The organism is Nonomuraea sp. SBT364 (genome assembly GCF_001083785.1).
GTDB lineage: Bacteria > Actinomycetota > Actinomycetes > Streptosporangiales > Streptosporangiaceae > Nonomuraea.
Genome location: NZ_LAVL01000056.1, coordinates 1 through 49,371 on the forward strand (window position 1 = coordinate 1; position 49,371 = coordinate 49,371).

Here is a 49,371-nt window from a genome sequence, read left to right on the forward strand (position 1 = left end):
GGACGGGGAGGAACTGGCCGGGGCGGCGGCCGACCCCGACGGGGCCGCGGTAGGCCTGGGCGATGTCGAGCCACCGGTCGGCCTCGGGCCCGACGGCGCTGACGGCGACGTCGTCGCGGTGCCGGCGCCGGGTGACGAGCAGGCAGAAGTCCGTCGCCGGACCGGCGATGCGGTTCTCGGCGTCCTCGGGCCCGTAGGCCCACACCTCGCCGGACGGGCCGGTGATCTCGAAGCGGAACTGGACGCCCGGCGGCGTCAGGCCGCGCGAGAGGTAGCCGAAGTCCTGGGTGAGGACGGCGAACACCACCAGGTGCCGGAGCCGGTCGGTCCGTTCGAGCTCGACGCCGAGGGCGTCGGCGATGTCCTGCCCGTGCGCGAACTGCTCCATGATGCCGGCGCAGGCCAGCACGATCGGCGGCAGCGGGTTGACCAGCCAGGGAACGGTGTTGCCGGGCGGGACGGCGGCCAGGCCCCGGACGACGGCGGCGCGCTCGGCCCGCCACCGGCCGAGGAGGGTGCCGGGGGTGTCGCCGTCGTAGTCCTTGAGTGCCGCGTTGACGGCGCCGTCGAAGTTCTTTTCCGCCCCGGCGGTCATGGCCTGGAACCGTTCGGCGTCGGTGGCGGCGGCGGTGGCCAGGCGGAAGATGAAGGTGAGGTGGGCGATCTGGTCGTGGATCGTCCAGCCGGGGGCGGGTGTGGGCAGGGTCCACTGGTCCGGGTCGAGGCCGGACACCAGGCGGTCGAGTTGTTCGCCGTCGGCGGTCAGGTCGTCGAGCACGACCTCGAGCTCGGTCATGGGACTGTCCTCTCGTTGGGAGCTGTGTTGATCGGGTCTCGTCGGAGGGGCTGCCAGGCGGCGACGCGGCGGGCGGCGGCCAGGGCGGCCCAGGCGGTCACCTCGATCAGCGCCTCCGGGTCGGGGTCGCCGCGCCGGAAGCCGGCGACCACGCCGGCGTCCACCTGGTAGGAGGCCAGCGCGGTGAGCAGGGCCAGGCGGGCGGCGGGCCGCTGCGCCTCCGGCAGGCCGGTGACCGCCTCGTCGGCCCAGCCCCGGCCGAGGCCGGGCGGGTGGCCTTCCCAGGCGGCGACGCGGGTGGTGATCAGGTCGCGGACGGGTTCGGGGAGCCGGCGCGCGCCGCCGGCCTCGACGGCGGCGACGGCTCTGGCGAAGGCCCCTTCGACGTGCCGGGCGCCCCGGGTCCAGGCCAGGTCGGCGGGCACCGGCGCGGCGGGCAGCAGGGTGAGCGAGTCCCCCTTGCGGCGGGAGCGCCGCGCGGCGGGCCGCATGACGAGCCCGAACAGGCGAAGCGCCGCCCCTCGCGCGCCGCGGGGCAGTTCGGGCGGCAGCGGCGAGTCGCCGAGGAACACGTTGACCATGCGGTTGAGGTAGTGGAACGTCACCGCGACGGCGAGGAGCTCCTGGCTGTGGCCGACGAGCAGCGGCGGTTCGTGCCGTTCGGCCGTCTGCCTGAGCGCGCTGGCACGCGCCCAGGAGGCCACCCGCCGGATGCCGGGGTCCTCGCGCCGGGAGATGCCGCGCAGCGTCGCCCGGTGCACGTCCACGCAGTACGGGCAGGTGTTGGCCGCCGACACCTCGGTGGCCACCACCTCTTTGAGCACCCGGCTGACCGTGCCGGAGGCGAGCAGCGACTCCCGCAGGAGCAGCCAGCAGGCCGCCATCGTCTCCGGCGCGGGCGAATGCATGATCACGGGCGGGGCGAGCATGCCGAAGTCCCGCTCCACCTGGGCGTAGACGCCGGCGACCAGTCCGCGTGCCGCGCCGGGCCGTACCGGGGTGACGTGGCGGACCTGGGCCAGGGTGCCGGGTGCGGTGACCCTGCTGAGGAGGGCGCCCATCGCTATTTCCGCATCAGGGCCGGCACCAGGTGCGCGGCGCCGCGCCGCCCGCTGGTGGAGCCGTCGGGGGCGGGAGCCCCGTACGTGACCTCGACGCCGCGCTCGCGGGCGGCGGCGACGATGCCGGGGATGGCCCGCTCGGCCAGCGCGGAGATGGTCATGGCGGGGTTGACGGTGAGCGCGCCGGGCACGGCGGAGCCGTCGGTGACGAAGATGCCCGGGTGGCCGCGTACCTCGTGGCGGTCGTCGAGGGCGGAGGTGTGCGGGTCGTCGCCGATGCGGCAGGAGGCCAGCGGGTGCACGGTGTAGGCGCCGACCAGGTCGTTGGTCCACGGCGTCACGGTGGCCAGGCCGTCGCGTTCGAGGATGTCCTTGCACTCGGCGTCGGCCATCGCCCAGGCGCCCAGCGTGTTGGCGGTCGGCTTGTAGGTGAGGCGGCCGACGCCGAGCATCTGCTGGGAGAGCCGGTCGGCGTTGCCGCGCGCGGGCGGCGGCCCGAAGACGCCCTCGTTGTCGTCCTCGATCATCTGGAAGATGATCAGCCAGGACTGCCAGCGTTCGAGCATCTCCTTCTTGCGCGGGCCGAACCAGGAGCCGTCCTCGGCCAGCGCCAGGATGGTGCCGAGGCCGGGCGGGAAGTAGAGCTGCTCCAGCGAGTAGCGGCTGTATTCGGGCAGCGACCCGTCGAGCCGGTCCCAGTTGGCGACCGTGGGTCCCTTGCCGATCTGGTTGGCGGCGTAGCCGAGGCCGTCGCCGCGGTCCAGGCCGAGCACCTCGCGCACCCGGTCCTCGTTGAGCACGGCGGTGTTCAGCCGCTCGCCGTTGCCGGAGAAGTAGCGGCCGACGCCGTGCGGCATCGGGCCGAGCGCGGGCTCGCTGCGCTGCAGGATGACGGGCGTGGCGGCGGCCCCGGCGGCGAGCACGATCACCTTGGCGTCGATCGTGCCGGTGCCCTCGGTCTGCCGGTAGTCCTCGTCGTGGACACGCGTGTAGTGGACGCGGTAGTCGCCGTCGGCGTTCCTGGAGATGCTCTGCACCTCGTGCAGCGGCCGGATCTCGGCGCCGTGCGCGAGCGCGGCGGGCAGGTAGTTGAGCAGGAGCGACTGCTTGGCGTCGAAGCGGCAGCCGGCCATCATCCAGTTGCAGTTGACGCAGGTGGAGGTGTCGACGGCGGCGGGGACCGGGTTGGCGGTGCGGCCGGCGTGGCGGCAGGCGGCGGCCCACAGGCCGCCCGCGTACGAGACGTCGTCCCAGCCCTGCTTGGTGATCGGGATGGACTCCTCGACCCGGTCGTACCAGGGTTCGAGCGTGTCGCGGTCGATGGCGGCCGGCCACATGCGCCGGTGGATGCTGCCGCGGCGTTCGAAGACGAAGCGGGGCGCGCGGGGCATCGCGGCGAAGTAGACGACGCTGCCGCCGCCCACGCAGTTGCCGCCGAGCACGCTCATCCCGTCGCCGACGACGAAGTCGAAGATCCGGGTGTAGGACGAGCCGAGCTTGTAGTCGTGCTCGAACTCGCCGCTGGACAGCCACGGGCCGCGTTCGAGCATGACGACCTTCGCGCCGCCCGCCGCGAGGTGGTAGGCGGCGATCGCGCCGCCGAACCCGGTTCCGACCACGAGCACATCAGTACGTTCGACGCTGTTCATGCGGGACTCCCCGATTCCGTGGTGGCGGGGTGGACGTCGGCCAGCGGCCTGCCGTAGGACCAGGCCCTGAACCTCCACAGGCCGTCGGCGTCCGGCGGCGCGATGCCCATGGAGGTGAGCCCGGGATGACCGGCCGCGAGTGCGTCCACCGTGCTCATGTGCGCGGCCGAGTCGTAGGCCATGTTGCAGAAGAGGGCGAGGCTGACCCACAGCGCCTTCTCCGGGTGGCCGGGCGCGGTCAGCCAGCGGACCATGGCGGCGCGGTCCTCGTACGGGAGTGACACGAACGGCGGCACGCCGTCGCCGGTGGGGATGCCGTGCTCGGCGGCGTAGGCGGCGGCGTGGCGGTTGAGCGCGGCCGCGAAGTCGTCGAGCCCGCCGGTGATGCCGGTGGCGTCCCATTCCAGCAGTTCGATGGCGCCGGCCTGGACGGCGCCGCCTCCCCGGCTGACGCCCGCGACGGCCCGGTCCCCGGCGGACCGCTTCTCCCCGGGAATGATCGTGTCGGCGAACGCCTCCAGCGTCGTGGTCCTGTGCTCGTGGTCGTCCGGTGTCTGTGGGGCCATGGGCGTTCCCTGTCTAGAGGCGGTTCGGGTCTTGATCAGAGGTGCCGTCGAGCGCCACTCGCAGGGCGTTCAGCGCGCGGGTGGTCTGGCTGCGCACGGTGGATGACTCGTTGCCCAGGACGCGGGCGGTGTCCTCGACGCTGCGGTCCTCCCAGAAGCGCAGCAGGAGGGTGGCCCGCTGGCGCGGGCCGAGCCCGGCGAGCGCGTCCATCAGCGCCAGGCGCTCGCTCACCAGGAAGTACGGGTCGGACATGGCGGGGGTGTCGGGCACCGCCCCGATGAGGACCTCGCGCGTCCAGCGCATGCTCCTGCGGTCGCTGATGAACAGCCGCCGCATGATCCGCCGCGCGTAGGCGCCGATCCTGTCGTGCCCGTCGAGCGTGTCCCAGTGCTTGTGCAGCGCGATCAAGGTGCGCTGGACCAGGTCGTCGGCCTCGTACCAGTCCTTGGACAGCTGGTAGGCGGTGCGCCGGAGAGCCGGTCGGCTCCGCCGGACGAAACGCGCGAAATCCCCGTCCTCTCGCGCTGCGGCCATTGTTCACACTCATCCCACATCGGCGTTGTCGCATTCGAACTCTTTGCCCCGAATTTGGCCCGCCCATAGGCACGTCACAACCCCTACCGGCCGCCGCCGTGCCCTTATCCGCCGCCCATCCCTATTTGCCGCACGACAACCCCTCATTTAGATTTGACGCACGCCGGCGATCACATAAAGGCGGCAATTAAGCGGAGGTACCCCTATTCGCGGCGGCGGTACCCCTATTTCCCCTGCGCACGACCCGTACAGCGGCCGGCCCGAACGTATGCTCGCGCAATGAGCAGACCGCTGACCACCGCCCCGTCGCCCTCGCCACCCAGCGCGACCACCCGGTCACCCAAAATTTCTTTCGAATGAATCGCCGTCCGATGCAGCTTTCCCAGCGCGTCGCCGCGTGTAGCAGTAGGCAGCCGAAATCCATTCGGAATCTAATGCCGAGAATGCGCACCGACCAGGGTGATCGAGGAATCGCCGCAATCCGGGAGAAGAATTCGGCCGCCATTCGGGGGCGATTTCATCCGGGATTGCCCGACCCCCTCCTCAACCCGGGAGGACAAATGGACGACGTGATCGAGCGAGCGGTCATGCGGGTGATCGAGAGCATGCAGGAGAACCTCGGGGAGCAGCTCACGATCGACGACATGGCACGCACGGCGATGTTCAGCAAGTTCCACTTCTCCCGCGTCTTCCAGCGGGTCACGGGGCTCTCGCCCGGCAGGTTCCTGTCGGCGGTGCGGTTACGCGAGGCCAAACGGCTCCTCGCCACGACCTCGCTGAGCATCACCAACATCAGCCACCAGGTGGGCTATTCGAGCGTGGGCACGTTCAGCTCGCGCTTCACGCACAGCGTGGGCCTGCCGCCCAGCAAGTACCGCCAGCACATGGGCATCTCCGCGCAGACGCTGGTGGCCGGGCGCGATGCCCCGCCGGCCGGCGCGACGACGACCGTGAGCGGCACCGTCACCTCACCCCTGGCCGAGCAGCCGGTCTTCACCGGTCTGTTCCCCGACCAGATCCTCGAAGGCCGGCCGGCCAGCTTCACCGTGATCGACCGCCCCGGCCCCTACGTGCTGGAGAACGTGCCCGAGGGCCGCTGGCACCTGATCGCCCAGTCCGTGGCCGCGGGCCGCGACGACGCCATCCACCTGCCGCCCGCCGGGGACGACACGCTGTGCATCGCGCGGTCCGGGCCGATCATGGTCGCCGCCGGCGGCGGGCCCAGGCGCGCCGACGTCCGGCTCCAGCCGATGAGCTCCCTCGACCCGCCGGTCCTGCTCGCCCTGCGCGACCTGCTGGCCTCGGCCACCGGCACCCCCAACGGCACCCCCAACGGGTCGGCGAGCTGACCCCGTACACAACGACGATCCGCGAGCGGTGAGGAGTTCACCGGCCCGCGGATCGTTCTCGTCGTTCAGGCGAGGCTCACCGTCATCGGCAGCCCGCCGCGCACCCGCAGCGACAGCATCGCCTCCGGCACCGCGCGGAACCCCGGCACCCCGGTCAGCCTGAGCTCGCGGGCCACCATGGCCAGCACGAACGTGGCCTCCATCATGCCCAGATGATTGCCGACGCAGAACCTCGGCCCCGCGCCGAACGGGATGTAGGCATACCTGGGCCGCGTGGACGGCAGCGCCGGATCGAACCGTTCGGGCGAGAACCGGCCGGGCTCGTCCCAGTAGGCCGGATGCCGGTGCAGCGTGTACGGGCTGATCAGCACGTCGGCCCCGGCGGGCACCCGGTAGCCGCCCACCTCGTCGTCCTGCTGCGCGACCCGGGTCAGCGCCCACACCGGCGGGTACAGGCGCATGACCTCCTCCAGGACCATCGCGGTGTAGCGGAGCCGGTGCAGGTCCTCGTACGCGGGAGGCCGGTCGCCGAGCACGGAGACCGCCTCCTCGTGCAGCCGCTCGCGCACGTCGGGGTGCCGGTCCATCAGGTGGAAGGCCCACGACAGCGTGCTCGCGGTGGTCTCGTGCCCGGCGAGCAGCACGGTGACGATCTCCTCGCGCAGCCGCCGGCGGGCGGCGCGCGGATCGGCCTCCTCCCGGGCGCCCGCGATCAGCCGGGACAGCAGGTCGTCGCCGTCGGTCGGGCGGTTGATCCGCTCGGCCACCAGCAGGTCGACCGCCCGGTAGAGGTCGCGGCGGGACCGCCGGAAGCGCAGGTGCAGCGGCAGCGGCAGCCACAGCGGCACCATCGACAGCGTCACCATCTCGAACATGGCCTGATCCTGCACGCCCTCGAAGGAGTGCCCGATCGAGGCGTGCGCGCCGAGGTCGGCGTCGAGCAGGGTTCGGCCGAGTACGCCGAGCGCGAGCCCGGTCATCTCCCTGGCCACGTCGACCGGCCCGGCGCCCACCCGCGACCGCAGCCGCTCGACCAGCCGCCCGGCCTCCTCACCGATGACCGTGTCCTGCTGGGCGATGCGCTTGTTCTGGAACATCGGCTGGATGGCGCGGCGCTGCCGCTTCCACCGCTCGCCCTCGCCGGTCAGCAGCCCGTCGCCGATGACGCGGCGGGCCTCCGACAGGCCGATGCCCTTGTGGTAGTTGCCGCTGTTGTCCGCCAGCACGTGCTTGGCGTGGTCGGGGTGGTTGAACAGGTAGATGGACTTGGGCCCGATGGTCATCCGGACGGCGTCGCCGTACCGGCCGGCGGCCGTGGACAGCAGCCCGAGCCGGTCGGTGACCAACTGCTTGAACAGCGAGGGCGCGGCCAGCCGGGACGGCCCCGGCGGCACCGCCGGGGCCGTCCGCGCGGCGGCGCGGGTGCGTACCGCGGTCACGCCGTCACCTCGCGCAGCTCCGAGGTGATCTCCCTGAACTGGCCTCGGTAGACCAGCAGGCCCTCGCTGTCGGCGTCCTGGCACAGGGCCAGGACCTTGCCGATGAAGATGGTGTGGTCGCCGGCGTCGTGACGGCTCCAGAGCTCGCACTCGAAGCGGGCGATGGCGCCCTCGACGAGCGGCACCCCGGTGAACATGCCCTGGACGACCTCGACCTCCTCGAACTGGGCGGCGCCGAGCGAGCGGTAGCGGTTGGAGAAGTGCCGTGCCGCGTCCTCCTGGTGCGCGGCCAGCACCGACACGCCGAACGTCCCGGTCATGGTGAGGCACTGGTGCATCACCGCGCCCTTGTCGATGCAGACCAGGACGAGCGGCGGATCGAGCGAAACCGAGGTGAAGGAGTTGGCCGTCATGGCGTGCGGCACGTCTCCCCCGGTCGTCACCACGGTGACGCCTGTGGCGAAGGTGCCGAACGCGCGTCGCAGCGCCTTGGTGTCCGTCAGCGGTGTGGTTGATGGGTGGAGTTGCACGCCAGACCTCCTGGATCCGTCCTAGGACGCGTACGGTTCGAGCGCCCTGACCAGTGCCTCGGGGACCCTGGCGGGTGCCGTCCTGGTGTTGGGCCCGCGCATGCAGGCCACCCGCTGCCTGCCGCGGGCGATGAGCGTCTCGCTCCCGTCCTGGTTGAGCCGCATGTAGTCGAAGCCGAACTCGACCTGTGTCTGGGTGAGCTCGGTGAGCCGCATGCGGATGGACAGCTCGTCGAAGGCGGTGATCTCCGCGAAGAACTCGCAGTCGACCTTGAGCGTGAAGAGCTTGAGATCGTCCTGCAGGTCGGCGAGCACGTCGGGCGCCCGCTCCTTCAGGAACATCTCCCTGCACCGGCCCTGCCAGCGCAGATAGTTGACGTAGTAGACGTTGCCCACGAGGTTGGTCTCTTCGAAGCCGACCGTGTGGACGTACTCGAAGTACTTGCTCATGGCTGGATCCGCCCTTCGGTGAGTACCGCGACGACGACGGGGTCCGGCAGGTCCCGCACGGCCGTCACGAGGGTGGCGACGCGCAGGTCCGCCGAGGCGAAGACCACCCAGGCGTCGCGTTCCGCCGGGGTGACGGTGAGCTCGGCGTCGCCGAGCCCGGCGGCGCGCAGGCAGCGTTCGGCGGCCGCGACCCGGGCCGCCGCCGTGTCCGGCCGCTCCCCGGTCTCCGCCGCCACCCGCTCGGCCAGCGCCGCCCGTCCGGCCTGCTCGCCCTGCCGTACGGGCGCGATCGCGCAGGCGACGGCGCCGGGACCCGCCACGGCCAGCGTCAGGCCGTCCATGTGGGCCGCGACTGTTCCGCCGTTCCCGCCGTTCCCGCCGTCACCGCCGGCGCGGGCGGCGATGCGCGCGGCGGCCAGCGCCCCGCGCTCCTCCGCGTCCCGCTCGCCGGGTTCGACGCAGGCCGCGATCCGGAGGCCGGTCAGGTCCTCCAGGGTCCGCTCCAGGTAGGGCCCGAGCAGCGGCGCGACCCACGGGCCCCGGCCGTCCTTCTTGCGCACGGCCTGCAGCCGCAGGCCCTCCCACCGCTCCACGACCTGGCCGTCCGGCGTGCGTACGGCGATGTCGTAGACGTAGGCGTCGCCGTCCCTGCCGCGCTCGGTCGCGCAGTAGCGCAGCCGCTCGTGCGCGGCTAGCGCCGGGCCGCCCGGGTGGATCCGGTCCACGCCCGTCGGCAGCAGGGTGGCGTCGGGGACGCAGACCTGGTTGCCGTGCATCAGGGCGTCGCGCATGCCGGGGTCGCCCAGCAGCAGCTCGCCCGGCAGGTACGCGGCGAACCAGTCGCCGGTGTCGAGCACCGCCACGTCCGCCTCGACGTCACGCGCCTCGGCCCGGTGGTAGCGGGCCAGCCGCTGGAAGCGCTTGCCCTGGAACAGCACGTCGCCGTACATCTCCGAGGCGGGGTCGAGCGCGACCGGCACGAGGTCGCCGCCCGCCTGCTCGGGCGGCCCGGCGGGAGCCCCGTCGCCGGTCAGGGTGAGCACCGCCCTGAAGTGGTCGACCTCGTAGCCGGTGTCGCCGCTGCGGATGCTCACCGCCAGCGTGTCGTCGTCGCCGGTGACGGCGGCGGCGACGCGCAGCGTGGTGCTGCCGCCGGGCGGCACCACGATCGGGCGCAGGAACTCCGCCCGCTCGATGATCGGCGTGACCTCCCGCCCGGTGGTGGCCAGCGCGGCCTGGGCCATGGCCTCCATCCCGAACACGGCGGGGAACAGCAGGTTGCCGTCCAGGTGGTGGTCGGCCAGGTAGAGGTCGGTGCCGTCGGTGAGGTCGAGCTCCGTGACGAGCTCCACGCCGTGGTAGCGGATCAGCGGCTTGCCGACGAACCGGAGCAGGGGCAGCTCGGGCCGGTCGTAGCGGACGGTGTGGATGCCCTCGGTGCGCCCGCTGACGACCACGACGCCGGGGGCGTCCGGATCGGCGACGAGCCGCCGCATGATCTCCACGCCGTCGCCGGCCGGGATGGGGGTGACGCCCTGCCGGGTCAGCCTGTCGACGACGGACAGCCGCTCGCCCATGCCGACCTCGGACCAGACCGACCACTCCATGCAGATGGTCCGGCAGCCCGGGTGCCGCTCGGCGACCTCGCGGGTCAGGTCGGCCAGCCACTCGTTGGCCGTCGCGTAGTGGGCCTCGCCCGGCAGGCCCGCCCGGCCGATGATGCTGCCGAAGGCGACCAGCAGGCGCAGCCGGTCGCCGTCCACCGCGTCGAGGACGTGGCGCAGGCCGTCGACCTTCGGGGCGAAGGTGCGGCGGACGGCGTCCATGCCGAGGGTGGCCAGCGATTCCGGCTCGTTGCGGCCGGCGCCGTGCAGCACCGCCGTGACGGGGCCGAGCGCCTGCTCGGCCTCGGCGACCGCGCGCCGCACCTGGCCGGCGTCGGTGACGTCGGCCCTGGCGTAGTGCACGTTCAGTCCCGCGTCGGCCATCCGCCGCAGGTTGGCGGCCAGTTCCTCGTCGTCCGCCGGGTCGGAGCGGCCCAGCACGGCCAGCGCGGCCCCGGCGTCTCCTGCCACCGCCAGGGCGCACTCCGCCGTGATGCCCTTGCCGCCGCCGGTGACCAGCAGGACGTCGGAGGCGTCCAGCGGGTGCTCGGTGCGGGCGGGGCGTACGGGCAGCGCGCGCATGGTCGGCACCCGGCGGGCGCCGAGTTCGTCGTAGTACGCCTCGGCGTAGACGTCGGTGGCCGCCACCTCGGCGGCTACCCAGCCTGCCGCTTCGGGGATCGCCGGTACGTGCACGATGGTGGTGCGGAGCCCGGTGGCCTCCAGGTGGAGCGTCTTGGCCAGGCCCGCCGCGCCCCGCCCGTGCTGGACCAGCACGAACCTGGTGCCCGGCCCGCCGGCGAGGGCGGCCTGCGCGCCGAGCAACGCCTGCTCGACGTCGTCGGGCGAGCATTGCGGAGGTAGGCACACCAGTACACCGGATCCGACCTTCCCGCGTTCGAGTGCCTCGCGCAGCGGCTGCGCGACGGGCGAGCCGGACGCGCCGGCGGCCCCGTACACCTGCCAGGAGCCGCTCTCCTCGGCGGCGGCCCTGGCGGGCAGCGGCAGCTCGTCGAGGTCGACGGCGAACGGCCGGACCCACGGGGCGGAACCGGTCACCCCGGTCACCGCCCGCCTGCCCGGTACGGCCGCCAGCTTGTCCAGTTCCTCGCCCAGCTCGCGCAGGCTGGCCGTGGCGAGGTTGGCCGGCGTCTGCCCTGCGGGCAGGCCGAGCTGCTGGGTGGCCTGGTCGATGATGTGCATGACGGTGACGGAGCTGAGGTGCAGCTCGTCGAGCGGTTTGCTGTCCTCGGTGACCATCTCCAGGGGCAGCTCCGCGCGGGCGGCGGCCAGGCGGCGCAGCAGGTCCGTGGTGGACTCGCCGGGCTCCCCCTGGGCGGCGGGCGCGGCGGCCTGTGCGGCGGCGGGCTCCTCCGCCGGCCCGCTCACCTGCGCGACGGTGATCCGCGGCGCCTGCTCGGTCGGGCTCATGAGGAACGACAGCTCGGCGCCGACCTCCATCGGCCGGGTGAGCCGCCCGTGGAACAGCTCCTCGTGCGCGACGGGCACACCCGTCACGTACGCGGCGCCGACCACCCGCAGCAGGCCGGTCAGCGACTCGTCGTCGGTGTCCAGCGCGATCGCCGGCACGTCGGTGACCCCGGCGGCCAGGCCGCTGAGCACCCGGCCGGGGCCGACCTCGATCAGCAGGTCCAGGCCGTCGGCCGCCTGCTGGAGCGCCTGGGTGAAGCGCACCGGGGCGGTGATCTGCTCCCGCAGGAGCCCGGCGATGTCGCCGTCGGGGGCGAGCGCGGCCCCGGTGACGGTGGAGACGACCCGGCGGCCGATCCTGCCGAACCGCTCCCGCTCCAGGTACGGGGACAGGGCGTCGGCCGCGGGCGCGACCAGCGGCGAGTGGAAGGCGTGTGAGACGTTCAGCTTGGTCCAGCTCACCCCGGCGGTCACGGCCGCCCGGCCGACCTCCTCGATCGCCTCGACGGGGCCCGCGACGACGGTCTGGTTCGGGCCGTTGTAGCCCGCGATGACCACCGGCAGGTCGCCGATCAGGGCGGTCACGGCGCCGGGGTCGGCGCGCAGGCCGGCCATGGTGCCCGACTCGCTGTTCTCGGTCATGGCCCGGCCCCGGCCGGTGGCCAGCCGCAGCAGCGCGTCCTCGGCCATCGCGCCGGCCCAGTGCAGGGCCGACAGCTCGCCGAGGCTGTGGCCGACCGCGACCTCCGCCTCGACGCCGAGCAGGGACAGCGCCCGCAGCCCGGCCATCGAGCCGGTCACGATGCGCGGCTGGGCCACGGCAGTGGCCACCACGTCGCCGCCCGTGGGCAGCCCGGCCTCGGCGTACAGGTCGTCCACGTCGGCGAAGCGCCTGCGCAGCGCCCCGCCGCCGGTGCCGCGCCCCGACCCCTGGCCGGGGAAGAGGTAGCCGAGCCTGGCGGTGCCGGCGGCGTGGCCGTAGAAGGCCTTGCCGTCGGGCGTGAGCAGCCTGCTCCCGCCCGAGTCGATCGCCTCCAGCACCCGCGCGAGCTGCCGTTCGGCCTCGTCGGGGGTGGCGGCGACGACCGCGGCCCGGTAGGGCAGGCCGCGCAACTCGCCTTCGAGCGTGGCGGCCAGGTCGGCGAGCTCGGCGTAGGACACGGCGGGCACGTAGTCGTGCATCCGCGCCACCCGCTCGCGCAGCTGCTCGGGCGTGCCGCCGTCGAACAGGAGCAGCTCGGCGTCCTGCAGCGAGGAGGCCAGCAGCTTGGCACGGCGGCCCAGGCGCCGCTTGGGCGCCGAGCTCTCGATCACCACGTGCGAGTTGATGCCGCCGAAGCCCATGGCGCTGACTCCGGCCCGCAGCGGCGCGTCGCCCGGCCACGGCTCGGCCACGCGCAGCGCGCGCAGCTTCGCCGACTCGCCGGTCAGCACCTCGTGCGGGTCGACGCAGCCGAGGGTGGGCGGCAGCACCTGCTCGTGCACCGCCATCACGGCCTTGATCAGCCCGGCCACCCCGGCGGCCGCCTTGGCGTGCCCGATCATGCCCTTGATCGAGCCGACGGCGGCGGGCGCGCCGCTCGCGCCGGCCTCCGCCCTGGCCTGCGACAGCGCGGTCAGCTCCGTCGCGTCGCCGACCGCCGTGCCGGTCCCATGGCCCTCGAACAGCGCCACGGTGTCGATGCCGAACCCGGCCTTCTCGTACGCGCGCCGCAGCGCCAGCTGGTAGCCGCTGACCTCGGGCCGGGTCATGCTGCCCTTGCCGTCGGAGGAGATGCCCCAGCCGGCGATCGTGGCGTACACGCGGTGCCCGGCGGCCACGGCGTCCTCCTCGCGCATGAGCACGACGATGCCGCAGCCCTCGCCCGGCCAGAAGCCGTTGGAGTGCCGGTCGTACAGCCGGAAGTCGCTCTTGGCCAGCGCCCCGGTCTTGGCGAAGCCGATCACCTCGAACGGGTCGATGGACAGGTCCACGCCGCCGGCGATGGCGACGTCGAGGTCGCGGTCGGCCAGCGCCTTGCTCGCCGTCACCACCGACAGCAGCGACGACGAGCACGCCCCGTCGACGATGTAGCCGCCGCCGTTGAGGTCGAAGTGGTTGCAGATCCGCCCGGCGATCGTGTTGGCCAGGGCGCCCGCGAGCGTGTCCTCGTCCACGGGCGGGAACGGGCTCTTGAAGGCCGCCTCGTAGGCACCGAGGAAGCCGGCCAGCTTGTCGTCGTCCCAGCCCTGCTCGCGCAGCGCGGCGGCGAGCGTGCGCCGCACGTACGGCCAGCGCAGCCGCAGCGCGTTGGCCCGGCTGAACTCGCCGGTGAGCGTGTTGCCCACGACGACGCCGGTGCGCTCCTTCGGCAGGCCCTCGGCGCCGGGGAACCCGGCGTCGGCCAGGGCCCGGCCCGCCATGTCGAGGGCGAGCCAGTGGGTGAGGTCGGCCGAGCGGTAGGTGCTGCCGGCGATCCGGTGGGCGACCCGGTCGAAGGCGTAGCCCTCGATGACGGCGGCGGTCTTGGCGTAGAAGCGGTCGGGCGTGGCGGGATCGGGATCCCAGTAGTCGTCGTGCCGCATGCGCACGTCAGGCAGCCGCCTGAAGGCCCTGCGGCCGGCGATGGCGTTCTCCCACAGGGCGCGGGGGGAGTCCGCGTCGGGGTATCGGCAGGCGAGACCGACGATCGCGATCCTGCTCATGCCCGCGCGACCTCTTTCCCGGCGGAGGCGAGGGCCGCCTCGGCGGCGGCGGTGACCCGGGCCGCGTCCCGCTCACGGGCCAGCTCGACCGCGCGCAGCGACCACAGGAAGCCGCCTCGGACGACGCAGACGACGGCGGTGGCGAAGAAGATCCCGTACGGGATGTTCATGCCGGTCAGCAGGCCGTAGGTGAGGGCCACGCCACCGCCGAAGGCGACCTGGGAGAGCGGTTTCGACGGGCTCGTCCCGGGGTCGGTGATCATGTAGTTGGTGAACAGCACGAACGCGACGCCGGTCATCATCGACAGCCCGCCGAGTATCGAGACGTCGTCGACGATGAGGCCGCGCACGACCGCCTGGAGGGCGAACACGCTCACCCAGGCGCCGATCAGCCACATGCGGTTGGTGAGCTTGGCGTTGAGCATCGTGCCCGCGGCGATGATGACCAGCGGGATCAGCCAGTCGATCGGGTTGGTCACGTGCTCGGTGAAGTGGTACGGCGGCGCGATGCTGGCCCACGGCAGGAGCACCAGGATGACGGCGATGCCGAAGTTCGACGGGTTCATGAAGTGGCGCAGGCGGCCACGCACCGGCGCCCTGAGCACCCACTTGGCCCCGACGGCGACCGTGATGCCGAACATCATGACCAGGACCTGGTCGTTGACGTAGATCAGCATGTTGAGCGCGATGCTGGTGATGTGGGCCGGGTAGAGGAACTCCACCAGGCCGCGGAAGCCGTTGCCGAGGAAGCGGGCCGGGCGGCCCTCGGCGCGGGCGCCGATCCACTCCAGGACGATCTCCGCGGTGTAGCCGGTCGCCATGGCGATCAGCGGCCACGTCCACGGCTGCTCGAAGCCCAGGACGGTGTAGCCGAGAATGTTGAAGATCGTGATCGAGAGGGCGAACCTGCGCAGCGCGGTGATGACCTTCGGGTCGTGGCGCGGCGGGCCGCCGGCCTTCTTCTCGGGCTGCGCCGCCGGCGCGGTCTTGTCAGCGGCCATGACGTCACTTCTCCTTCGCTTGCGAGCCGAGCTGGATGGCGTGCCTGCCCGGGGTGAGCTGAAGAGCCTGCTCGCGCACCTGGCCCGTGCGGTCGCGCCAGCACAGGCGGACCTCCACCGGGCCGGTCACGTGCTGGCCGAGCCCCAGGTGCACCTCGTGGCTGCGCCGGCCGGAGTGGCCGCTGCCGCCGTCGACCCGCCCGAGCACGGTGCGGCCGCCGATGGTGACCGTGGCCTCCGCGCCGACTGCCGGGGAGCCCTGCTCGCCGGTGGCGGTCTCGTGGGTGAGCTGGAGCGTGATGGCCGAGCCGGCCGGGGCGCTCTGGTTGTGGTAGAAGATCGGCGCGTCCCACTGGCGGGCGACCGCCAGGTCGAGCAGCCCGTCACCGTCGGCGTCGCCGGTCGCGATGCCACGGGTCGGCACCGGCACCGCCAGGCCGAGCTGGCGGGAGATGTCGGCGTAGGTGCCGTCCTCGTTCTTGACGAAGAAGGCGAGCGTCTGGCTGCCGGCGATGTCGGCGCCCTCCCTGACCACGGGCCACGAGTGCGGGTTGCGCACCACGACGTCGTTGGCGGTGGCCAGTTCCTGCAACTGCGCCCACCGGTTCACCCAGCCCTTGACGAACCCGGTCGCCTGGACGATGGCGGGCGCGCCGCCGTTGTTGAAGTCGTCGATCTTGACGTCCCAGCCCCAGCCGGTCCACGCGGTGCGGTCCTGGGCGCTGCGGTCCTCGAAGGGCGCCACGCCGTCGGCGAGCTGGGCGCGCACGTCGGCCCGGTCCTTCGCGGTGTTGTAGAAGGCGAAGTTGCTCTCCTGGATGCCGAACGAGGTGGTGATGTTGCTGACGAAGGTGTCGTAGAGGCCGTCGCCGTCCAGGTCGCCGAAGTCGGAGCCCATGCCCTTGAAGGAGTCGTGCCCGAGCGACTTGGACTTGGGCACCCACGGCGAGCGGGCGCCCTCGGCCAGCGAGAACGCGATCTTGCCGGGCGTGGACCGGTTGTACAGCAGCCGGTCGGGGCCGAAGTCGTTGTTGAGGAACAGCTCGGGAAGCTGGTCGCCGTCCAGGTCGGCGGTGCTGGCGCCGAGCTCCCAGCCCTTGGAGACCTCCTTGGCCAGCACGGTGTCGAGCTTGTCGAAGGACGGGGTGCCCGCGGTGACGCCGGTCCAGCGGAAGAAGTAGTTCTCGCCGCCGTTGACCGCGCCGGACATCGAGTCGTTCATCTCGACGCCGCCGTTGACCTGGTCGTCGAGCACGGGGCCGTGCGGGAAGTAGTTGCCGATGAAGATGTCGAGGTGGCCGTCGCCGTCGAAGTCCGCGGTGGTGGCGGTGTTGCTGTTCCACTGCGGCCCGGTGTAGGTCGCGCCACCGGCGCCCGGCACCAGCTCGGTGGGCGTGAACGCGCCGGCGGACAGCGTCGTGGCCCCGGCCTGGGCCAGGTGCACGATCGGGGTCCGGCCCCAGTAGTAGACGAGCACGTCGGTGCGGCCGTCCTCGTTGAAGTCACCGGCGAGGCAGCCCATCGGGGCGATGGCGTCGTTCATCGGCAGCGTGCCGGGGGTCAGCGCGAACGGCTTGTACCGGTCCGAGCGCGCGCCCGGCGTGGGAGTCACCACGACCTGGTCGATGCGGGGGTCGGTGACGCACAGGTCGTTCGGCAGGCCGTCCATGTCGAGGTCGTTCATCGCGATGCCGGCCCCGACGGAGGAGATCCAGGCGTCGATGTGCGTGTAGCGCTGGTTGACCTCGCGGATGGTCTGCTGCGGCTGGTCCGACGGCAGGGCGATGCTCAGCGGCTTGAACGAGTACGCGCCGGCCAGCTCCGCCTTCTCCGCGTCGGAGGCGAAGGACGGGCTGCCGATGACGAACAGGGCGGCCATCACCACGAGGGCGACGACGCCGGCCTGTTGCCTGCGCAGCCAGGTGGCTACCGTGGTCACGGGGTGACACCTCCAAGGGAGACGAATTCGCCGGCTATGCGCTGCCGCCAGATCTCGAAGGCGGGCAGTTCCCCCGGCAGGGACGGGTCGGGGCTGGTCTGGTTGCAGATCTCGGCCGCCTGCTCGGCCGTGGTGCCGCAGAGGATCGCGGTGGCCTGGCGGGTGTGCGGGACGAGGAGCCCGGCGCGGATCCTGGCCTCGGCGGCGAACGCGCTGCCCTGGGCGAGCTGGCCCCGGTGCTCACCGGCCCGGTCACGCAGCTCCCACAGCTCGTCGCCGGTGGCGCCGCCCGCGTAGGTGGCGGCCAGGCCGGTGCCCGCGTACAGGTCGCCGCGGCGCTCCTCGGGGAAGCTCTCGACCAGCGACACCACCTGCTGGACGTCGGTCCCGCCGATGAACCACAGGGCGCGGCCGATGCCCTGGTCGATGGCGCGGGCCGCGTACGCCTCGTGCCCGGCGGGCCAGGAGAAGCCGGTCTCGCGCACCTGCTTGCGCACGTACCGGTCGGTGTGGAAGTAGGCCTGGTGGAAGCCGTAGCCGTCGTGCACGAGCCACAGCAGCAGCGGGTCGAGCTGGGCGGGGTCCGGCCACAGGAACCGGGGCAGCCTGGCCATGGCCCAGCCGATCCCGACGTAGATCATGTAGTTGTGGCGCTCGCCACGGCCGGCGAGCGTGCCCTTGACCCGGCGCAGGTTGCCGATCCCGGCGCAGTCCAGGACGGCGAGCCCCATCCCCGCGCCCTCGTAGGCGAACCCGCGGAAGCGGTCCGGGATGTGCTCGAGCCGTTCCTCCGCCTCGGCGGGAGTGCGCGACTCGGCGGCGTACGCGAAACCGGTGAGGAATGTCTCGCCAATTTTCTCCAATAACTCGCGGGCCGCCTCGTCTTTTACGTGAAACCCGCGGACGGCGAGCTTAGTTTCTCTGACATTCGGGGTAAGAATTCGCTTTCGCAGCGATCGCAGCAGGCCGGCCATAACAACCCTTCACCGCTCAACCAGCAGGTACTGTCTTCTCATTGACACATGACGCCGAATCTCCGGGCAACTCCGGTCGTGCTTACCGCACTAAATGCGAGCCGTTCCGCCGATCATCGGGGCGCGTTTTCCACGGCGAAATGCGCGCGCACCCGGCGGCGCCACAGCTCGTAATCGGGCACGCCGTCGGGCATGCCGGGCTCGACCGCGGTGTCGTCGGCGAGCGCTACCGCGGCCTCGACGGACAGGCCGGTGAGCACGCTCCCGGCGGCCTCGCTGTGCGCGGGCACGTGGCCGGAGTAGTGGCGCGCCTTGAGGGCGAACACCGAGCCCTGCGCGAGTTCGTCCCGGTGCTCGCCGGCCTCCTCGCGCAGCGCGGCCAGCGCGTCGGGCGCGCAGCCGCCCGCGAACGTGGCGGCCAGGCCGACGCCGCTCCACAGGTCGGCCCGGCGCCCGGCGGCGAAGCGCCGCACGGCGGCGGCGACGTCCGGGCCGCGTCCGCCGTGGATGAACCACAGCGCGCGGCCGACGCCCTGGTCCACGGCCCGGGGGAAGTAGCCGGCGGCGCCCCGCCACGGGTACGGCGCGGGCACCCGCTGCTCGTCGACGTACCGCCGGGTGTGGAAGTAGGCCAGGTCGAAGCCGTACCCGTCGACCGCGAGCCAGCTCATCACCGGGTGGTACGGCGAGCCGCTCAGGTCCGGCAGCACCTTCTTCCACAGCGGCCTGGGCAGCCGGGCCATGGCGAAGCCGATGCCGATGTAGGCGAGGAAGATGTGCGGCTGCCCCGGGCCGAGCAGCAGGTCGCGGGTGCGCTGCCGGCGGCCGCCGCCCATGGCGTCGAGCACGGTGAAGGCCATGGTCGCGCCCTCGTAGGCGAAGCCGCGCTGGTCGGCGCCGACCAGGTCGAGCCTGCGCCGCACCTCCCACTGGTCGCGCGCGTCGATGCCCCATTCGAAGCCGCAGACGACGGCCTGCGGGATCGCCTCCAGCCGCTCGGTCTCGGCGGTCGGGGGGCCGGGGAAGCCGCGTCCCTCGAAGGTCACCTCGGCCAGGGAAGGGGCGAGCACGAGCCTGCGGAGCGAACCGAAAAGTGTCGACATCGTGGGACCTCTCCTCACCAACCGACTCGACCGGCCGATGAGGCCGGGCACCTCAACAGGATGCGTTCGGCGGCGGGAGCGGGCTTTTCGCAGATTGCGCTGGTGGGCTAAATCGCCACGAATAGCACGAATGCGGATGAGTCCGAGCGGGGCTCATCCGGAGGGCTCAGCCGGCCCAGCCGCTGAGCCGCCACCCTCCGGTGAGCGGCCGGCGGACCAGCGCGGCCGGGTCCGACCAGGACGACTGCTCCTCGTCCCGGGCCCTGGCCCGCGCCATCAGCCGGGTGAGGGCTCGTTCGACGGCCTCCAGCTCCTCCGGGGTCGCGTTGCCCCGGACCGCGGTCAGTTCCATGGCGCACCTCCCGCTTCGACCGTGGACGCGGCCGGCGGGCGGGCGCAACTTCGTCAGTGCTCCCCTTAGTGCTCCCCTCAGTGCTCCACCTGGTTGTCGAACTCCACGACCAGGGGCAGGTCCACCCTCCTCCTGATGTTCAGCTTGCGGTAGGTGCGGGTGAGGTGCTGCTCGACCGTGCTGAGCGTGATGTAGAGACGCGCCGCGATCTCCCGGTTGGCGTACCCGGCGGCCGCCAGCGCGGCCACCCGCCGCTCGGCGTCGCTCAGCACGCCGATCAGCTCGCTCGGCAGCGGGGCCGGCACGACGCTCGGGTCGTCGGCCCGGCTGAGCGCGTCGATCATCGGCTCCGCCCGGCACTCGCGCGCCGCCGCCTGGGCGCGGCCCGCGATCGTCCTGGCCCGGCGGTACTCGCCGAGCGCGTCGTAGGCCTCCACCAGGTCGTACAGCGCCCTGGTCAGCTCGTACCGGTCGCCGGCCATCTGCAGGTACTCCGTCGCCTGCCGCAGCAGGGCCGGGCGGCGGGCGGGCTCGGAGACGGCGGCCTGGAGCCGCAGCGCGATGCCCTTGCCCCGGCGCGACTCGCCGCCGCACCTGCCGAGCTGGGTCTCGATGAGCTCCCTGGCCTCCTCCACGTGCCCCATGCGCAGGCACGCCTCGCCCGCGTCGGCGCGCCACGGGATCAGGCCCGGCGTGTCGAGGTTCCAGGTGACCATCAGCTCGCCGCAGCGCTGGAAGTCGCGCAGCGCCAGCGCGAAGTACTCGTTGGCCAGGCTGTAGCGCCCGCGCGCGTACAGGTAGTGCAGGCCGTACCGGGTCTGGAACATCGTCTCGGGCACCGGCCGGTCGAGGTACTCCCGGACCGCGTCGTACTTGCCCATCGCCGTCAGCGCGATGATGAGGCTGCTCAGCGGCCCGCCGATGGCGACGCCCCAGCTGCTCATCGGGATGGTGTCGAGCGCGATGCGGGCGTGGTGCGCGGCGGCGGGCATGTCGCCCTGCCGGATCGCGATCTCGGCGCGGATCGCCGCGAGCCTGGCCTGGCGGCTGGGGGCCTGCCGGGACATCGCCTCGGCGCTGAACCTCTCGCACCACGGGACCGCCCGGTCGCAGCGGCCCGCGTAGGTGAGGGCGAGCAGCGCGTTCTCCACGGTGTCCATGGACATCTCGTCGAGGTGGGAGTCCTCCAGGATGCGCTCCACCGCGTTCATGCTGTCCTCGCGCGGGCCCCTCGTGAGCACCTCGGCGAGCGCGAGCGTGGCCTCCACCCGCCGGTTGACGGCCACCGACACCAGCCCGGCCAGCGCGCGCCGGCCCGCCGGGCGCGGCAGGCCGGCCAGCAGCGGCGGGTGGGTGACCCGCAGCCAGAGCTGGGCGACGACCATCTCGGCCATCGTCTCGTGGTCGGCCGCCTCGCCCTCCTCGCCGAGCTGCTCCAGCACGTCGCGGGCGTCGTCGAAGCGCCCGTGCCACAGCAGCGCGCGGGCCAGGACGACGACGTCGCCGCCGCGCAGGCTGCCCCGGTTCACCGCCTCGGCGAGCTCGGCCAGGTGCCCGGCGGGCGCGGCGGGGTTGATCCGCCACTCGGCCCGGACCAGCATCGTCATGATCTTCAACCGGCGGGGCTCGTCGGTGCACTCGCGCCAGGCCAGCCGCAGGTAGGCGACGGCGGACTCGACCTGGCCGGCGCGCAGCGCATTCCTGGCCGCCTCCTCCAGCGTGGGCAGCACCCAGGGTGCGTCCAGCTTGGCGGCCTGCAGCAGGTGGTCGGCGACCACGCAGGGCGTCATGCCCGCGTCGTGGGCCACCTCGGCCGCCCGGCGGTGCAGGTCCATCCGCTCCTGCTGGTCGGTGCCCGCCAGGACGGCGCGGCCGACCGACTGGTGGCGGAAGTCACGGCCGGCGACCAGCCCGGCCGCGCCGAGCGAGAGCAGTTCCCTGCTGATGTCGATCGGCGGGATGCCGAGCAGCCGGTCGAGCCCGTCGGTCTCGCCGAGCACGGCCAGCCCGCGCGCCACCCGCATCGTCTGCGGATGGCCGCGCTGCAGGCACGACAGCACCGCCTGGCCGAACTGGTCGCCGACGACCGGCTCCGGAGGCGGCTCGCCCGCCGAGCGCAGGTACTCCCGGTAGTCCTCGGCCAGGGCGCCGGCCAGCAGCGGGTTGCCGCCGCTGAGCGTGTACCACTCCTTGGCGAAGCGCCCGGTCGCCTCCGTGCCGAGCTCCCCGGCCATCAGCTCCTCGACGCCCTCGCGCGACAGCGGGGACAGCTGCAGCCTGCGGCAGTGCGGCTGGCGCAGCAGGTCGGTCTCGAAGTACGCGTCGGCGCAGCGCATCCGGTCCGAGTGCGCGAACACGGCCACGATCCTGGCGCTCCTGGCACGCCGGGCCAGGTAGGCCAGGCAGAGCAGCGAGGTGCGATCGGCGTGATGCACGTCGTCGACGGCGATGACCAGCGGGCACCGCTCGGACAGGTCCAGCAGGACCGTGCACAGCGCGTGCACGACCTGGGCGTCGATGAGCTGGTCGGCGTCGGGGCCGGCCATGGTCGCCGCCCGGGTGCCCTCCTCGATGAGCGCCATCGCCCGGTCGCGGTCGGCCTCCACCAGGGGCGCGTCCTGGATGAGCTGGCGCAGCACGCCCAGCGGCAGGTCCCGCTCCATGAGCGAGCCCGTCGCCGAGACGGCCAGCGCGCCCAGCTCGATGGCCTGCTCGGCCAGGGAGCGCAGCAGCGTGCTCTTGCCCGTCGCGACCGGCCCGCTGACCAGGGCGATCCGGCCCCGGCTCAGCACCGCGTTGGCGAGGAGCGACTCCAGAGCAGTCAGCTCCTCCTGTCGTTCGATCAGTCCCATGGCCGTCTCCCCTCGGAACGCCGCGCTCAGATCGGCAGGACCCGTCCTGACGGTGTCCGCATGTCGAGCCAGTACCGGAAGCCGCCGTCGCGGGTGCGCGGCCTGCGCTTCCTCACCTGGGTTCGCCTCATGATCCTCACCTCGGAGTTCGCTGTGTGCTCCGAACGCTATTCCGGGAGACCATCGCCGCCTTATCGTCCGGCTATCAGGCTCCGCGCCCGGCCGGGAACCTGCCGCTGACGCCGGCATTCGGGGTCGGCGGGCGGGCGGACGGGGCCGGGCGGGAACGCCGGCCACGCCCTGGCCACGGCCGACCCGACGGCCGCCAGCACGGCGGCCTCGACGTCGATCCGGATCCCGGCGCCCCACACCGTCCGGTCCCCGTCGCCGCACCGCGCGTAGACGGCCACCTCCTCGCGCTCCACCGCGGGCCCGCCCATGTGGTGGACGGCGCGCACGTCGAAGCCCTTGGCCGCCAGGGCCGCGCGCAGCGTTCTCAGCGTGTCCGCCCACCGCGTCCCGGCGCCGTACCCGGGGCCGTCGATGTAGAGGTCGACGGTGGCGCTCTCCACCGCCGGAGGCGCCTGCGCGACGGCGTACGTGGCCTCGAAGACCTCCCTGACCCGCTCCGGCGGGATCTCACCGCCCTCGGCCTCCGCCAGCGCCTGCACGACCTGCGCGAAGTCGATCTGCAGCGGCCGGGGCAGCGTGAGCCCGTGCCTGGCGGTCATCACGTAGGCCAGCCCGCCCTTGCCCGACTGGCTGGTGATGCGGACGACCGCCTCGTACGTCCGTCCCACGTCCCTGGGGTCGACCGGCAGGTACGGCATGCTCCACGGGAGCTCCGACGGCGCCAGCCCGGTCCGCTCGGCCTCCCGCTCCAGCGCGTCGAACCCCTTCTTGATCGCGTCCTGGTGCGCGCCGGAGAACGCCGTGTGCACCAGGTCCCCGCCGTACGGGTGCCGCGGCGGCACCGGGAGGCCGGTGCAGCTCTCCACGACCCGGCGGACCCGGTCCAGGTCGGAGAAGTCGACGCCGGGGTCGATGCCCTGCGTGTAGAGGTTCATCCCGAGCGTGACCAGGCATACGTTGCCGGCGCGCTCGCCGTTGCCGAACAGGCAGCCCTCGATCCGCTCGGCCCCGGCCATCAGGGCCAGCTCGGCCGCCGCCACGCCGGTGCCGCGGTCGTTGTGGGTGTGCACCGACAGGCAGACGTGCTCGCGCCTGGACAGGTTGCGATGCATCCACTCGATCTGGTCGGCGAAGACGTTCGGCGTCGAGCGCTCGACCGTCGTGGGGAAGTTGAGGATGATCGGCCGGCCGGGTCCGGGCTCCCACACGTCCATGACCGCCTCGCAGACCTCCAGGGAGAAGTCCAGCTCGGTGTCGTTGAAGTGCTCGGGCGAATACTGGAAGGCCAGGTCGCAGCCGGGGATGAGCTTGTCGGCGTAGGCCATGACCGTACGGGTGCCGTGCACGGCCAGATCCCGGCACTGCTCGCGGTCCATCCCGAACACCAGCCGCCGGATCGCCGGCGAGGTGGCGTTGTAGAGGTGCAGCGTCGCCCGGTCGGCCCCGCGCAGACTCTCCAGCGTCCGCTCGACGAGATCCTCGCGCGCCGGCATGAACGCCGTGATGCGCACGTCGTCGGGGATGCGGTCCTCCTCGATGAGGAGGCGGACGAAGTCGTGGTCGTCCTGGCTGGCCGAGGGGAAGCCGATCTCGATCTCCCGGTAGCCCATGCTCACCAGGAGCTCGAACATGGCCAGCTTGCGCTCCGGGCCCATCGGCCTGGCCAGCGCCTGGTTGCCGTCGCGCAGGTCTGTCGACAGCCAGCGCGGCGCGGCGGTGATCGCGGCCGTGGGCCACCTTCGGTCGTCGAGCGAGATCAGCGGAAATGCGTCATAGCGATTGATCTTCATCCCGGATCCCTCACTGCTCGAGTGACTTACTCAGTTGAACGAGCCGAAATAGGCGGAATAAGAGTGCGGCGAAAGCAGGACGTTGATTTGGTAAGTACACGCCTCGTCCGTCATGCGGAAGACGACGACGATCTCCGGGTAGGCGGCGGTGAGGCCCAGACTGACGAAGTAACGGTCACTTCCGAACACGATTCGGTAGAGGCCGCGGTCGAGTTTGTGCTCTCTCCACTCCTTGACGCGCCCCTCGTGGTCAGTCACGGATTGGGCGTCTATCACCCAATGGCCGTTGTCCGCGCGGTCCAGACGCACGTCCACGCTGGCGGCCGGCCGGCCGTAGACGCTATCCAACGCCTGCACGTCAATGCCCATCTAACGCCACCTGTCCAGAAGTTCCGTTTCACCGTTTCCGGGGGTTGCTTCGGCGGTGGTCTGGCCACCCGAGTGACCCGCCGCTCGGTCGTGCCACCCGGGCTCGCGACCAGGCTGCCGCCCTCCGCTATCCCCGCGCCTTCGGCACGCTATCGCCCGGCCATCGCGGCACGACGTGATCCTTGACAAGATTTATTGGAGATTGCCGGATTTGCTGTTAAAGATCACGATTCTTGGCCGTTGAACTGCGGCAATGGCGTGCCAGAAGCGCGCCGATATAGGGGCGATGGCGGCCGGTGTGAGCGTTTGGGCCGAGCGGCAGGGAGAGCGCCGCGACTCTCAGACGGAGGTACGCACCATGGGCCAGACCATCGCCACGAGCGCCGCCAGGATCCGCATGTCGATCATCGTGCTGGCGGCCGCCACAGCAGCCTTCCTGGCGCTGGGTGCGAGCCCTCCGGCGGCGTACGCGGCCTCCGCCACCACCACCGAGCAGGGCTCCGGCGACCCCTGGGACAGCCCGCCCGCCAACGACGGCGACCCTTGGGACACTCCGCCCGCCGACGGCGACCCCTGGGACACTCCGCCCGCGGACGACGGCGACCCCTGGGACAGCGCGCCCGCCGACCCCGGCTCCGTCCAGGGATATGGCGACCCGTGGGACTAGCACCAGATGAAGCGGCCGGCGACCACAGGCGCCGGCCGCTTCGCGGCATTACTGGCAATACCCTGTGGCCACAAGTGGCCCAGCACTGTAGTGTAACGCACAAATCGGCCGAACTTCACACACGCGACCATCGCGATAAAGCGCGCCGATCTTGTAATATAGATAGCATCCCACCAGGCAACTTTAGGGGCCGTAATCTCAAATATGGTGTCAGCCTAATTCCGCCCCGCACCTCGTCCGGCCAGGGGGCATGGACCGTTCTCGATGCGGGCGGCGGCTTCATCAAGGAGATGTGCGTGGAGTTTCGACTACTGGGGGCACTCGAAGCCACCGCGGACGGGAAAAATCTCGAACTGGGCGGCACCCGCCAGCAAACCATCCTGGCCGCCCTGCTCCTGAACGCGGATCGGCCGGTCGCGATGACCCGCCTCATGGAAGCCATCTACGACGACGAACCGCCCGCGACCTCCCGCGCCCAGGTGCAGATCTGCATCTCGGCGCTCCGCCGCGTGTTCGGCGCGCACGGCCGGCCCGACATGATCGTGACCAAGCCGCAGGGATACGCGCTCATCTCGGGCTCCGCCAAGATCGACGCCCGCGTCTTCGAGAACCTCCTGGCCACGGCGCGCAAGCTCCGCGACTCCCGCAACCTCGAAGACGCCATCCGGCACTATCGCGAGGCCCTCGGACTGTGGCGCGGCCCCGCGCTCGACGGCATCGAGAGCCGGCTGCTGCAGGCCATCGCCGGCCAGCTCACCGAGCAACGCATCACCGCCAACGAGGACTGCATCCAGCTCGAGCTGGAGCTCGGCCGTCATCACGAGCTGGTCGGCGAGCTCACCGGCCTGGTCAGCGTCCACCCGCTGCGCGAGCGGTTCATCGCCCAGCTCATGACCGCCCTGTACCGCTCGGGCCGGCAGGCCGAGTCCCTCCAGGTCTACCGTGACGCGCGGCGCATGATGATCGACGAGCTGGGGATCGAGCCCAACGAGCGCTTACAGCAGCTCGAATCGGCCATCCTCACCGCCGACGAGAGCCTTGAGGCGCCGGCCACGACCTCACACACCGGCATCGAGCTGCGAACCGCCCACTCCACCGTGCCGGGCATGCTGCCCGCCGGCATCGCCGACTTCATCGGCCGCCAGAGCCAGATCGACGAGATCAAGAAGAGGCTGACGGAACCGCCCGACGGCGCGGCGCGCTTCGCCGTCCCCATCGTCGCCATCGCCGGCCGGGCCGGCATCGGCAAGACCACCGTCGCGGTGCACACCGCGCACAGCGTGGCCGCGCACTTCCCCGACGGCCAGCTCTACGCCGACCTGCACGGCGGCATCTCCCGCCCGGTCAGCCCGATGCAGGTGCTCGAACGCTTCCTGCGGGCCCTGGGCGTGTCGGGCACCGCGCTGCCGGAGACGCTGGAGGAGCGGGCCGAGATGTACCGCATGCTCCTGGCCGACCGCCGCATGCTCATCGTCCTGGACGACGCGGCGTCGGAGAGCCAGGTGCTGCCGCTGCTGCCGGGCAACCCCGACTCCGCCGTCATCGTCACCAGCCGCAGCAGGCTCGGCGGGCTGGCGGGCGCGACCCAGGTGGACGTCAGCCTGTTCGACGCGGCCCAGTCGGTCGACCTGCTGTCCCGGATCGCCGGGGCCGACCGGGTGTGGGCCGAGCCGGAGGCCGCGGCCGCGCTAGCCGAGCTGTGCGGCTACCTCCCGCTCGCGCTGCGCATCGCCGGCGCCCGCATGGCGGCCCGCCCGTACTGGGGTGTCGAGCAGCTCGCGGAGCGGCTGCGGGACGAGGCCCGCAGGCTGGACGAGCTCATGCACGGCGACATGGGCATCAGGGCCAGCCTGTCGGTGACCTACGAGGGCATCAGCGAGCAGGCGCGCCGCCTGTTCCGGCGGCTGGCGATCCTCGACGCGCACGTCTTCTCCGCCTGGACCGGAGCCGCGCTGCTCGACCAGCCGCTCGCCGACGTGCAGGACCTGCTGGACGACCTGGCCGACGCCCAGCTCGTCGAGGTGCTCGGCACCGGGAGGCACGTCGGCGTCCAGTACCGCTTCCACGACCTCGTCCGCGTGTACGCGCGCGAGCGGCTGGCCGCCGAGGAGACCCCGGCCATGCGGTCGGAGGCGCTGGCCCGGGTGCTCAGCGCCCTGCTCCACCTGACGCAGGCGGCCCGCCGCCGCGAGTACGGCCCGTCGCCCGGCTCGTACCCGCACGAGATCGCCTCGCCGCTGCCCGGGGAGCTGATCGACCGGCTGGTCGCCAAGCCGATCGCCTGGTTCGAGCGCGAGCGGCACGTGCTGCTCGCGGGCATCAGGCAGGCGGCCCAGGCCGGGCTGGTGGAGCTGTGCTGGCGGCTCGCGATGAACGCCGAGGCCTTCTTCGAGCTGCGCGTCTACCTGGACGACTGGCGCGAGACGCACGAGATCGCCCTGGAGGCGGCGCGCGCCGGCGGGGACCGGCGCGGCCAGGCCGAGATGCTGTACGCCAGGGGCTCGCTGTCGCTGACCGAGCAGCGCTTCGACGACGCCTCCCGGGACTTCGAGGCGGCGCTCGCGCTGTTCGAGGAGGTCGGGGAAGAGCTGCAGATCGCCAGGACGACGCGCAACATCGCGGTGCTGGAGCGCATGAACGGCCGGATGGAGGCGGCGATGGGCCACCTCCAGCAGGCGCTGACCATCTTCTCGGCCATCGGCGACCAGATCGCCGCCGCGCACACGCTGCACAACCTCGCCCAGATCAGGTCCGACTGCGACGACATCGACGGGGCCAAGATGCTGCTGGCCGAGGCGCTGGTCCGCAGCAAGGGCGGCGGCAACCGGCGGGTGACCGCCCAGGTGCTGCACCGGATGGGCCACGTCCACCTGCGGGCGCGCGAGGTCGCGATCGCGGCGGGCGCGTTCGAGGAGTCGCTGGCGGTCGTGCAGGAGATCGGCGACACCATCGGGGAGGCGTTCGCCCTGCACGGCTTCGGCGTGGCCCGGCTGCGGCAGGGCAAGTTACGCGAGGCCGAGCCGCTGCTGCGCGAGGCGCTCACGGTGGCCAACAGCTCGCGCCATCGGCTCGCGGAGGCGCACGCTCTGGCCGGGCTCGGCGAGCTGGCGCTGGCCACGGGCGACGCGGCCGAGGCAGCCGGCTGCCTGCACAAGGCGTCCGCGCTGTTCCGCCAGATGCGTACCCCGGTGCTGGAGGCGCGGACGCTGCTGATGCTGCGCCAGGTCGTCGACGAGGACGCGGCGGCCACCGCGCTGGCGCGGGTGCGCGAGCTGGCGGAGCAGGTCGGGGAGCGGGCGGGCGAGTCGCTGCGCGAGCAACTGGCGTCGGCCGCCTTCGAACCCCGCTCGCCGTACACCGACCCGCTGATCGAACCGCTGCCCTGATCCGTAAGCGCACGGCCCGGCCGGCGATTCTCGCGCGCTCGATACCCTACGGGGGCAGGGTGTCTCGGATCCAACCCGGGAGCGAGGCGGGGCTGGAACCGGCCACCTGGAGGGTGTCTATTGCATGGTCATGCAGAAGTATGTATATACTTCACCTCGTGTCCAAGGTACTCACCTCCCTGCCTGTCGGTGAACGTGTCGGGATCGCCTTCTCCGGCGGCCTCGACACGTCCGTAGCGGTCGCGTGGATGCGCGAGAAGGGTGCGGTTCCCTGCACCTACACCGCCGACATCGGCCAGTACGACGAGCCCGACATCGCCTCCGTGCCCGGCCGCGCCACGGCGTACGGCGCGGAGGTCACCCGGCTGGTCGACGGCCGGGCGGCCCTCGTGGAAGAGGGGCTCGCCGCGCTGGCCTGCGGCGCGTTCCACATCCGCTCCGGCGGCCGCGGCTACTTCAACACCACCCCGCTCGGGCGGGCCGTCACCGGCACCCTGCTGGTGCGCGCCATGCTCGAGGACGGCGTGCAGATCTGGGGAGACGGCTCCACCTTCAAGGGCAACGACATCGAGCGGTTCTACCGCTACGGCCTGCTCGCCAACCCGTCGCTGCGCATCTACAAGCCGTGGCTCGACGCCGACTTCGTCAGCGAGCTGGGCGGGCGCAAGGAGATGTCCGAGTGGCTGCTCTCGCACGGACTGCCCTACCGGGACAGCTCGGAGAAGGCCTACTCCACCGACGCCAACATCTGGGGCGCCACCCACGAGGCCAAGGCGCTGGAGCACCTCGACGCCGGCGTCGAACTGGTCGATCCGATCATGGGCGTGCGCTTCTGGGACCCGGCCGTCGAGATCGCCGCCGAGGACGTGACGATCGCCTTCGACCGCGGGCGGCCGGTCACGATCAACGGCAAGGAGTTCGCCTCCCCCGTCGACCTGGTGCTGGAGGCCAACGCCATCGGCGGCCGGCACGGCATCGGCATGTCCGACCAGATCGAGAACCGGGTCATCGAGGCCAAGAGCCGGGGCGTCTACGAGGCGCCGGGCATGGCCCTGCTGCACATCTGCTACGAGCGCCTGGTCAACGCGATCCACAACGAGGACACCCTCGCCAGCTACCACAACGAGGGGCGCCGGCTGGGCAGGCTCCTGTACGAGGGCCGCTGGCTCGACCCGCAGGCGCTGATGCTGCGCGAGTCGCTGCAGCGGTGGGTCGGCACGGCCGTCACCGGCGAGGTCACCCTGCGGCTGCGGCGCGGCGAAGACTACTCCATCCTCGACACGTCGGGCCCGGCGTTCAGCTACCACCCCGACAAGCTGTCGATGGAGCGGACCGAGGACTCCGCGTTCGGCCCGGCCGACCGCATCGGCCAGCTGACCATGCGCAACCTCGACATCGCCGACTCCCGCGCCAAGCTGGAGCAGTACGCCGGGTTCGGCATGGTCGGCAGCCCGCAGCAGGCGCTGATCGGCGCCACGCAGGCGGCCTCGACCGAGCTGATCGGCGAGATGCCCGAGGGCGGCGCCGAGGCGATCGCCTCCCGTGGCGAGGTCCCCGACGACGAGCTGCTCGACCACGCCGCGATGGAGTTCGGCACCGACTGACCGCCGGGCGCGGTTGATCGAAAGCCCGGCGCACCTGTCCCGCTCGCCCTTAATATCGTGCCTGTCCGTACAAGCCCGAGATCGGCTGGAGGCACCGGATGGCAGGGGCGAGCGCGACCGAGGGAGCACGGGGTCGGCCGCGTCGGCCGTGGTGACGCCGCTCGCGGGCCGCTATCGGCTGCTGTCCCAGATCGGGCGCGGCGGCATGGGCACGGTCTGGCGCGCCGAGGACGAGCTGCTGCAGCAGGAAGTGGCCGTCAAGGAGATCCGCCTGCCGCCCGGCCTGAGCGAGGCGGACCGGGCCGAGCTGACCGACCGCACGCTGCGCGAGGCGCGGGCGGCGGCCCGGCTGCGTTCCCACCCGTCGATCGTCACCGTGCACGACGTCGTCGTCGACGACGGGCGGCCGTGGATCGTCATGGAGTTCGTCCGGGGCCGCTCCCTCGAACAGGTGGTCCGCGACCGCGGGCCGCTGCCGCCCGGCCGCGTGGCCGCGATCGGCCTGCGGATGCTCGACGCGCTGAGCGCCGCGCACGCGTCGGGCGTGCTGCACCGCGACGTCAAGCCCGCCAACGTCCTGCTCACCGACGACGGGCGGGTGCTGCTGACGGACTTCGGCATCGCCACCGTCGCGGGGGACGACGCGCTCACCCGGACCGGCTTCCTGTCCGGCTCGCCCGGCTACATAGCGCCCGAGCGGCTGCGCGGCGAGCCCGACGGCCCCGGGTCCGACCTGTGGTCGCTCGGCGCCACGCTGTTCACGGCCGTGGAGGGCGCCCCGCCGTTCGCGCGGCCCAGCCCGGCGGCCGCGATGGCGGCCGTCCTGACGCAGGCGCCCGCCCCCTCCCGGCTGGCCGGGCCGCTGGTGCCCGTGCTCTCCGCGATCCTGGAGAAGGACCCGGCCCGCCGCTGCTCCCCCGCCCAGGCGGTGGCCGCGCTGGAGGCCATCGCGGGCGAGGCGGGCACCGAACTCGATCGCACCGCCCCCGGCCGGCTGCGCCGGCGCCGCCGGACGCCGATCGTCCTGGGCGCGTTGCTGGCCGTGGTGCTGACGGTCGCGGCGGTGGCGGTCGTGCTGCCCAGGGTGTTCCCGTACACCCCTCCGATCGTCTACCGCTACACGCCTCCGATGGCGCTGCCGTCCGCCTCCGGGACGGCCGGCCTGTTCAAGAAACCCTTCGAGGCGTGCGACCTGCTGACCCCAGGCCAGGCGGGCAAGGTGCTCGGCGGGCCGGTGAAGGAGCAGTTCTTCAGCGAGTACCACTGCAGCTGGACCGGGCCGGACTCCTCGCGCATGGTCGTGATGGCGTATCTGACACCGAACGTCTGGGGCGCCGAGCAGTTCTACGACATACAGGTCAAGTCGATGAAGCAGGAGCCGAGGCGCACCCCCGGCACCAAGGTCCGCGCCGGCCCGGACGTCGGCGACGAGGCCTTCAGCTTCACCCAGCGGAACAGGTTCTCCTTCATGCGGAAGCAGTACAACTCCGACCTCTCCTTCCGCCTGGCGAACGTCGCCGTCAGCATCAAGATCACCGGCAGCCGCCCCGGGTTCACCGACCTCGACCGGGCCGCCGCCTACGTCGAACGGGCCGTCGAGAAGCTGCGCTAGCCCGCCGCCGTCCGCACGCCGATCGTCTTCGGCCAGTTCCTGCGGCGGCCCGGCCGGGGCGGGGTCGCGGGCAGGTCACCGTGGGCATGAGACAATGGATGGACGACGCCCTCTCGGCCTCGGGTTCCAGGACCCCGGTGAGAGGGTTTTTTCATGCCCGGAAACGGAGGAACCCCTCGATGAGACTCGGTCTGACATGCCCTCGCTTCACCTGGCCCGGTGGTGACGCCGCCATCGCCGGCCGGTTCGCCGCCGCCGCGCGCGGCGCGGACGAGGCGGGGCTGCACAGCCTGTGGGTGATGGACCACCTCTTCCAGATCCCCAACTTCGGCGGGACGGAGGAGCCGATGCTGGAGGCGTACGGCGCGCTCTCCTACGCCGCCGCGCTCACCAGCCGCGTCACCCTGGGCGCGCTGGTCACCGGGGCGCCGTACCGGGCGCCGGGGTTCCTGCTGAAGCAGGTCAGCACGCTGGACGCGCTGTCCGGCGGCCGGGCGGTGCTCGGCATCGGCGCGGGCTGGTACGAGGAGGAGGCGCGCGGGCTGGGCCTGCCGTTCCCGCCGGTGGCCGAGCGGTTCGAGCGGCTGGAGGAGACGCTGCGGATCGCGCGGCGGATGTTCGCCGGCGGCGACGGGCCGTTCGAGGGCCGCCACTACCGGCTGGAGCGGCCGGTCAACGCGCCGGCGGCGCGGCCGCGCATCCTGATCGGCGGCAGCGGCGAGCGCAAGACGCTGCGGCTCGTCGCCGAGTACGCCGACGCGTGCAACTTCCTGTACGGCGCGGACGTGCCGCACAAGCTGGCCGTGCTGCGGGCGCACTGCGAACGCGCGGGCAGGCCGTACGAGGAGATCGAGAAGACGCTGCACATGCGCGTGCCCGGCGACGCGAGTGTCGCCGAGACCGTGCAGCGGTGCGGCGAGCTGGCCGAGCAGGGCATCGAGCACGTGATCGCCGCCCTCCCGGACGCCGCGGACGAGTCCGGGCTCGCGCATCTGGCGGAGGTGGCGCGGCAGGTCGCCGACGTCACCCCGGCGGGCGTGACGGCGCCCTGACGTCGGCGGGCGGCAGGTCGGCGGCGACCAGGCCGCGCTGGAACAGCCAGCGTCCCAGCGCGACGTAGGCGTCCACGTCGCGCGCGCCGAGGAACTGGTTGAGCGTCGAGTGACGCGGGAACCCGGAGCCGTCGGTGGCGAGCGCGACCAGGTCGCTGGGCATGTCGGCGCTGATGTGGGTGCGCAGCAGGACGAGGTTGCCGGCCGGGCTGTCGGCGGTGTCGTCCGGGTAGCTGAACTTGATCGTCACCACCGGGGCGTGCGAGGCGAGCAGCCGCCCGTCCGCCTCGAACTCGACGCCCAGCTCGGCGCGGGCCAGCGAGATCAGCCGCAGCGCGTTGCCCAGGCGCAGGTCGTCCACGGAGGCGTCGACGGCGAAGACGGTCCGGCAGCGCCTGCGCAACAGCTCCACGACGCCCGAGTTGTCCCAGTGCCCGCCGTCGGAGACGAACAGGTAGCGGTGCTCCTTGGACAGGTCGCCGATCGTCTCGCGCCATGTCGACAGGGGGCCGGGCTCGTACCAGCCTTCGACCAGCCACCGGGGCAGCCGCCCGGCCGCCGGGCCCGGCGGGCGGGGGACGACCGGGTTCGGCAGCCAGAGCCCGAGCCGCAGGTTCATCAGCGCCAGGGCGATGCGGCTGGCCCGGCCGGTGTAGCGGCCCATGTTGGGGGCGACGGCCGCGCCCGAGGCGGCCACCAGGCTGGAGGCGCGCAGCCGGTGGGCCACCTCGCGCGGCGCCTCGCCGATGGCGGCGCTGCCGACGTACCCGGCGGAGAAGACGAACGACGCGCAGCACTCGCCCTCGGCCGACTCGTTCGCGCGCAGGTTGACCGAGGCGCACACGAGCAGGTGCGGCAGCCCGTCGGCGTGCGTGTCGGCGAGCGTCACCTGCGACAGCCGCACCGGGTCGGCCCCGGCGCGCACCAGGTAGGCCCGGTCGAGCCGGCGCGAGTAGGTGCGGTGCAGGGAGGTGCGGTTGGCGTGCACGGCCAGCGCGAACACTAGCAGGACCAGCGCCGCTCCACCGGCGACCGAGCCCGTCACCGCATAGGGCAGCTGGCTCGCTTGACCGACCGCGAGCAGCAGCGGCAGCACCAGCGCGGCCACCATGGCCGCCGAGAACAGCAGCCGGAGCAGTTGCAGCAGCAGCCGGCGGACCAGGCTGGCGGAGAAGCCCCACTGCGTCCTGAACACGGCGATCGCCACCGCGCCCAGCACCGCGGCCAGCCCGGCCAGCCGCACCCCGGCGGAGGCGTCGAAGGTGCGCGCGTCAAGGAGCCGGGTGGTGAGCGCGACGACGTCCGGCAGCAGCAGCCCGGCCACCAAGCCCAGGACCGCCCGCCGCCCGGAGCGTTCGGCCCGGCCGAACCGCCCCTCCAGGAACACCCCGGCGACCGAGATCGCCGCGACCAGGGCCAGCCGCTGCTCGACGAGACGCGCGTACAGCAGGTCGTCCACCGGCACGAGCAGGCCGCCCGCGCGGTAGGCGGCGCCGAGCATGCAGCCGGCCAGCACGATCACGGCGGCCAGCGGCACCAGGTTCACCAGCAGCGTGAGCAGGTAGCGGGTGGCGCCGAGGAACAGGTCGGAGGAGTCCTCGCCCAGGTAGCGCAGGTTCCTGCGCAGGTGCTCCTCCTCCGGTGAGCCCCTGCTCCACGGCGGCGGCCCCTCGCCGCTCTCCGCCCGGGCCCTGGCGGTGAGGAACGCGGTGGCCGTGTAGCTGCCGCCGGAGACGGCCGACACGTAGCGGGCGCGGGCCAGCACGCCCGACTCCTCGGCCGCCTGGAGCGCGCCGAGCCCCAGGCACGCGGCCCGGACGCCGCCGCCGCCCAGCGCGATCCCGATCTGGTCGAGGCCGCCGGCGTCGGCCGCGTAGCGGTAGCGCGAGCCCCTCATACGGCCCGCTCCGGGGTGCCCGACGGGTAGACCGGCTTGACCGGCCCGGCCGACGGCAGCGCGTCACGGGAGCGGTACTGGCGGACGAACAGCGGGTGCAGGCAGAACTGGTCCTCGTGGGACAGGATCATCCGCCCCTCGGCCGCGTACGCGAACTCGGCCCGCAGGTAGCGCTCGGTCTCCCCCAGGTACCGGCCGAGGATGCCGAGGTCGGTGAGCATCTCCCTGGTCTGCACGTAGTCCAGGTCGCACTCCTTCCTGATCCCCGCCTGGTTGTACATCCGGTGCAGGTAGCCGTCGTCGAACCGGAACGGCAGGTACGGGATCAGCCGCTGGGCGACCACCTGCGCGCCCGGGTAGCGGAAGCTGTTGGCCGAGAACACCTCCGGGCAGAGCGTGGCCTCGGCCTCCGCGACGGCGGCCAGGATGTCGTCGGCCCTGATGCGCGGGGCCCCGGTCTTGGCGATCGCCGCGTGCAGCGCTTCGTTGAAGACGTAGAGCACCTGGCGCGGCAGCAACTGGGTGTGCCGCAGCACGTAGGCGACCGTGCTCTCCGGGACGGCGCCGGGGCCGAGCACGCTCGGCGGCAGCACCCGCTCCAGCAGCCGCTCGTGGTCGTCACGGCCGATGCCCTTGACCTCCTCGGGGAAGTGCCGCTCCAGGAACGTGCGCAGCCGCATGCCGACCGCGCTGAGCAGGTCCTGCCAGTGCCAGCGCAGCACCATGCGGCCGCTGAAGTCCTTGATGGGGTTGGCGGAGACCTGGTCCAGCACCGGCCACAGCTCGCTGGGGAAGCAGCACTGGATGCGCACGGGCGACGCGCCGGTCCGCAGCCCGAGCTGCCCCACCAGGTGGAACAGGCCCTGGAGGATGCCCCGGATCTCGTCCACGTGCTGGCCGATGTGCTCCAGGGAGTCGATGAGCACGAACACCGGGGTGCCGCGCGCGGCGATGACCTGCTTGGCGGCCTCGATCACCTCGCTCCACGGCCGGTCGGTCAGCCGGAAGCCGCGTCTGAGCGTCTCTAAGCTGATCACCGTGTCGCACTCGTCCACGTGCTTGATCAGCTTCAGCGTGGCGAAGTCGAGCGCGTCGTCGTCCTGGGTGGCCGAGCCGCTGATCTCCCGCCGGACCGTCGCGGTCTCCTGCCACAGGATCTGGTAGGCCCGCTCCGGGTCGTCCGGCTGCGGCGGCCCGGACAGCACCAGCCGGGTGATGATCGGCGCCCACAGCAGCATCTCCCACAGCTGCGCCACCCCCTCCACCGGCAGGATCATCGAGCGGCCGATGCGGCGGGTGGCCGCCTGCATGCCGGAGAAGACGCCCTGCGCGCTCAGCCGTACGGACTGGGCGCCCGGTTTGAACTCGCGCGACAGCAGCAGCGCCGTCTTGCCCGACCCGCGCCGCCCCACGATGAACGTCGGCGGACTGTCCTCCGAGCGCAGGTGAAGCTGGACGCGGGTGTCGTACAGGGCCTTGAGCACGGACGTGCTCGCGGAGTCCGCGATGGCGATCGGCCCCAGCGGGTGCTGGGTGGTGAAGAGATATTCGACGCCGTTGCCGCCCATGACGATCACCCTTGCTCGCGGAAAGCCGGTCCTTTCCTGATTAGGAGCCGGTGATCATGCGGCAGATACATCAGGGACGGTCCTCCGGCCGGGGAGGCCGCTCCGGCTCGGCCGGGCCGCCGCCACCGTAGCGGCGCTGGACCTCGTCCACGCCTTTGCCGATCTGCTCGTCGTACTTGTGGCCGGTGCGCTTCTTGGCGTACTCCTCCGCCTTGTCGACCGCCTTGTCGACGTGCTTGGAGTGCTTCCTGGCCAGGTTCTCGGCCTTCCTGACCCAGTCTCCGATGCCGCTCATGAGCATCCCCCTCGCGTCTTGCCTCGCCGCTCTCCCCTACCCGGCGTGGGCGGCAGCGAACGCGCGGTCATGATCGGTTGGCTACCGTACGGAGCACAGGAGCAGGTGACCGAATCGGGGGACGACGTGATCGACGGGATGCTGAGCAAGCTGCCGAACGGCGATCCGGGCTTCCACGCCGAGGGCAGCCTGGTCGAACTCGGCGCGTTGCGGGTGGAGAAGAAGACGTTGGCACCTCTGCGGCTGACGCGCGTCGCAGACTCCGACGCCGACGGCTTCTACCAGCTCCTGCTGCCGTTACGCGGCACGATGCACACCGCGTGGAACGGCCGGCGGCTCACCACCGGCGTCGGCGACCTGATCGTGCACGACATGGCCAGGGTCACCAGGGCCGACTTCGAGGCGCCCACCGGGACGGCCACCTTCCAGACCGCCGCCGTCACGATCCCCAGGTCGCTGATCTCCCTGCCGGACGACCACGTCGACCAGGTGCTCGGCCGCCGCATCCCGGCCGGCGAGGGGCTCGGCGCGCTGCTCGCCGGCTTCGTCACGAACGTCGCCGACCACGCCTCCGCCTACACGCCCGCCGAGTGCCCGCGCCTCGGGATGGCGCTGCTCGACCTGGTGTCGGCGTTGTTCACGCGCACGGTGGAGCGTGACGGCGAGCCCGCCCCGGGGTCGCACCGCCAGGCGCTCACCCTGCGCATCCAGGCGTCCGTCCTGCGGCGGCTCGGCGAGCCGGACCTGTCCCCCGGCGTGCTGGCCGCCGCCCATCACATCTCGGTCAGCTACCTGCACCGGCTCTTCCAGGAGCAGGGCACCACCGTCGCCGGCTGGGTCAGGGCCCAGCGCCTCGAACGCGCCCGCCGCGACCCGGCCGACCCGGCGCTGCGCCACGTGCCCATCCACGACATCGCGTCCCGGTGGGGCTTCTCGCACGCCGCCGACTTCAGCCGGGCCTTCCGGCGGACCTACGGCGCCTCGCCCCGTGACTACCGGCACCAGCCGCCCGGCGTGAGTGGAGTGTGAGTCAAGAGTCTGTGGAGCGGGTGCCATGGACCCGGCCGCTCACCTTGCGTGAGGATCCTCGTCATGTTCAGGATCCACCGCCTCCCGCCCGTGCGGCTGATGCTCCTCGCAGCGGCGGCCGTCCTCACCCTGTCCGGCTGCGGCGCCCCGGCCGGCACGGCACCGCCGGCCGAGCCCTCCCCCACCGGGTCAAGCGGCACGCCCGGGACTGGCGACACGGCGGGCTCGGTGCGGGCGACCCCGCCGGGGACGGAGCTCCGGCTGGGTGAGCGTGCCGTCCTGCCGTTCAGGGACGGCGTCATCGGCGTCACGGTGACCGCGGTCGACGCCGGTGACCGGGCCGCGTTCCGGCGGCAGTACGGCGAACGCGCCGCCGGGATCGTGCCCTATTACATCCGCTACGAGGTGGAGAACGTCGACGGCAGCGACCTGTCGTACAGTTCCGGCCCCTCGCTCGGCCTGGTGACCGCGCACGGCGGCCCCACCGGAGCGGTGGTCAGCGGCAGCATGCCGGACTGCGAGCGGGCCAACGCGCCCAAGGGCTTCACCCGGGCGGGCGCCACGTTCAGCTCCTGCCACCTGTCGGGCGCCGCCGGCCGCGTCGAGATCACCGGCGCGGAGTTCGACATGAACGCCTACCGCGACGCCCCCGTCTCCTGGCGCCGCTGAGGCCGTGGCCGCTGAAAGTTACACGCTCTTCCGGGCGACGTCGCAGGTCACCTTCCGGCCGATGCCGGGCGGCTTCCCGCCGTACGGGACGTTTCCTACGATCTGCGCAGGCGACGGACGGGAGCGGTCGGATGGCGAGAACCCGCGTACGGCTGGCGAGCATGCTGGCGAGCATGGCGGCGATGCTGATGCTGACCGCGGGGGCGGTGTTCCTCATGGCCACCCCGGCGAGCGCCGCGCCCGTGCGGATCATGCCCCTGGGTGACTCGATCACCGGGTCGCCGGGCTGCTGGCGGGCGCTGCTGTGGAACAAGCTGCGGGACGGCGGGCACACGAACGTGGACTTCGTCGGCACGCTGCCCGCGCAGGGCTGCTCGGTGCCGTACGACGGTGACAACGAGGGGCACGGCGGCGCGCTGGTCACCACGGTGGCCAACCAGAACCAGCTCGTGGGCTGGCTGGCGGCGAGCACCCCGGACGTCGTGCTCATGCACTTCGGCACCAACGACGTGTGGAGCAACGTGCCCCCGGCGACGATCCTGGCCGCGTACACCAAGCTCGTGGGGCAGATGCGGGCCAGTAATCCGGCCATGCGGATCCTCGTCGCCAAGATCATTCCGATGGCGCCGTCGAGCTGCGCGGAGTGCGGCGCGCGCGCCGTGGCGCTCAACGACGCCATCCCCGGCTGGGCCGCCGCGACCAGCACCCAGCAGTCGCCGGTCGTCGTCGTGGACCAGTGGACCGGGTTCAGCACCGGCGCGGACACCTACGACGGGGTGCACCCGAACGCGGCGGGCGACCAGAAGATCGCCGACCGCTGGTACCCGGCGCTCGTGGACGCGCTGTCCGGGACCCCGACGGTCAGCCCCACCGCCACGCCCACGGTGACTTCCACCGTCCCGCCCGGCGGCTGCTCGGCCACGTTCCGCAACGCGGGCCAGTGGCAGGGCGGTTTCCAGGGCGAGGTCACCGTCACCAACACCGGCGTCGTGCCGCTGAACGGCTGGACGGTGCGCTGGACGTTCGCCGACGGCCAGCGGGTCAGCCAGCTCTGGAACGGCACCCTGACCACCGAGGGCGCGGCGGTGACCGTACGGAACACCTCCTGGAACGGCGCGCTCGGCGGCCGTGCGACGACGACGTTCGGCTTCCTCGCCTCGTGGACCGGGGCCAACACCCCGCCGACGCCGACATGCACCACCGGTTGACCGAATAAATGACGAAATAGACGATAAATCGTCAAGACATTCCTCGTTCAATTTTCAACGTTGCCCAATCGTGACTGGGCGGCCTCGGCGGACTCCGGCACACCCGCGTCAGATCTGGACACAAGAGCTCTGACGAGCGGCCGGACATACGAAGAGAAGCCGAGGCACCGTCCATGCCGGACAACGGGAGAAGCACCCGAGTGAGGAAAGTCGCCACCACGCTCCTGGCCGCCGGCGCGCTCCTCTACCTGACCGCCACGATCGCGATCCGGGGCGCGGACGCCGCCGACGAGGTGGCCGGCATCATCGCCGGGTTCTCGCTGGTCCTCACCGCGCTCGGGCTGCTCCGGCAGCGCGGCGAGGCGCCGGCGCACCGCCCGTGCCCGGCCGGCCCGGATGCCGGCGCACCGCCCCGGCCCGCCGTGCCCACGCGGGCCTTCACCGCCGGGCGGATGCCCTGCGCGGAAACGGCGTACGCGGGCCACGGGCCGGTGTTCCCGCTGGGCTGGCTCGTCCTGGACACCGGCGACGGCCGGTCGATGGTGGGCGGGGCGATCCGCGAGCTCCGCGAGCTCGGCGGGCGCCTGCCCGACGGCATGGTCCTCGTGCTGTTCGCGCTTCCCGAATGGCACGCGCCGCCGGGCCACCTCGTGATGGCGTTCGGCATCGGCATGGCCCCGCGCTGACCCCCGCGAACCCGCCGGTCGTCATCCCGGCCGCGCCCACGACTGACCGGGCCCCGCACGGGGAGCCCGGCCAGAAGGGAGTCGGAGGCGCTGTGGGCGGGCTTGAGGAGCAATCACGTCGCCTTATCCACTTAATGGGGATTTATCGCCATAAATCGGGATTCGATGTTTCGGTTCGTGGCTATTCGATAACACCCGTTCAGGAAAAGGCCGTCCGCCTATATGGTCATCGCGCCCGTACATTCACAGGGAGAGCCACATGGACCCGAGCCACTCCCCGGCGATGAGCGCCCCCCGGATGAGCAACACCACACGCTACCTCTGCGGCGCCACGTATCTGGACAACGATTTCCGGGATAAGGTGCTGGCAGAATTGCTTCTCGACCCCTTCAGGGCGGTTCCGCCCTCTTATGGGGGATGCGATCTTCTGCCGATCATCCATCACGCCCGCCGCTCCCGGTCGATGCTCGTCGTCCGCGACGGGCTCATCACCGCCATCCTGCTCCTCGGGTTCGCGCTGTCGCCGATGAGCGTCATCGGGTGGCTGTCGTTCCTGCTGCCCTTCGTCCTGCTCACGCTCGACGGGGTGCGGCGCGGGCCGGCGCTGGTGCGGGGGCTGCTCTGGTTCTGGGCGCTCGGCAGCTACGTCATCCTGTTCGTCCTCGTCGCGCTGCTGGCGAGCCTCGCCGGCCTCGGCGGGGCGGCCGGCGCCTTGTTCGTGTACGCGTTCTTCGAGAGCGCCGGCTCGTTCCTGGTGCCGCTCGCCACGCTGGGCGTCGCCGTCCTCTACCGCATCATCGTCTACACGACGCTCGCCGGGAGCCTCAAGCCCGGCGCTCCCCCGCCCGCGCCGGCCCCCGAGCAGCCGAAGACCGCCGACCGCCTCGGCTACGTCGCCCGCGCCCAGACGGGCAACATCACGATGTACGCCAACGAGGACGCGTTCATGGGCGCCGGCGGCATCCAGCGGAGCTGGTCCATCGCCGTCGAGCTGGACCGGGTGCGCACGACCACGGAGACCGGCCGCGGCACCCGCCGCCGCGAACGCCCGGTCGACATCGACCCGGCCGAGCTGCACGCCTTCGTCCGCACCCGGCTCACCGAGATGCGTGAGCAGGTGCTGCGGCCCAACGAGGGCATCCGGCGGCTCGACATCGGCGACCACGTGGTGGCGCGCGGCATCTACACGGTCGCCGACTGGCCGGGCGGCCCCGGCCGTGGCGCGCACCCGCTGATCGACCAGCACGGGCTGCCCCGCTACCTGGCCACGCCCGAGGAAATCGCGGCCATCAGCCGCCATCCGCAGGGCGGCATCCGCTACTACCAGCGCGTAACGATCAGCCACGAGGGCCAGGAGATCCGCGACACTGCCGGTCACCTGGTCGCCCCGGCGGAGGATCAGGAGGCGGTCACCTCGGCGTTCATCTACCTGGCGGTCGAGGGGCGCATGCTCTACACGCAGTTCGTGGTGACCGCGCTGCCCCCGGCCAAGAAGGATTACCACGTGGTCGACCAGCTGCCGACCATGACGGGCGGGCGGATCGCGTGGGAGGCCGTCCGGGCGCTGAAGCTGCTCCTGCTGCGCGACGTGCTGGCCGCGCCCGTGCGGCTGGCGCGCACCGCCGTGCGGGCCGTCCGCCAGCAGCTCGTCACGCCGGACCCGTCGCAGCACGTCGTCTACCCGTACGGCGCCCGGCTCAGCGTGCGTGAGCTCGGCGCGAGCGCCGGGATGCAGACCTACATCCAGCGGCTCGACACCGCCAAGTACGTCAAGCTGATCGAGCACCGGCTCACCGAGTCGGTGCTCGACTTCCTGGAGGACAACGAGGTGGAGACGGGCGCCTACCGGATGCAGGCCGCCAACGTGATGATGGACATGTCGGTGCGCGACAGCGTCATCAACGCCCCGATCGCGATGGGCCTGAACGCGTCTGCGTCGATGGACCACCGTTCCCGCGGCTGAGAGGGCACCCATGGGAGATCAGTACGGCATCCGCATCGACGGCGGCACGGTCAACGGCCCGATCGCGATGGGCCCGAACGCCCGCGCCACCGTCCACCATGCCGGCGCGGGCGAGGCCGGCCGGCTGCTGGACCGGCTCGTCCGGCTGCTGGCCGAGCACGAGCCGAGCCTGGCCGAGCCCGCCCGGGCGCGCCGGGACGCGGCCGACGTCCGGCAGGAGCTGCAGGAGGCCGAGCCGGACCGGGGCCGCGTCCTCGACGCGCTGAAGCGGCTCTCGGTCAGGGCCGCGGAGGTGACGGCGATCGTCGAGGTCGTGGCGCAGATCCAGGCGCTGTTCGAATGAGGGCGGGGGCGAGAGTGAGGGCGAGCGTGCGGCGCCGGGTCACCCGTAGAGCGCCCGGATCCGGGCCTTGAGCAGCTTGCCGGCGCCGTTCCTCGGCAGCTCGTCCACCAGTTCCACATATTTCGGGATCTTGTAGCGGGCGAGCCGTCCGTCCAGGAAGGCGATCAGCTCCTCGGGCCCGACCGTCTCCTCCGGCCTCGGCACCACGATCGCCTTGCCCACCTCGCCCCACTTCTCGTCGGGCACCCCGATCACCGCGCACTCGGCGACCGCGCGGTGCCCGTACAGGACGCTCTCCACCTCGGCGGGATAGACGTTCTCGCCGCCGGAGATGATCAGGTCGGTGATCCGGTCGGAGATGCGCACGAAGCCGTCCTCGTCGGCCACGCCGACGTCGCCGGAGCGGAACCACCCGTCGGGCGACAGGACCCGCGCCGTCTCCTCCGGCCGCCGCCAGTAGCCGGGGGTGACGTTCGGGCCCTGTACGTGGACCTCGCCCGGTTCGCCGGGACGCGCGGGCGAGCCGTCGGCGGCGACGAGCCGGACGTCGGTGAAGAAGCACGGCACCCCGGCCGTCCCCGCCTTGTCGACCGAGCGCGCCGCCCCGAGGAAGAGGGCGCCCGGGGCGGTCTCGGTCATGCCGTAGCCCTGCAGGAACGTCAGTCCCCGGTCCTGGTAGACCCGGATCAGCGGCTCGGGCACCGGCGCGCCGCCGCACAGCAGGTGCCGCAGGCTCGACAGGTCGGCCGTCGCCCAGCGCGGCGACGCCGCGAGAAACTGGAACATGGCCGGCACCCCGAACATCACGGTGACCCGTTCCCGCTCGATCAGGTCGTAGGCCCTCCCGACGTCGAAGCCCGGCTCCAGGATCGCCCGCGCCCCCTTGAGCACGCCGGGCACCAGCGTCTGGGCGAGCGCCGCGATGTGGAACAGCGGGGCGCTGACCAGCACCACCTCGTCGTCGCCGAGCGGCACGTCGACGAGCAGGTTGACGGCGTTCCAGACGAGGTTGCCGTGGGTGAGCACGGCGCCCTTGGGCCGGCCGGTGGTGCCCGAGGTGTACATGATCAGGCACAGGTCGTCGTGCCCGACCGGCTCGTCGATCGGCTCCGGGCTCCCGGCGGCCACCAGGTCCTCGAACGCGGAGACGTGCCGGCCCGGCAGCCCGGCCCCGTCCTGCCCCTCCCCCAGCAGCACGACCGAGGCGCCGGCGTCGTCCAGGACGTGGCGCAGCTCGGGGGCCGCCAGCCGGGTGTTGACCGGCACGAACACCGCGCCGATCAGCCCGGCGGCGAAGAACGTCTCCACCAGCGCCGGATGGTTGGGCCCGAGGTAGGCCACCCGGTCGCCGTGCCGCACGCCGAGCCCGCGCAGCGCCGAGGCCAGCCGGTTGGTGCGCAGGTGCAGGTCACGGTAGGTGCGGCGGTCGTCGCGGTAGCTGAGGGCCACCCGGTCCGGCGTCATCCGCGCCCGGCGCGCGGGCCACGAGCCCAGTCCCTGATTGCGCATCGGCACTCCTCGGGGGGTTTTGCCCCAAGTTAGGCCACTATCCGAGGCGTGTCACCGTGCTCAGAGCCCGCCTTCGTACACCCAGCGCCCGTCCACGCGGGCGAACCTGCTGTTCTCCTCCATCGCGCCGGCGCGCCCGCGCTTTCGGTAGTGCGCCCGGAACCGCACGGTTCCCTCGGTGTGCACGACGCTCCCGCCGGTGGTCTCCAGGATCTCCAGCCCGGTCCACCGCACCCGCCGATCGAGCCCGGCGCCCGGCGGCCGGCTCGCCGGATGCCACGTGCGCAGCAGGTAGGCCTCGTCGCCCACGGCGAACGCGCTGAACCGCGAGCGCATGAGCAGCTCCGCCGTCGGCGCCGCGGCCTCCCCCCGGTGGAAGCGTCCGCAGCAGTCGCGGTAGGGGGCGCTCAGCCCGCAGTGACATGCCATCCCCCCATTGTGCCGGGGGCGCCGGCGGCCGAGGACAGGCCGGCGGTCAGGCCGGTGAGTGTGGGGCCGAGAGGGGCGTCGAGGGTGAGCAGGGCGTCGGCGTCGCCGCCGGTGGGGCCCTGGTTGACGATGGCGATGGGGATGCCGAGCGCCGCCGCCCGGGTGACGAAGCGCAGCCCCGACCGCACCTTCAGGGACGAGCCGAGCACGAGCAGCGTGCGCGCGGCCGCGACGAGGGCGGAGCACTCGTCCACGCGGGCGCGGGGGACGTTCTCGCCGAAGAAGATGACGTCGGGCTTCAGGACGCCGCCGCACGCGCGGCAGTCGACCAGGCGGAAGCTCTCCTCCTGCTCGCCGGTCAGCTCGGCGTCGCCGTCGGGGTTGATCCGGCCGTCGGCGTCCCAGCCGGGGTTGGCCGCGCGCAGCCGGGCGTCGAGGTCGAGGCGCGGGGTGCGCTCCCGGCACGACAGGCAGACGACCCGGTCCAGGCCGCCGTGCAGCTCGATCACCCGGCGGGCCCCGGCGGCCTGGTGCAGGCCGTCGACGTTCTGCGTGACGACGCCCGCGACCAGGCCGCGCCGTTCGAGCTCGGCCACCGCCCGGTGGCCGTCGTTCGGGCGGGCGGCGCCGATCTGCCGCCAGCCGACGTGGCTGCGCGCCCAGTAGCGGCGGCGCGCCCGCTCGCTGCCGGTGAACATCTGGTACGTCATCGGATCGGACTTGCGGGCCCGGCCCGTCGGGCCCCGGTAGTCGGGGATGCCGGACTCGGTGGACAGGCCCGCCCCGCTGAGCACCACCACCCCGCCGCCGGCCACCAGCTCCGCCAGCGACCTCTTCGCGCTCTCGTTCACCCTTCCATGGTGCCCGAGACCGTCAAGCGGAGCCGCCGAGCAGCTCGCCGACCGTGACGAACCGGTAGCCGTCGGCCCGCAGCGCCCGCACCACCCCGGCGATGGCCCCCCGGGTCTGGCGCCCGTTGGAGTACCAGGGGTGGAGCAGCACGATCGAGCCGGGCCGGACCTGCTCGCGCACCTGGTCGACGATCTGCGCGGAGGTGGGGGTGGCGCCGGAGTCGGGCTCCACGTCCCACATCACGGTGACGCGGTCGTGCTCGGCCAGGTAGAGCGGCAGCGTCAGCAGCTTCTTGCCGGTCGGCGGCCGGAACGGGATGTCGCCCCGCTGCCCGGCCCGCCGGATGAGCGCGTCGGTCGGCTCGATCTCGGCCGCGACCGTGGCCGGCGGGACGAACACCATCCGCCGGTGCGTGAACGTGTGGTTGCCGAGCTGGTGCCCGGCCGCGACCAGCGCCGCCGCGTGCTCGGGCGCGTCACGCAGCTCGGACCCGACGACGAAGAACGTCGCCGGCGCCTTCTCGGCGGCGAGGATGCCGATGATCTCCCGCGTGTGCTCGTCCGGGCCGTCGTCGAAGGTCAGGGCCACGACCTTCGCCCCCGTCTCGACCCGGTCCACGAGCCGCCCGGCGAGCTGGAACGTCCGCGCGTTCATCACCAGATAACACCCTGCCGCCACGACGACCAGCAGCGCGACGGTGACCGCCAGCCCTCTGCGAATCCGCGATGCCCTCATGGGCGCAGGAGTGTACTCACGGAGCTGACCACTCCGATCGGTTATGTGAAAGAGTGTCCTAGCTGTTCAACTTCGATCACATTCGATCGGAATGATGGGGTGATGATGACCGACACCGCGACGGGCCCGCTGCTCACCGCATGGGGGGCACCGGGGGCACCGGGGGCCCTGGGGGAGAAGCTCGCCCACCTGCTGCTGCCGCCCGACGCCGCGCTTCCGCCCGTGTCCCCGGCGGACCCCGGCGCAGCGGTGCGGGACCTGGCCCGCGCCGAGCGTGGCACGCCCTGGCCGCAGCCGCTCGCCTCGCAGTACGCGCGTTACTTCAAGGACGGCGACCGCACCTCGTACGAGACCAGCGTCTTCACCCGGCAGGACCGGCTGACCAGGGCCGTGCTCATGGCGGTGGCCACCGGCGACGGCGCCTGGGTGGACGAGGCCGCCGACGGGATCGTGCTGCTGTGCGAGCAGAGCTCGTGGTGCTGGCCGGCGCACGACGACCATCACCGGCGCCTCGGCGTGGTGCTGCCCGACCTGTCCGGCCCGTACCTCGACCTGGGCGCCGCCGATGTGGCCGGGCAGCTCGCGTGGGCCGACCACGCGCTCGGGCGGCTGTTCGACGAACGGTTCCCGGGGCTGCGTGAGCGGGTGCGCGACGAGGTGCGGACCCGGGTGCTGGAGCCGTTCACCCGGCGGCGCGACTGGCACTGGCTGGGGCTCGACGGCGACGTGCACAACTGGTGCCCGTGGATCTGCGGCAACGTGCTCGTCGCCGCACTGCGCCTGGCCGAGCCCGGCGCCGAGCGGGCCGGGCAGGTCGCCTGGGCGGTGGCGGGCGTCGACCGCTACCTGGCCGCGCTGCCCGCCGACGGCTCCGTCGACGAGGGCTACGAATACTGGTGGAACGGCGCCTGCCGTGCGCTGGAGGCCCTGGACGTGCTGGAGCACGCCACCTCCGGCGCGCTCACCGCCGTGGACGTCCCGGTCGTCCGGCAGACCGTACGCTTCCCGCACCGGATGCACCTGGGCGGGCCGTGGTACGTGAACTTCGCCGACGCCCGCGCGCTGCCCCCCGCCGGGCAGCCGTGGCAGGTGGTGCACCGGTGGGCGCGGCGGCTCGGTGAGCAGGACGCCGGACGGCACGCCGCCGCGCACCGCGACGCCGCCGTCTCCCCCGAGGCCGAGCTGGGCCGGGCACTGGCCGAGCTGGCCGACGAGACGTGGCGCACCGCCGGGCCCGCCGAGCCGCCACTGGCCGACGGCGTCTGGCTGCCCGGCACGCAGGTGGGCGTGGCGCGCACCCGCGACGGGCTGACGCTCGCGGTCAAGGGCGGGCACAACGCCGAGCACCACAACCACAACGACGTCGGCTCGGTGATCATCGCCGTCGACGGCGTCCCGGTCGTCGCGGACGCGGGACGGCCCACGTACACGGCTCAGACGTTCGGGCCCGACCGCTACGCGATCTGGACCATGCGCAGCGACTGGCACAGCGTGCCCGAGGTGCGCGGCACGCCGCAGGGGCAGGGCGAGCGGTTCCGCGCCCGCGACACCGAGGTGACCGACGAGGCGGGGATCTTCCGCGTACGGCTCGACCTGGCGGAGGCCTACCCCGTGGAGGGCCTGGCGCGGTGGTGGCGGACGGCCAGGCTCGACCGGGACGCCGGGACGGTCACGATCGAGGACGCCTGGAGCTTCGCCGCCGCCGGTGCCGGCAGCGTCCTGCACTACCTGCTGGCCGGGCAGGTGACGCTCTCCGCCGGACGCGCGGAGGTGCGGCCCGTCGGCGGCGGCCGGACGGTGTTCCTCTCGTGGGACCCGGGCCGGGCGGCCGTCTCGACGACCGTCCGCGAGCTGGACGACCCTATGCTCTCCTCGGTGTGGGGCGAGCGGATGACGCGGCTGGAGCTGCGGCTGCCCGGCACGGCCGGCGGCTCCTTCCGGATCCAGGCAGGGGTGTGCGCATGACCGTTCCCGACTCCGCGACGCCGCTGCCCGACGAGCGGCGCGCCCAGGTGATCGAGCTGCTGCGCCGGCGCGGCGTCGTACGGGTCAACGACCTGGCCGCCGAGCTGGACGTCTCCGCCATCACCATCCGGCGCGACATCGCGCTGCTGGCCTCCCAGGGGGTCATCCGCCGGGTCCGCGGCGGAGCCGTCCTCCACTCCGGCGACCCCGAGCCCGCGCCGGAGGCCGCCCCCGAGCCGGGCCCCGCCGACCAGCTCACGATCGGGATGGTCGTGCCGTCGCTCGACTACTACTGGCCGGACGTGATCCGCGGTGTCCGGCAGGCGGCCGCCGACGCCGGCGTCCGCGTCGTGCTGCGCGGCGCCACCTACCAGGCCGCCGACGAGCGGCGGCAGCTGTCCTGGCTGGTGGAGTTCCTGGGCGTGGACGGCCTGCTGGTGGCGCCCACCGTCACGGGCGACGACGGCGAGGCACTGGTCCGCTGGCTCCAGCGGGCCGGCGTGCCCGTCGTGCTCATCGAGCGCACCGCCACCCTCGGTCCGTACCAGGAGGCGATGGAGTCCGTCGTGAGCGACCACGCCCTCGGCGCCGCGATGGCCGTCCGCCATCTGGCCACGCTCGGCCACCGCCGTATCGGCGTCGTCACCACCTCCCAGAGTCCCACCGCCCCCCACATCCGGCGCGGCTGGCGGCAGGCCTGCGACGAGCTCGGCCTTCCGCCCGACGGCGCTCTCGACGTCACCACCGCCGACCAGCGCAGCCCCGCCTGGCCCGCGCAGCTCGACGAGGTCCTGACGCGCTGCCGGTCCACCGGCGCCACCGCGCTCCTCGTGCACTCCGACCCGGAGGCGATCAGCCTCGTCGAACGCTGCCAGGAGCTCGGCATCCGGGTCCCCGGCGACCTCGCGGTCGTCACCTACGACGACGAGGTCGCCGAGCTGTGCGACCCGCCCCTGACCGCCGTCCGTCCTCCCAAGGCCGCCATCGGGCGTGCCGCGTTCGCCCTGCTCGCCGCCCGCCTCGCCGACCCCGACCCGCACCGCCCGGCCCACCGCATGGTGGTCGAACCCACCCTCATGGTGCGCACTTCATCGTCATAGGGTTTCGGGGTCCTTCACCTCGTCAGGGGAGGGCGAGGGTGTCGGTGGTGCCGTCGGGCCAGGTGATGCGGGCGTCGCCGGTCAGTGTGATCGACGGCGGGGAGCCCGGGGCGGCGGTGGCGCCGAGGTGGAGGCAGGCCGTGTACCACTGGTCCGCGTGGGCGGGGGCGCTGGTGGCGCACCACGGGATGAGGG

General features: G+C 72.6%; 38 protein-coding genes. 14 read left to right on the forward strand and 24 right to left on the reverse strand.

Annotated features, from left to right (window positions below; genetic code table 11):
• From ADY59_RS24060 to ADY59_RS24080, 5 genes are all read right to left on the reverse strand, one after another.
• Nucleotides 1-796 (reverse strand): TIGR03084 family metal-binding protein (locus tag ADY59_RS24060; protein ID WP_049565843.1); only part of this gene is annotated, 796 nt, incomplete at its 3' end.
• On the reverse strand, nucleotides 793-1,857 hold the full coding sequence (locus ADY59_RS24065; RefSeq protein ID WP_049565844.1) for a carboxymuconolactone decarboxylase family protein: 1,065 nt from the start codon (nucleotides 1,855-1,857) through the stop codon (nucleotides 793-795). The genes ADY59_RS24065 and ADY59_RS24060, both read right to left, overlap by 4 nt.
• 2 nt (nucleotides 1,858-1,859) lie before the next feature.
• Nucleotides 1,860-3,506 carry a GMC family oxidoreductase N-terminal domain-containing protein gene (locus ADY59_RS24070; protein WP_049565846.1) on the reverse strand — a complete coding sequence of 549 codons (1,647 nt, stop codon included), beginning with the start codon at nucleotides 3,504-3,506 and terminating at the stop codon, nucleotides 1,860-1,862.
• Nucleotides 3,503-4,072 carry a DUF5987 family protein gene (locus tag ADY59_RS24075; protein WP_049565847.1) on the reverse strand — a complete coding sequence of 190 codons (570 nt, stop codon included), beginning with the start codon at nucleotides 4,070-4,072 and terminating at the stop codon, nucleotides 3,503-3,505. The genes ADY59_RS24070 and ADY59_RS24075 overlap by 4 nt, the downstream gene beginning before the upstream one ends.
• A 13-nt stretch (nucleotides 4,073-4,085) precedes the next feature.
• Nucleotides 4,086-4,607 carry a SigE family RNA polymerase sigma factor gene (locus tag ADY59_RS24080; RefSeq protein ID WP_049565849.1) on the reverse strand — a complete coding sequence of 174 codons (522 nt, stop codon included), beginning with the start codon at nucleotides 4,605-4,607 and terminating at the stop codon, nucleotides 4,086-4,088.
• Nucleotides 4,608-5,167: 560 nt separating this feature from the next.
• Between ADY59_RS24080 and ADY59_RS24085 the strand changes: the two genes are divergently transcribed.
• Nucleotides 5,168-5,956 (forward strand): helix-turn-helix domain-containing protein, encoded by a 789-nt coding sequence (locus tag ADY59_RS24085; protein WP_049565851.1) that lies wholly within the window; start codon nucleotides 5,168-5,170, stop codon nucleotides 5,954-5,956.
• A gap of 65 nt (nucleotides 5,957-6,021) precedes the next feature.
• Here the strand turns inward: ADY59_RS24085 and ADY59_RS24090 are convergent, their stop codons facing one another.
• The 12 genes from ADY59_RS24090 to ADY59_RS24145 form a co-directional block, all read right to left on the reverse strand.
• Nucleotides 6,022-7,395: a cytochrome P450 gene (locus ADY59_RS24090; protein ID WP_049565854.1), complete on the reverse strand. Its 1,374-nt coding sequence runs from the start codon at nucleotides 7,393-7,395 to the stop codon at nucleotides 6,022-6,024.
• Nucleotides 7,392-7,925 carry a flavin reductase family protein gene (locus tag ADY59_RS24095; RefSeq protein WP_049565855.1) on the reverse strand — a complete coding sequence of 178 codons (534 nt, stop codon included), beginning with the start codon at nucleotides 7,923-7,925 and terminating at the stop codon, nucleotides 7,392-7,394. Before ADY59_RS24095 ends, ADY59_RS24090 begins: the two co-directional genes overlap by 4 nt.
• 21 nt (nucleotides 7,926-7,946) lie before the next feature.
• Nucleotides 7,947-8,375 (reverse strand): acyl-CoA thioesterase, encoded by a 429-nt coding sequence (locus ADY59_RS24100; RefSeq protein ID WP_049565857.1) that lies wholly within the window; start codon nucleotides 8,373-8,375, stop codon nucleotides 7,947-7,949.
• Nucleotides 8,372-14,095, reverse strand: coding sequence for a type I polyketide synthase (locus ADY59_RS24105; RefSeq protein ID WP_049565860.1), 5,724 nt, complete (start codon nucleotides 14,093-14,095; stop codon nucleotides 8,372-8,374). Before ADY59_RS24105 ends, ADY59_RS24100 begins: the two co-directional genes overlap by 4 nt.
• Nucleotides 14,092-15,096 carry a hypothetical protein gene (locus ADY59_RS24110; protein ID WP_049565863.1) on the reverse strand — a complete coding sequence of 335 codons (1,005 nt, stop codon included), beginning with the start codon at nucleotides 15,094-15,096 and terminating at the stop codon, nucleotides 14,092-14,094. The genes ADY59_RS24105 and ADY59_RS24110 overlap by 4 nt, the downstream gene beginning before the upstream one ends.
• 4 nt (nucleotides 15,097-15,100) lie before the next feature.
• Nucleotides 15,101-17,035, reverse strand: coding sequence for a CRTAC1 family protein (locus ADY59_RS24115; RefSeq protein WP_197093818.1), 1,935 nt, complete (start codon nucleotides 17,033-17,035; stop codon nucleotides 15,101-15,103).
• Nucleotides 17,032-18,009, reverse strand: coding sequence for a DUF1702 family protein (locus tag ADY59_RS24120; RefSeq protein ID WP_082310358.1), 978 nt, complete (start codon nucleotides 18,007-18,009; stop codon nucleotides 17,032-17,034). Before ADY59_RS24120 ends, ADY59_RS24115 begins: the two co-directional genes overlap by 4 nt.
• Nucleotides 18,010-18,122: 113 nt before the next feature.
• Nucleotides 18,123-19,112 carry a DUF1702 family protein gene (locus ADY59_RS24125; RefSeq protein ID WP_049565865.1) on the reverse strand — a complete coding sequence of 330 codons (990 nt, stop codon included), beginning with the start codon at nucleotides 19,110-19,112 and terminating at the stop codon, nucleotides 18,123-18,125.
• A gap of 166 nt (nucleotides 19,113-19,278) precedes the next feature.
• On the reverse strand, nucleotides 19,279-19,464 hold the full coding sequence (locus ADY59_RS24130) for an acyl-CoA carboxylase epsilon subunit (RefSeq protein WP_049565867.1): 186 nt from the start codon (nucleotides 19,462-19,464) through the stop codon (nucleotides 19,279-19,281).
• A 77-nt stretch (nucleotides 19,465-19,541) separates the two neighbouring features.
• A complete protein-coding gene (locus ADY59_RS24135) occupies nucleotides 19,542-22,316 on the reverse strand; it encodes a helix-turn-helix transcriptional regulator (protein ID WP_049565870.1) in 2,775 nt (924 codons plus the stop codon).
• A 191-nt stretch (nucleotides 22,317-22,507) separates the two neighbouring features.
• Entirely contained in the window at nucleotides 22,508-24,238 is a 1,731-nt protein-coding gene (locus tag ADY59_RS24140; protein WP_063780759.1) for a 2-isopropylmalate synthase, read from the reverse strand.
• A gap of 30 nt (nucleotides 24,239-24,268) precedes the next feature.
• The gene (locus tag ADY59_RS24145) at nucleotides 24,269-24,607 is read right to left on the reverse strand and encodes a hydroxyisourate hydrolase (protein WP_049565871.1); all 339 of its coding nucleotides are present in this window, start codon (nucleotides 24,605-24,607) and stop codon (nucleotides 24,269-24,271) included.
• Between the two features lie 358 nt (nucleotides 24,608-24,965).
• Here ADY59_RS24145 and ADY59_RS24150 point away from each other — a divergent pair, with 358 nt between their 5' ends.
• From ADY59_RS24150 to ADY59_RS24170, 5 genes are all read left to right on the forward strand, one after another.
• The gene (locus ADY59_RS24150) at nucleotides 24,966-25,274 is read left to right on the forward strand and encodes a hypothetical protein (RefSeq protein ID WP_156325693.1); all 309 of its coding nucleotides are present in this window, start codon (nucleotides 24,966-24,968) and stop codon (nucleotides 25,272-25,274) included.
• A 296-nt stretch (nucleotides 25,275-25,570) separates the two neighbouring features.
• Nucleotides 25,571-28,660: an AfsR/SARP family transcriptional regulator gene (locus ADY59_RS24155; RefSeq protein WP_063780762.1), complete on the forward strand. Its 3,090-nt coding sequence runs from the start codon at nucleotides 25,571-25,573 to the stop codon at nucleotides 28,658-28,660.
• A 158-nt stretch (nucleotides 28,661-28,818) separates the two neighbouring features.
• Nucleotides 28,819-30,264: an argininosuccinate synthase gene (gene argG / locus ADY59_RS24160; protein WP_049565877.1), complete on the forward strand. Its 1,446-nt coding sequence runs from the start codon at nucleotides 28,819-28,821 to the stop codon at nucleotides 30,262-30,264.
• Between the two features lie 151 nt (nucleotides 30,265-30,415).
• A complete protein-coding gene (locus tag ADY59_RS47635; RefSeq protein WP_231618856.1) occupies nucleotides 30,416-31,876 on the forward strand; it encodes a serine/threonine-protein kinase in 1,461 nt (486 codons plus the stop codon).
• Between the two features lie 179 nt (nucleotides 31,877-32,055).
• Entirely contained in the window at nucleotides 32,056-32,928 is an 873-nt protein-coding gene (locus tag ADY59_RS24170; protein ID WP_049565879.1) for a TIGR03560 family F420-dependent LLM class oxidoreductase, read from the forward strand.
• Here ADY59_RS24170 and ADY59_RS24175 read toward each other — a convergent pair.
• The 3 genes from ADY59_RS24175 to ADY59_RS24185 all read right to left on the reverse strand — a co-directional run bounded on the left by ADY59_RS24175 (nucleotide 32,900) and on the right by ADY59_RS24185 (nucleotide 36,688).
• Nucleotides 32,900-34,825, reverse strand: coding sequence for a hypothetical protein (locus ADY59_RS24175; RefSeq protein ID WP_049565882.1), 1,926 nt, complete (start codon nucleotides 34,823-34,825; stop codon nucleotides 32,900-32,902). The genes ADY59_RS24170 and ADY59_RS24175 overlap by 29 nt on opposite strands.
• Nucleotides 34,822-36,393 carry a P-loop ATPase, Sll1717 family gene (locus ADY59_RS24180; protein ID WP_156325694.1) on the reverse strand — a complete coding sequence of 524 codons (1,572 nt, stop codon included), beginning with the start codon at nucleotides 36,391-36,393 and terminating at the stop codon, nucleotides 34,822-34,824. The genes ADY59_RS24175 and ADY59_RS24180 overlap by 4 nt, the downstream gene beginning before the upstream one ends.
• 70 nt (nucleotides 36,394-36,463) lie before the next feature.
• Entirely contained in the window at nucleotides 36,464-36,688 is a 225-nt protein-coding gene (locus ADY59_RS24185; RefSeq protein WP_197093819.1) for an antitoxin, read from the reverse strand.
• 105 nt (nucleotides 36,689-36,793) lie between these two features.
• Between ADY59_RS24185 and ADY59_RS47640 the strand changes: the two genes are divergently transcribed.
• From ADY59_RS47640 to ADY59_RS24215, 6 genes are all read left to right on the forward strand, one after another.
• Complete coding sequence (locus tag ADY59_RS47640) at nucleotides 36,794-37,717, forward strand: helix-turn-helix domain-containing protein (RefSeq protein ID WP_053175093.1); 924 nt, start codon at nucleotides 36,794-36,796, stop codon at nucleotides 37,715-37,717.
• 63 nt (nucleotides 37,718-37,780) lie between these two features.
• Nucleotides 37,781-38,386 (forward strand): hypothetical protein, encoded by a 606-nt coding sequence (locus ADY59_RS24195; protein ID WP_049565887.1) that lies wholly within the window; start codon nucleotides 37,781-37,783, stop codon nucleotides 38,384-38,386.
• A 131-nt stretch (nucleotides 38,387-38,517) separates the two neighbouring features.
• Nucleotides 38,518-39,594: a cellulose binding domain-containing protein gene (locus ADY59_RS24200; protein WP_049565893.1), complete on the forward strand. Its 1,077-nt coding sequence runs from the start codon at nucleotides 38,518-38,520 to the stop codon at nucleotides 39,592-39,594.
• 200 nt (nucleotides 39,595-39,794) lie between these two features.
• On the forward strand, nucleotides 39,795-40,280 hold the full coding sequence (locus tag ADY59_RS24205; RefSeq protein WP_049565896.1) for a hypothetical protein: 486 nt from the start codon (nucleotides 39,795-39,797) through the stop codon (nucleotides 40,278-40,280).
• A 259-nt stretch (nucleotides 40,281-40,539) separates the two neighbouring features.
• Nucleotides 40,540-42,243, forward strand: coding sequence for a hypothetical protein (locus ADY59_RS24210; protein ID WP_156325695.1), 1,704 nt, complete (start codon nucleotides 40,540-40,542; stop codon nucleotides 42,241-42,243).
• 10 nt (nucleotides 42,244-42,253) lie between these two features.
• On the forward strand, nucleotides 42,254-42,586 hold the full coding sequence (locus tag ADY59_RS24215; RefSeq protein ID WP_049565902.1) for a hypothetical protein: 333 nt from the start codon (nucleotides 42,254-42,256) through the stop codon (nucleotides 42,584-42,586).
• A 39-nt stretch (nucleotides 42,587-42,625) separates the two neighbouring features.
• Here ADY59_RS24215 and ADY59_RS24220 read toward each other — a convergent pair whose 3' ends face one another.
• The 4 genes from ADY59_RS24220 to ADY59_RS24235 are packed head-to-tail and all read right to left on the reverse strand — an operon-like array spanning nucleotide 42,626 to nucleotide 46,111.
• Nucleotides 42,626-44,095, reverse strand: coding sequence for an acyl-CoA synthetase (locus tag ADY59_RS24220; RefSeq protein WP_049565905.1), 1,470 nt, complete (start codon nucleotides 44,093-44,095; stop codon nucleotides 42,626-42,628).
• A 60-nt stretch (nucleotides 44,096-44,155) separates the two neighbouring features.
• Nucleotides 44,156-44,524, reverse strand: coding sequence for a YchJ family protein (locus ADY59_RS24225; protein WP_049565908.1), 369 nt, complete (start codon nucleotides 44,522-44,524; stop codon nucleotides 44,156-44,158).
• A complete protein-coding gene (locus ADY59_RS24230; RefSeq protein ID WP_049565911.1) occupies nucleotides 44,503-45,375 on the reverse strand; it encodes an NAD-dependent protein deacetylase in 873 nt (290 codons plus the stop codon). The genes ADY59_RS24225 and ADY59_RS24230 overlap by 22 nt, the downstream gene beginning before the upstream one ends.
• 22 nt (nucleotides 45,376-45,397) lie before the next feature.
• A complete protein-coding gene (locus tag ADY59_RS24235) occupies nucleotides 45,398-46,111 on the reverse strand; it encodes a polysaccharide deacetylase family protein (RefSeq protein ID WP_049565913.1) in 714 nt (237 codons plus the stop codon).
• A gap of 102 nt (nucleotides 46,112-46,213) precedes the next feature.
• On the opposite strand from ADY59_RS24235, the gene ADY59_RS24240 reads away from it, so the two are divergent.
• Nucleotides 46,214-48,076 carry a heparinase II/III domain-containing protein gene (locus ADY59_RS24240; RefSeq protein ID WP_063780761.1) on the forward strand — a complete coding sequence of 621 codons (1,863 nt, stop codon included), beginning with the start codon at nucleotides 46,214-46,216 and terminating at the stop codon, nucleotides 48,074-48,076.
• Nucleotides 48,073-49,176: a substrate-binding domain-containing protein gene (locus ADY59_RS24245; RefSeq protein ID WP_049565933.1), complete on the forward strand. Its 1,104-nt coding sequence runs from the start codon at nucleotides 48,073-48,075 to the stop codon at nucleotides 49,174-49,176. The genes ADY59_RS24240 and ADY59_RS24245 overlap by 4 nt, the downstream gene beginning before the upstream one ends.
• Nucleotides 49,177-49,371 lie beyond the last annotated feature (195 nt).

Coding starts and splice junctions, on each gene's coding strand:
- ADY59_RS24065 (WP_049565844.1), bottom strand. CDS start 1,857: ATGGGCGCCCTCCTCAGCAGGGTCACCGCACCCGGCACCCTGGCCCAG.
- ADY59_RS24070 (WP_049565846.1), bottom strand. CDS start 3,506: ATGAACAGCGTCGAACGTACTGATGTGCTCGTGGTCGGAACCGGGTTC.
- ADY59_RS24075 (WP_049565847.1), bottom strand. CDS start 4,072: ATGGCCCCACAGACACCGGACGACCACGAGCACAGGACCACGACGCTG.
- ADY59_RS24080 (WP_049565849.1), bottom strand. CDS start 4,607: ATGGCCGCAGCGCGAGAGGACGGGGATTTCGCGCGTTTCGTCCGGCGG.
- ADY59_RS24085 (WP_049565851.1), top strand. CDS start 5,168: ATGGACGACGTGATCGAGCGAGCGGTCATGCGGGTGATCGAGAGCATG.
- ADY59_RS24100 (WP_049565857.1), bottom strand. CDS start 8,375: ATGAGCAAGTACTTCGAGTACGTCCACACGGTCGGCTTCGAAGAGACC.
- ADY59_RS24105 (WP_049565860.1), bottom strand. CDS start 14,095: ATGAGCAGGATCGCGATCGTCGGTCTCGCCTGCCGATACCCCGACGCG.
- ADY59_RS24110 (WP_049565863.1), bottom strand. CDS start 15,096: ATGGCCGCTGACAAGACCGCGCCGGCGGCGCAGCCCGAGAAGAAGGCC.
- ADY59_RS24120 (WP_082310358.1), bottom strand. CDS start 18,009: ATGGCCGGCCTGCTGCGATCGCTGCGAAAGCGAATTCTTACCCCGAAT.
- ADY59_RS24125 (WP_049565865.1), bottom strand. CDS start 19,112: ATGTCGACACTTTTCGGTTCGCTCCGCAGGCTCGTGCTCGCCCCTTCC.
- ADY59_RS24130 (WP_049565867.1), bottom strand. CDS start 19,464: ATGGAACTGACCGCGGTCCGGGGCAACGCGACCCCGGAGGAGCTGGAG.
- ADY59_RS24135 (WP_049565870.1), bottom strand. CDS start 22,316: ATGGGACTGATCGAACGACAGGAGGAGCTGACTGCTCTGGAGTCGCTC.
- ADY59_RS24140 (WP_063780759.1), bottom strand. CDS start 24,238: ATGAAGATCAATCGCTATGACGCATTTCCGCTGATCTCGCTCGACGAC.
- ADY59_RS24145 (WP_049565871.1), bottom strand. CDS start 24,607: ATGGGCATTGACGTGCAGGCGTTGGATAGCGTCTACGGCCGGCCGGCC.
- ADY59_RS24150 (WP_156325693.1), top strand. CDS start 24,966: ATGGGCCAGACCATCGCCACGAGCGCCGCCAGGATCCGCATGTCGATC.
- ADY59_RS24170 (WP_049565879.1), top strand. CDS start 32,056: ATGAGACTCGGTCTGACATGCCCTCGCTTCACCTGGCCCGGTGGTGAC.
- ADY59_RS24175 (WP_049565882.1), bottom strand. CDS start 34,825: ATGAGGGGCTCGCGCTACCGCTACGCGGCCGACGCCGGCGGCCTCGAC.
- ADY59_RS24180 (WP_156325694.1), bottom strand. CDS start 36,393: ATGGGCGGCAACGGCGTCGAATATCTCTTCACCACCCAGCACCCGCTG.
- ADY59_RS24185 (WP_197093819.1), bottom strand. CDS start 36,688: ATGAGCGGCATCGGAGACTGGGTCAGGAAGGCCGAGAACCTGGCCAGG.
- ADY59_RS24195 (WP_049565887.1), top strand. CDS start 37,781: ATGTTCAGGATCCACCGCCTCCCGCCCGTGCGGCTGATGCTCCTCGCA.
- ADY59_RS24200 (WP_049565893.1), top strand. CDS start 38,518: ATGGCGAGAACCCGCGTACGGCTGGCGAGCATGCTGGCGAGCATGGCG.
- ADY59_RS24210 (WP_156325695.1), top strand. CDS start 40,540: ATGGACCCGAGCCACTCCCCGGCGATGAGCGCCCCCCGGATGAGCAAC.
- ADY59_RS24215 (WP_049565902.1), top strand. CDS start 42,254: ATGGGAGATCAGTACGGCATCCGCATCGACGGCGGCACGGTCAACGGC.
- ADY59_RS24220 (WP_049565905.1), bottom strand. CDS start 44,095: ATGCGCAATCAGGGACTGGGCTCGTGGCCCGCGCGCCGGGCGCGGATG.
- ADY59_RS24225 (WP_049565908.1), bottom strand. CDS start 44,524: ATGGCATGTCACTGCGGGCTGAGCGCCCCCTACCGCGACTGCTGCGGA.
- ADY59_RS24235 (WP_049565913.1), bottom strand. CDS start 46,111: ATGAGGGCATCGCGGATTCGCAGAGGGCTGGCGGTCACCGTCGCGCTG.
- ADY59_RS24240 (WP_063780761.1), top strand. CDS start 46,214: ATGATGACCGACACCGCGACGGGCCCGCTGCTCACCGCATGGGGGGCA.
- ADY59_RS24245 (WP_049565933.1), top strand. CDS start 48,073: ATGACCGTTCCCGACTCCGCGACGCCGCTGCCCGACGAGCGGCGCGCC.